This window comes from Burkholderia sp. AU45388, from assembly GCF_030481585.1.
GTDB lineage: Bacteria > Pseudomonadota > Gammaproteobacteria > Burkholderiales > Burkholderiaceae > Burkholderia > Burkholderia sola.
Genome location: NZ_JAUJPV010000005.1, coordinates 344,430 through 387,294, shown reverse-complemented (window position 1 = coordinate 387,294; position 42,865 = coordinate 344,430). Strand labels below are relative to the sequence as shown.

Genomic DNA, 42,865 nt, shown 5'->3' with positions numbered 1-42,865 from the left:
CGCGCATCCGCTGCGTGTCGGGCTCTCGATGCGCGCGACGGTCGACACGCACGACCGCAACGGTCACGCGCTCGACAGCGAGCCGCCGACGCCGGCCGTCAGCACGCGCGTGCACGACGGCGTCGCGAGCGATGCGGAAGCGGCGGCCGCCGCGATCATCCGCGAGAATCAGGGCGGGTAGCGGCTGCTGTCGCGCAGGGCCGGCCGCGAGGGCCGGTCCGACCCCGATGCGTCTCGCGCCCGGTAGTTTCCCGCCTGACTTTCGTATTTCCGCCATCGATGTCGGCGCCGATCAAACGCATGTCGCGTTTGAGACATCGGCGCCCCTGCCTCCCGGACTACTCTCGAACAGCACGTTGCGCGTGCGCCGCATGGCGCCGGCGCGCCGCGGCGCCATCCAACGAGACATGGAGACAATACGATGAGCAGCAATCGAGGTGTCGTCTATCTTGGGCCGGGCCAGGTCGAAGTCCAGAAAATCGATTATCCGAAGATGGTCGACCCGAGCGGCCGCGCGATCGGCCACGGTGTGATCCTGAAAGTGGTCAGCACGAACATCTGCGGCTCCGACCAGCACATGGTGCGCGGCCGAACGACCGCGCCGGTCGGCCTCGTGCTCGGTCACGAGATCACCGGCGAAGTGGTCGAAGTGGGCCGCGACGTCGAGACGCTGAAACTCGGCGATCTCGTGTCGGTGCCGTTCAACGTCGCATGCGGCCGCTGCGCGATGTGCAAGGACACGCATACGGGCGTGTGCCTGAACGTCAACCCGTCGCGTGCCGGCGGCGCGTACGGCTACGTCGACATGGGCGGCTGGATCGGCGGCCAGGCCGAGTACGTGCTCGTGCCGTATGCCGATTTCAACCTGCTGAAATTCCCGGACCGCGACCAGGCGATGGCGAAGATCCGCGACCTGACCTGCCTGTCCGACATTCTGCCGACCGGTTATCACGGCGCGGTGAGCGCGGGCGTGAAGCCTGGTTCGACGGTCTATATCGCGGGCGCGGGCCCGGTCGGGATGGCGGCGGCCGCATCGGCACGCCTGCTCGGCGCGGCCGTGACGATCGTCGGCGACATGAACGCGGAACGCCTGGCCCATGCACGCGCAATGGGGTTCGAGACGGTCGACCTGTCGAAGGACGCGTCACTCGGCGAGCAGATCGAGCAGATCCTCGGCGTGCCCGAGATCGACTGCGCGGTCGACTGCGTCGGCTTCGAGGCACACGGTCACGGGTCGTCGGGCCATTCGGAGGAAGCGCCCGCGACGGTGCTGAACTCGCTGATGGAAATCACGCGCCCGGCCGGCGCGATCGGCATCCCGGGCCTGTACGTGACGGACGATCCGGGCGCGAAGGACAAGGCGGCGCAGCACGGCAGCCTGAGCATCCGCTTCGGCCTCGGCTGGGCGAAGTCGCATTCGTTCTTCACGGGCCAGACGCCGGTGTTGAAGTACAACCGCAACCTGATGCAGGCGATCCTGTTCGACCGGCTGCCGATCGCGAAGATCGTCAACGTCGAAGTGATCTCGCTCGACCAGGCGCCCGAAGGCTACAAGAAGTTCGACGGCGGTGCGCCGCGCAAATTCGTCATCGACCCGCACGGGTTGCTGGCGGCGTGATGCGCTAGCGTTCGACGCGCGCGACGCGTGACGCGAAAACGGGCGGCGCCGGCAACGGGCCGCCCGTTTTTCGTGGCGGGAGCGAAGGTGGCGGCACGGCAGCGCGGCGACCGCCGATCACGATCGCGCGGAATGGCGGCGATGATCGTCGCCCGTTGCCAAATCGTTCACCGCCGCGCGGCCGGGATCCGCGTGTGGCCGGTCACTTCACCCACGCCGTTTTATGAAAGGCGGTCGGGAAAAGCGGATCGTCGGGCGTGGGCCCGCGTCACGCTCAGTGGCCGCGATAGAGTTGCGCAATTTGAGCGTTGCTGGCCGCGGCGCGACGTGTGTGCCCGGTGTGCAGGCTGACGCGGCGAATCGGGCGCGTGCGGTGCGCGGTATCGCGGCTGCCTTTCCAGTTGGCCACGCGGACTGCGCCGGCGCGCGTCCGGTCAGGTGTGCGCAACGACGGCGCGGCTCGTGCAACCGCCGTCGGGCGAGCGGGTTTGCCGGCGAGCGGGGTGCTCTGTTGTGGACTGGCCGCCACTTGCGTTTGATCAGGCGAATGAAACGGGTAGACGGGGGCGGGTACGACCGGCAGGAATGGATCGTTCGACGCGGGCGGCAGCCCGGCTTCGGTCGCGACGGCGGCCGGCGCACCGGATCCGCGACAAACGGGATCGGCCTTGCAGGTCTGGTCGACCGCCACGTAGCCGCCGACCAGCAGCACGAGCGTGAGGATGCTCAGGATCGGCGCGCTCGACGCCCGCGGCCGCTGGAAAGCCGCATTGCGCAGCGCGCGGGCGACGCGCGACGACCACGTGTGAAACGAGCGCGGCGCATGTGCGGCGCGTGCGTCGGCCGGTGTGCGGTCGATCGGCTCGAACGGCCAGTTCCACTGGCCGCAGACGGGGCAGTGCTCGAGTGCGCGGAACGCCACGAAGCCGCATTCGCGGCAGCGGCAGCACGTCGCGTGCCGCGATTCGGCGCGTGCATTCAGCACGGAACGCCAGGCATCGCGCGCGCGGACGCTGCGGTTGGGCAGGACGCGCATGTCAGCGGCCGGCGGACGCTATCGTCGGGCTACACATCGGCGGTCGTTCGCATGCGGTGTTCAAGTGATTCTCCATAACATCGGACGCGTGAAACCCGTTCGTCCGCGGCTGCCTGCCGCTTCATTCTTGGTCGTTCGCACGCGAAACGCAAGGCGTAAGTCGCGCGTCGCGCTCCGCACGCTTCGTACCAGCCGCCGTGCCGCGAGCATACCGAGCGTCTCCAGCGCACGCTCGACGGGCGGTGTCCACGGTCGTCCGTAATTGAGCCGCAAATAACGGCGGAAACCGCCGGTCGCGGAAAAGATCGGCCCGGCGCGATGCTCACGCCGTTTTCCATCGCCTCGCCGAACAGGTGCGTCGCATCCATGTGCGGCGGCAGTTCGATCCGCAGGAAATACCCGCCGCGCGGTGCGAACACTTCGGTATCCGTCGGAAGCGCGCGGACGGCATGGTGTACTACGCGCGCTGGAAGGACAGCGGCGGGGCGGATCTGATCTATGCGAAGACGGCCGACCCGGCCTCGACGCCGAGCGCGCTGGCGCTCAACGACTGCATGCTCAATAACTCGGACCCGGCGCCCGTCAGTGGTACGAACTACCTGTTCTTCTCGTCGACGACGGCGGGCGGTTATCAGCTCTATGTAGGCGACGTGACGCTTGTAGCTCGAGCAGACCGGGAAGAGGAAAGTCGGCGATTACAACGGTAATGCCGTCAGTTGAAGCGGCGCGAAAGCATCGCGTCGAAAGGCTGAAAAATCCGCCTGGCGTTTTCGATCAGGCCTTCGCGGCCGCTCGGCATGCTTCCTACTGCACAGCGCCTGCCTCACGCATGCAGCACATGCGCCGGAAACGCCGCCCCCGCACCCGCCGCACCCTGCGCGAGCGGCGCTACCTGCTTGCGGCGCTCGCGCGTCGGCGCGACGCCGAACGCATCGCGATAGCTCTTGCTGAAATGGCATGCCGACTGGAAGCCGCACGCCATCGTGATATGCATGATCGACATGTCGGTCTGCAGCAGCAGCTCGCGCGCACGACGCAGCCGCAGTGTCAGGTAGTAGTGCGTCGGCGTCATCCCGAGGTGCTCGCGGAAAAGGCGTTGCAATTGCCGCTGCGACATGTTCGCGAGCCGTGCGAGTTCCTCGCGCGACAGCGGCTCCTCGATGTTGTTCTCCATCAGCGAGATCACTTCGAACAGCGACTTGTTCGCCGAGCCGAGGCGCGCGACGAGCGGCATGCGCTGCTGCGCGCTCGTGTCGCGCACGTGTTCGACGATGAACTGCTCGGCGATCTGCGTGACGCGCGCGGTGCCGACGCGCGCGGCGATCAGGTTCAGCATCATGTCGAGCGGCGCGACGCCGCCCGTGCACGTGATGCGGTCGCGGTCGATCACGAACAGTTCCTTCAGGAAGCGCGTGTCCGGAAACTCTTCCTTCAGCGCGGACATGTTCTCCCAGTGGATCGCGCACGCGTAGCCCGCGAGCAGCCCCGACTTCGCGAGTGCATAGGTGCCCGTGCACAGGCTGCCGAGCGAGAGCCCCATGCGCGCGAAGCGACGCAGCGTCGACAGATGGGCGGGCGTGGTCGCGCGCTGCACGTCGACGCCGCCGCACACGAAAACGATGTCGGGTTGCCCCACGCATTCGGCCGGCCCCGTGTCGACCGTGAGGCCGTTGCTCGCCATGACCGGGCCGCCGTCCGGGCTGATCACCGACCAGCGATAGAGCGGCTGGCCGCTCAGGTAGTTCGCCATCCGAAGCACCTCGATCGCATTGGTGAACGCGATCATCGTGAAGTTCGGTAAAGGCATGAACGCGAAGTGGGACAGCGACGCTGTGCGGTCGGGCGACATGGGGAGCGTTCCTTGAATCTCTAATAGCTTTTTGGCCCGGGGCACGGATCGGGCTACGGTATTGTGTGAGCGAGTGCAACAAGCGTGCCATACGGCTAAACCCTAGCTCCATACGTTGTCTGGGCATCGGGCCGTTGCTGCACTGCACCGTATCCGGGAGACGCCGCACGCGAACGTGCGGCAAACGCACTGCCGGTGTGCGTGTCCATAGGTGAATCAGCGACACCGTTTCGGGCGGTCATCCAGAAAAGCACGACCGGTCACTTGTACAAAACGGACGCGCATGGCGGAAAAGGCAAAGAACGCGTCTAAATTCATCAATCCGCCGAAAATCCGAACGACAAGAATAGAGCCGTCGGCAGCCTTGCACTGGGCGAGTGGGAAACCCAGGCACGGCGGGCCTCGAGCTTCGGTTGCAGCCCTTTATTCTTCGTCACGGACGCACTATGTCGAACACTCAGCCTTTCTTCTCGCAGACCCTTGCCGAGCGCGACGCGCCGGTGCGCAGCGCCATCCTGAAGGAACTCGAGCGTCAGCAGTCGCAAGTCGAGCTGATCGCGTCGGAAAACATCGTGTCGCGTGCCGTGCTCGAGGCGCAGGGCTCGGTACTGACCAACAAGTATGCGGAAGGCTATCCCGGCAAGCGCTATTACGGCGGCTGCGAATTCGCCGATGAAGTCGAGGCGCTCGCGATCGAACGCGTGAAGCAGATTTTCAACGCCGGCTATGCGAACGTGCAGCCGCATTCCGGCGCACAGGCGAACGGCTCGGTGATGCTCGCGCTCGCCAAGCCGGGCGACACGGTGCTCGGCATGTCGCTCGACGCGGGCGGCCACCTGACGCACGGCGCGAAGCCGGCGCTGTCGGGCAAGTGGTTCAACGCGGTCCAGTACGGCGTGAACCGCGACACGCTGCGCATCGACTACGACCAGGTCGAGGCGCTCGCCCACGAGCACAAGCCGAACCTCATCATCGCCGGCTTCTCGGCTTACCCGCGCGCGCTCGACTTCGCACGCTTTCGCGCGATCGCCGACAGCGTCGGCGCGAAGCTGATGGTCGACATGGCGCACATCGCGGGCGTGATCGCCGCGGGCCGCCACGCGAACCCGGTCGAGCACGCGCACGTCGTCACGTCGACCACGCACAAGACGCTGCGCGGCCCGCGCGGCGGCTTCGTGCTGACCAACGATGAAGACATCGCGAAGAAGATCAACTCGGCCGTGTTCCCCGGCCTGCAGGGCGGTCCGCTGATGCACGTGATCGCCGGCAAGGCCGTCGCGTTCGGCGAAGTGCTGCATGCGGATTTCAAGACCTACATCGACAGCGTGCTCGCGAACGCGCAGGCGCTCGGCGAAGTGCTGAAGGCCGGCGGCGTCGATCTCGTCACGGGCGGCACCGACAACCACCTGCTGCTGGTCGACCTGCGCCCGAAGGGCCTGAAGGGCGCGCCGGTCGAGCAGGCGCTGGAACGCGCTGGCATCACCTGCAACAAGAACGGCATTCCGTTCGACACCGAGAAGCCGACCGTCACGTCGGGCATTCGCCTCGGCACGCCGGCCGGCACGACGCGCGGCTTCGGCGTCGCGGAGTTCCGCGAGATCGGCCGCCTGATCCTCGAAGTGTTCGACGCGCTGCGCGCGAATCCGGAAGGCGACCCCGCAACCGAACAGCGCGTGCGCCGCGAGATCTTCGCGCTCTGCGAGCGCTTCCCGATCTACTGATCGACCCCACAAGAACAGTCACACGAGCGAGAGCAGATATGAGCACGCTGCATCAGGACAGCATCATCATCGACGGACTGAACATCTCGAAGTTCGAGAAGCCGGTGTTCGAGGACATGCGAAAGGGCGGCATCACGGCCGCGAACTGCACGGTATCGGTGTGGGAGAACTTCACCAAGACCGTCGACAACATCGGCGTGATGAAGAAGAAGATCCGCGACAACGGCGAGCTGCTGACGCTCGTGCGCACGACGGACGACATCTTCCGCGCGAAGAAGGAAGGCAAGACCGGGATCATCCTCGGCTTCCAGAACGCGCATGCGTTCGAAGACAACCTCGGCTACATCGAGGCGTTCGCCGACATGGGCGTGCGCGTCGTGCAGCTTTGCTACAACACGCAGAACCTGGTCGGCACGGGCTGCTACGAGCGCGACGGCGGCCTGTCGGACTTCGGCCGAGAAGTGATCACCGAGATGAACCGCGTCGGCATCATGGTCGACCTGTCGCACGTGGGCGGCAACACGTCGTCGGAAGCGATCGCGTTCTCGAAGAAGCCGGTGTGCTACTCGCACTGCCTGCCGTCGGGCCTGAAGGAACATCCGCGCAACAAGAGCGACGCGCAGCTGAAGGAGATCGCCGATGCGGGCGGCTTCGTCGGCGTGACGATGTTCGCGCCGTTCCTGAAGCGCGGCATCGAAGCGAACATCGACGACTACATCGAGGCGATCGACTACGTCGTGAACCTGATCGGCGAAGACGCGGTCGGCATCGGCACGGACTTCACGCAGGATTTCGCGAAGGAGTTCTTCGACATGCTGACGCATGACAAGGGCCGTTATCGCCAGCTGACGAACTTCGGCAAGGTGATCAACCCGGACGGCATCCGCACGATCGGCGAATTCCCGAACCTGACGGCCGCGATGGAACGCCACGGCTGGAGCGAGTCGCGCATCCGCAAGATCATGGGCGAGAACTGGGTGCGCGTGTTCAAGGACGTGTGGGGCGCGTAAGCGCCCGACGAGCCGAACCGCTACCGTCGTTTCAACATAAAAAAATCGGGCCGTGCCAGCGCTTGCCGCGCGGGCACGCGGACGATGTCGCGCCTGCGCACTGAGCCGCGCGGCCACTTTCCTCACGGAGTCACCACGATGCAACCGCAACTGCCGATCAACGTCGATCCCGATACCGGCGTCTGGACCACCGACGCGCTGCCGATGCTGTACGTGCCGCGCCACTTCTTCACGAACAACCACGTCGCCGTCGAGGAAGCGCTCGGCGTCGACGCATATGCCGAGATCCTCTACAAGGCCGGCTACAAATCCGCCTACCACTGGTGCGACAAGGAAGCCAAGCTGCACGGCCTGACCGGCATGGCCGTGTTCGAGCACTACCTGAAGCGTCTGTCGCAGCGCGGCTGGGGCCTGTTCTCGATCATCGAGGCCGACCCGGCGAGCGCCCGCGCGAAGATCGAACTGCGCCACTCGTCGTTCGTGCTTCAGCAGCCGGGCAAGGAAGGCAAGCTCTGCTACATGTTCGCGGGCTGGTTCGCGGGCGCGATGGACTGGGTCAACGACACGACGCCGGAAGGCAAGGGCGCGCCGCGCGCGTACTCGAAGGAAGTGCAGTGCGCGGCCGAGCATCACGACCACTGCATCTTCGAAGTGTCGCCGATCGCGCACTGACGCATTGATTCACTGAAGCCGAACAACACCCGCAACACGAGACATTCGAACGCCAGAGGTCGCCAGCGATGCGTTATCCCCACCTGTTCAAACCCATGCAGCTGAACCAGCTGACGCTGCGCAACCGGATCGTCAGCACCGCGCACGCGGAGGTGTATGCCGAGCCGGGCGGCCTGCCGGGCGACCGCTATATCCGCTACTACGAGGAAAAGGCGAAGGGTGGCGTCGGCCTGGCCATCTGCGGCGGGTCGAGCCCGGTATCGATCGACAGCCCGCAAGGCTGGTGGAAATCGGTGAACCTGTCGACCGACAAGATCATCGATCCGCTCACGCGCCTGGCCGACACGATGCACAAGCACGGCGCGAAGATCATGATCCAGGCGACGCACATGGGCCGCCGCTCGTCGTTCCACGGCGAGCACTGGCCGCACCTGATGTCGCCGTCGGGCGTGCGCGAACCCGTGCACCGCGGCAACGCGAAGATCATCGAGATCGAGGAAATCCGCCGCATCATCGGCGATTTCGCGGCGGCCGCGAAGCGCGTGAAGGCGGCCGGCATGGACGGCATCGAAATCTCCGCCGCGCACCAGCACCTGATCGACCAGTTCTGGAGCAAGCGTTCGAACCACCGCACCGACGAATGGGGCGGCAGCCTCGAAAATCGCCTGCGCTTCGGCATCGAAGTGCTGACGGCCGTGCGCGAGGCGGTCGGCAAGGATTTCTGCGTCGGCCTGCGCATGTGCGGCGACGAATTCCACGAAGACGGCCTCGATCACGAAGCGCTGAAGGAGATCGCGCAGGCGATGTCGGAAACCGGCCTGATCGACTACCTGAGCGTGGTCGGCTCGGGCGGCGATACGCACAACACGATCGCGAACTGCATGCCGCCGATGGCGTTGCCGCCGGAGCCGTTCGTGCACCTCGCGGCCGGCATCAAGTCGGTCGTGAAGATTCCGGTGATGCACGCGCAGAGCATCCGCGATGCGGGCCAGGCCGAGCGCCTGCTCGCGAACGGGATGATCGACCTGGTCGGCATGACGCGCGCGCAGATCGCCGATCCGCACATGGTGATCAAGATCCGCGACGGCCGCGAGGACGAAATCAAGCAGTGCGTCGGCGCGAACTACTGCATCGACCGCCAGTACAACGGCCTCGACGTGCTGTGCATCCAGAACGCGGCGACGTCGCGCGAGGCGACGATGCCGCACATCATCGAGAAGTCGCGCGGCCCGAAGCGCAAGGTCGTGGTGGTCGGCGCCGGCCCCGCGGGCCTCGAGGCCGCGCGTGTCGCGAAGTTGCGCGGCCACGACGTCGTGCTGTTCGAGAAGAACGCGGAAGTGGGCGGCCAGGTGATGATCGCCGCGAAGGCGCCGCAGCGCGAGCAGATGTCGGGGATCATCCGCTGGTTCGACATGGAAACGAAGCGTCTGGGCGTCGATCGGCGTCTCGGCGTGGCCGCCGACGAGAAGATGATTATGGCCGAGAAGCCGGACATCGTCGTGCTCGCCACCGGCGGGTCGAGCTTCACGTGGCAGGTGCCGGCGTGGGGCGTGGCCGAAGGCCTCGCCGTCAGCTCGTGGGACATCCTCACCGGCAAGGTCGAGCCGAAGCAGAACGTGCTGCTGTTCGACGGCGTGAGCACGCATGCGGGCGCCGGCGTGGCCGACTTCATGGCGAGCCGCGGCTCGAAGGTCGAGGTCGTCACGCCGGACGTGAAGGTCGCCGACGACTGCGGCGGCACGACGTTCCCGATCTTCTATCGGCGCCTGTACGCGTTCGGCGTGATCCCGACGCCGAACACGATGCTCGATCGCGTCTATGAAGAGAACGGCAAGATGATCGCCGTGCTGCGCAACGAGTACACGGAAGAACTGGAAGAGCGCGCGGTCGACCAGGTGGTGATCGAGAACGGCTCGTCGCCGAACGACGAACTGTACTGGAAGCTCAAGCCGGAATCGGTGAACCGCGGCCAGATCGATCCGCACACACTGTTCGCGGCCGAGCCGCAGCCGTGCCTGTCGGAAGAACTCGGCAACGGCCGCTTCCTGCTGTTCCGTGTCGGCGACTGCATCTCGATGCACAACGTCCACGGTGCGATCTACGACTCGCTGCGTCTCGTGAAGGATTTCTAAAAGATGAACCCGTCCTTCCTCATTACCGCCCTGTTGTGGCTGTCGGTGGCGGGGCTCGCGTTCGCGGTCGCGAAGCGCTCGTCCTACTGGCGTCTGGGCCGCGCCACCGCGCCCGGCTCGTTCGGCGTCGCGAACCTGTTCGCGATTCCGAAGCGTTATTTCGTCGACCTGCACCACGTGGTCGCCCGCGATCCGTACATCGCGAAGACCCACGTCGCGACCGCCGGCGGTGCGATCGGCGCGCTCGCGCTGGTGTTCGTCAACTATGGCCTCGCGATCTACTCGCCGTGGCTCGACAAGCTGATCTTCCTCGCGGCGCTCGCGATGCTGGTCGGCGCGGTGTTCGTGTGGCGCCGCCGCGCGGCGAAGAACGTGCCGGCGCGCCTGTCGCGCGGCCCGTGGAATACGCTGCCCTGGCTGCTCGGTTCGTTCGCGCTCGGCCTCGTGCTGTTCATGCTGGTGCCGACCGGCGCGATGTCGGGTGCGTTCGCGGTGCTCTGCGCGCTGCTGATCGGCGTCGGTGCGTTCACGATGACGGTCGGCGCCGCGAAGGGCGGCCCGATGAAGCATGCGATCGCCGGGCTGCTGCACCTCGCGTTCCACCCGCGCCAGGAGCGTTTCGCGGCCACGCGCGAATCCTTCACCGGCAACGGCACGGCCACGCCGCCGACCGCGCTGAAGCTGCCGGACATCGAGCATCAGGAGTACGGCGTCGCGAAGCCGGTCGAATTCCGCTGGAACCAGTTGCTGAGCTTCGACGCATGCGTGCAGTGCGGCAAGTGCGAAGCCGCGTGCCCGGCGTTCGCGTCGGGCCAGCCGCTGAACCCGAAGAAGCTGATCCAGGATCTCGTCGTCGGGATGGCCGGCGGCACCGACGCGGCGTACGCGGGCAGCCCGTCGCCGGGCATTCCGGTCGGCCAGCATCGAGGCGAGCCGAACGGCCCGATCGTGTCGGGCCTGATCGAGGAGCAGACGCTGTGGTCGTGCACGACCTGCCGCGCATGCGTGCAGGAATGCCCGATGCTGATCGAGCACGTCGACGCGATCGTCGACATGCGCCGCAACCGCACGCTCGTGCACGGCACCGTGCCGGGCAAGGGCCAGGAAGTGCTCGCGAACCTGCGCGAGACCGGCACGATGGGCGGCTACGACACGGCCGCGCGCTACGACTGGTCGGTCGACCTGAGCGCCCCGGTCGCGCAACCCGGCAAGCCGGTCGACGTGCTGTTCGTCGCGGGCGAAGGCGCGTTCGACATGCGCTACCAGCGCACGCTGCGCGCGTTCGTGAAGGTGCTGAACAAGGCGGGCGTCGATTACGCGGTGCTCGGCCCGACCGAGACCGACACGGGCGACGTCGCGCGCCGGCTCGGCGACGAAGCGACGTTCCAGCAGATGGCGAAGCGCCTGATCGGCACGCTCGGCACGCTGTCGTACAAGCAGATCGTGACGGCCGACCCGCACGTGATGCACAGCCTGCGCAACGAATACCGCGCGCTCGGGCTGCGCGTGACGGTCAAGCATCACACGACCTATCTGGCCGAACTGGCCGAGAGCGGCAAGATCGCGCCGAAGGCGGTCGACGCGCTGCAGGAGAAGCGCACCACGTATCACGACCCGTGCTACCTCGGCCGCTACAACGGCGAGACGGAAGCGCCGCGCAAGCTGCTGAAGACGATCGGCATCCAGGTCGTCGAGATGGAGCGCAACGGCATGCGCGGCCGCTGCTGCGGTGGTGGCGGCGGCGCGCCGCTGACCGACATCCCCGGCAAGCAGCGCATCCCGGACATCCGCATCGCCGACGCACGCACGATCGGTGCCGACGTGGTCGCGGTTGCGTGCCCGAACTGCACGGCCATGCTCGAAGGCGTCGTGGGCCCGCGCCCCGACGTGCTCGACGTCGCCGAACTCGTCGCCGCCTCGCTGGAGTGAATCGATGAATACGATCAAACGAATCGATCCGCGCCGGCCGTTCATCATCACGGCCGCCGGCCTGAAGCGCATCACGCTCGGCGAGGAAGGCAGCGCCGATGCGAACGCCGCGCAGTGGTCCGCGCACGGTCATGGCGCCGCGGCCGCGAAGCCGCGCCGCGCGCTGCAGGGCCCGAAGCACGTAATGCTGGTGGTCGCGCACAGCGAACGCGGCGCGCTCGACGACCATTCGCGGCAGGCGATTGCCGCCGCCGCGGTGCTCGCCGATGCGCAGACGGAAGTCGCGCTGCTCGCGTTCGGCGAGCTCAAGGACGACGTGGCCGAACTCGGCGTCGACAAGCTGCTCGAGCTGACCGGCTTCGATCGCCGTGCGTTCGATCCCGAAAGCGAACTGCAAGCGTTGCAGGCGTGTGTTGCCGCGCTCGCGCCGAAACACGTGTTCGTGCCTGACAACGCGACGGGCGACGGCGACCTCGGCCGGCGTTACGCGGCGGCCGCCGGCGCGAGCGTCGCGACCCACGTCGTCGAAATCGACGCGAAGCACGTGGGTACGTATGCCCAGGCCGGGCGCGCGTTCGCGACCCGCGCGCTGCCCGAGGTGATCCTGCTCGCGCAGAACGCGGTGGACGCGAAGCTGCCGTTCGTCGGCGCGGGCGAGCGCGTGGCGGCCGATTTCATCCGCCCGGCGCATGACGCCGCGCAGCCGTACCGCGATCTCGGTCTCGACGAAATCGACGCGGCCCAGGTCGCGCTCGAGGAAGCCGATTTCATCGTGTCGGCCGGCAACGGCGTGTCCGACATCGGCGCATTCGAGCGGCTGGCCGGCGTGTTCGGCGCGGCGATCGGCGCGAGCCGCGTCGCGGTCGACAACGGCCACTTCACGCGCGACAAGCAGGTCGGCGCGACCGGCAAGACGGTCGAGGCGAGCGTGTACATCGCGTTCGGCATCTCGGGCGCGGTGCAGCATTTGCAGGGGATCAAGGACTGCCGCCACGTGATCGCGGTGAACCTCGACGGCAGCGCGCCGATCGCGAAGCGCGCGAACCTGACGGTGGTCGGCGACGCGCAGGCGACGATCGCCGCGCTGATCGAACAGGTCCAGGCCGCGCGCGGCGAATCGCCGGCCGCGGTCGATAACCGTGAACCCGAAGGAGTCGCCGCATGAACGCCCCCCGCTCATTGCAACGCATCGCGGTGCTCGTGTCCGTCGGCCGGCATCCGGTCAGCGGCGTCGCGCGCTACAGCCGTAACGATGCGGCCGCGCTCGAAACCGGCCGCCAGCTCGCCGAGAAGCATCGCGCGACGCTCGACGTGATCCATGCCGGCGACCCCGCGAATGCGGCGCTGGCCGAGTATCTGGCGCTTGGCGCGCGGGAGGTCGAGGTGCTGGCCTGCCGCGACGGCGACGATGCCGTGCACGCGCTCGCCGCGCGCGTCGAAGGTTACGACCTCGTGCTGACCGGTACGCGCGCCGAGGGCGCGTACGACACCGGGATGCTGCCGTATCGCATCGCCGCGGCGCTCGGCTATCCGCTCGTCGGCTCGGCCGTCGACGTGACGGTCGAAGACGGCCGCGCGGCGGTCCGGCAATTTTTGCCGAAAGGGCTGCGGCGGCGTGTCGACGCGGCGCTGCCGGCCGTCGTCGCCGTGCACCCGCTCGCCGGCGTCGAGCCGCGCTATGCGTATGCGCGGCTGCGCGCCGGCGCGATCCGGCCGGCGCTCGCGGCGCCCGGCGCGGATGCCGATGCGGCCGCGTGGACGGTCGGCCCGGTCGAGCGTAAACCCGTAAAGCTGGTCGCCGCCGAGAAGCGCTCCGGGCATGCCCGGATGCTGTCCGCGACGACGACCGAGAGCCGTGGCGGCAACGTCGTAAATGAAGGGAGTTCGGTCGAAAAAGCACAAGTGATCCTCGCGTATTTGCGCGAGCATCAGCTCATCGACTACTGATTTTGATGCCTGTCGGCAAGCAACCCAGGGATGCAAGGAATCCGGAGCAAACGATGAAAGTATCGGCAGACATTCGTGCACTGATCGAACGCCGCAAGGAAGGCCACAGCCTCGAAGCGCCGTTCTACACGAGCGAGGACATCTTCGCGCTCGACATGGAGGCGATTTTCCGCCAGCACTGGATCCAGGTGGCGATCGAACCGGACGTTCCCGAGCCGGGCGATTACGTGACCGTGGAGCTGGGCAACGATTCGATCCTGATCGTGCGCGACGACGACATGGCGATCCGTGCGTTCCACAACGTGTGCCGTCACCGCGGCGCGCGCCTGTGCAACGAAGACAAGGGCTCGGTCGGCAACATCGTGTGCCCGTACCACAGCTGGACGTACAACCTGACGGGCCAGCTGATGTTCGCCGAGCACATGGGCGAGAAGTTCGACCGCTGCAAGCACAGCCTGAAGTCGGTGCACGTCGAGAACCTCGCGGGCCTGATCTTCATCTGCCTCGCCGACGAGCCGCCGGTCGATTTCGCGCAGATGCGCGCCGAGATGGAGCCGTACCTGCTGCCGCACGACCTGCCGAGCACGAAGATCGCCGCGCAGATCGACATCATCGAGGAAGGCAACTGGAAGCTCACGATGGAGAACAACCGCGAGTGCTATCACTGCGTCGCGAACCATCCGGAGCTGACGATCTCGCTGTACGAATACGGCTTCGGCTACCAGCGCTCCGACGCGAACGCCGAAGGCATGGACGCCTTCGCCGAAACGTGCGTGCGGCGCGGCAAGGAGTGGGCCGAGATTGGCCTGCCGTCCGCCGAAATCGAAAAGCTGCTCGACGTGACGGGTTTCCGCACGCAGCGCCTGCCGCTCGACCGTCACGGCGAATCGCAGACGCTCGATGCGAAGGTCGCGTCGAAGAAGCTGCTCGGCGGCTTCGACAAGGCCGACCTCGGCGGGCTGTCGTTCTGGACGCAGCCGAACTCGTGGCACCACTTCATGAGCGATCACATCGTGACGTTCTCGGTGATCCCGCTGTCGGCCGGCAAGACGCTCGTGCGCACGAAGTGGCTCGTGCACAAGGACGCGAAGGAAGGCATCGACTACGACGTGAAGAACCTCACGGCGGTGTGGAACGCGACCAACGACCAGGATCGCGCGCTCGTCGAATTCTCGCAGCGCGGCGCGACCAGCAGTGCGTACGAACCGGGCCCGTACTCGCCGTACACCGAAGGTCTCGTCGAAAAATTCTCGGCCTGGTACATCGGCCGGCTCGCCGAACAAACCGGCGCGTAGTCGTCAGCGGAACAGCAAGCGGAGTTAGAAATGATGCGAGATGCGGCCAATTTCGAGCCGGCGGACAGCCGGGTGACGCACCCGGCCTTCTGGAACGCGCTGTCCGAGCGCTGGACGAGCGACGTCGAGGAAACGCTGGTGTGCTGCCACGTACGGCAGGAAACCCACGACGTGAAGAGCTTCTTCTTCCGTTCACCGCAGGGCCGCACGTTCTCGTTCGAGCCCGGGCAGTTCATCACGCTCGAGCTCGACATCGACGGCGAGACGATCAACCGCTGCTACACGATTTCGTCGTCGCCGGCGCGGCCGCACACGATCTCGATCACGGTGAAGCGCGTGCCGGGCGGCAAGGTGTCGAACTGGCTGCACGACAACCTGCAGCCGGGCGCGTCGGTGCGCGTGCTCGGCCCGGCCGGCGAATTCACGTGCGCGCGGCATCCGGCGCGCAAGTACCTGTTCCTGTCGGCGGGCTCCGGCATCACGCCGCTGATGTCGATGAGCCGCGCGCACCATGATCTCGCGGAAGATCGCGACATCCTGTTCGTGCACAGCGCACGCACGCCGGACGACATCATCTTCGCGCGCGAGCTCGACCTGATCGCGTCGAACCACACGAATTTCCGTACGTCGTTCGTCGTCGAGCGGGTTGGCGCACGCACCAACTGGCCGGGCGTCACGGGCTTCCTGACGCTGCCGCTGCTGAAGCTGATCGCGCCGGATTTCATGGAACGCGAGATCTTCACGTGCGGCCCCGCGCCGTACATGAAGGCCGTGCGCGACCTGCTCGACGAAGCCGGTTTCGATCGCAAGCAGTATCACGAGGAAAGCTTCTCGTTCGAAACGCTCGCGCAGACCGCGAGCGACGAAGTGCTCGCCGAACTCGTGCCGCCGGCGGAAGGCGGCGAGGCCGCGACGAAGCAGTACACGGTCAGCTTCGCGAAGAGCAACCGCGAGATTTCGTGCGGCTCGGAGCAGCACGTGCTCGACGCGGCGCGCCAGTCGGGCGTGCGGCTGCCCGCATCGTGCACGCAGGGCATGTGCGGCACCTGCAAGGTGAAGCTCGTGTCGGGGCAGGTCGAGATGAAACACAACGGCGGTATCCGCCAGCGCGAGATCGATCAGGGGATGGTGCTGCTGTGCTGCAGCAAGCCGCTGTCGGATCTCGTGATCGACAAGTAGGCGAAGCGTCCCATCGGCTGTCCGGGCGCGTCGCGTCTGGACAAGCATCTGTCGGAAAACAACGATACCGCGGATTTGTGGTTGAAGAACCTAGAGAGACAACGCGCACGGTGCGCAGACCAAGGAGATCGACCATGAAATTGTTCGGAAAACTGTTGTGGACCGGAGCCCTGTCGGCGATGGTTGCATTGAGCGCATCGGCACTCGCCGATACGAAACCGACGCTGAAAATCGGCTACGTCGAAGGCTGGGACGACAGCGTCGCGACGTCGAACGTCGCCGCCCGCGTGATCGAGAAGAAGCTCGGCTACGAGGTGAAGCTCGTGCCGGTCGCGGCCGGGATCATGTGGCAGGGTGTCGCGCGCGGTGATCTCGATGCGACGCTTTCCGCGTGGCTGCCGGTCACGCACGGTTCGTACTGGGACGAGTACAAGACCAAGGTCGTCGACCTCGGCGCGAATTTCCCCGATGCGAAGATCGGCCTGATCGTGCCCGCGTACGTGAAGGCGAAGAGCATCGAAGACCTGAATGCGGAGAAGGGCAGCTTCGGCGGCCGGATCGTCGGCATCGATGCGGGCGCCGGCGTGATGCGCAAGACCGATGACGCGATCAAGAGCTACGGGCTGAACTACACGCTGATGCCGAGCTCGGGCAGCGCGATGACGGCCGAGCTGTCGCGTTCGGTCAATGCGAACAAGCCGGTCATCGTGACGGGCTGGGCGCCGCACTGGATGTTCGCTAAGTGGAAGCTGCGCTTCCTCGAGGATCCGAAGAAGGTGTTCGGCGGCGCCGAGCACGTCGACAGCGTCGTGAATCCGGGCCTCGAAACCAAGGCAAAGCCGGTCGTCGCGTTCCTGAAGAAATTCCAGTGGAAGCCGGGTGAGATCGACAGCGTGATGCTGGCGATCCAGAACGGCTCGAAGCCGGAAGCGGCCGCGGATGCGTGGATTGCGGCGCATGCCGACCGCGTGAATTCGTGGACGGAAGGCGCGCAGTAAGCATCTCGACCTACGTCGCGCGAGTCACGTCGCGCGAGTCGTCATAAAAATACGCCGGGAATGGATTGCAGGAATCCGAAATAATCAGGATTCCATGTGGCCATATCCCGGTTTTCTTTTGCTGATTCTGCAAAAAAGCCCGTAAATTGCTACACTACGGCCCTCGTGCAGAATCACCACTGCTTTGCATCGGACCAGAGTAAGCGCTAAAGCGCTCACGCTGAGCGAGAGGAGGAATTGGATGAGTCAAGCAGGACTGCGTGCGAATCGCACCAGTGATGTCGAGGCAACCATCTCACATGATTCGACGGGCCACACGCTGCATCGTGGCCTGACCTGGAAAGACGCTTTTTGGGTAACGAGCGGCGTGCCGGCAGGCGTGCTGTTCACGATCGGCGGCGTATGCGCGACGATCGGCCAGCCCGCGTGGGCGATCTGGATCGCCGCGATCACGATGGGGCTGGTTCAAAGCGCGACTTATGCGGAAATATCCGGGCTATTTCCCCATAAATCGGGCGGCGCGTCGGTGTATGGCGCGATTGGCTGGGTCCGTTACAGCAAGCTGATTGCCCCGGTTTCCGTGTGGTGCAACTGGCTCGCGTGGTCGCCGATGCTTGCGCTCGGCTGCGGCCTCGCGGCGAGCTATGCGCTCACGAGTCTCTTTCCCGCCAATGCGGCGGTGCTGCACTGGCAGCTCAAGATTGCGGACCTCGGGTTCATCAAGCCCGGTCTGTCCCTGCGGATCAACGCGACGTTCATCATCGCGACGATTCTGCTTCTCATCACGTTCAAGCTTCAGCACAGCGGCGCATCGAAGGCCGCACGTACGCAGCGCATTCTCGGCATTGCGTCGCTCACGCCGCTCTTGATCGTCGGCATCGTGCCGTTCGTCACCGGCGACGTGCCGATGTCGAACCTGCTCCCGCTGCTGCCGCTCGGTCACGACGCGCAGGGCAACCTCACGGCCGCGACCTTCGGCTCGTGGAACGGGCAGGGCGTGACAATGGCGCTCGGCGCGATGTTCATGGCCGGCTGGGCGTCGTACGGTTTCGAGACGGCCGTCTGCTATACGCGCGAATTTCGCGATCCGCGGCGCGATACCGCGAAGGCGATCTTCTGGTCGGGTGCGCTGTGTCTCGTCGTGATGACGCTCGTGCCGATGGCGTTCCAGGGCGCGCTCGGCACGCAGGCGATGCTCGATCCGGCGATCGGCGACGGCACCGGCGTCGCGGCCGCGATGGCGAAGATCGTCGGCGGCGGCGCGTGGGTCGCGAATGCGGTGGTCGTGATGCTGATGCTGTCGATCCTGCTGATCGTGATGACGTCGATGATGGGTTCGTCGCGCACGCTGTACCAGGCATCGGTCGACGGCTGGCTGCCGAAGTACCTGTCGCACGTGAACGAGCACGGCTCGCCCACGCGCGCGATGTGGACCGACCTCGGCTTCAACCTCGTGTTGCTGATGATGTCGGACTACATGACGGTGCTGTCGATCTCGAACGTCTGCTACATGCTGTTCGTATTCCTGAACCTTCAGTCGGGCTGGATTCACCGGATGGATCGCGGCAACTGGGATCGGCCGTTCCGCTGCCCGACCTGGCTGCTCGTCGGCGGTGCGATCTGCGGTTACGCGAACCTCGTCTACGTCGGCGCGGGCGCGAACCTGCAAGGCGAAGGCACGCTGCGCAACGGGCTGATCGCGATGCTGCTGATCGTGCCGGTGTTCCTTTATCGCCACTACTGGCAGGATCGCGGCCGTTTCCCCGCGCAGATGCAGCGCGACATGGAGCTGGAAGTGCCGAAGCGCGCGCCGTGGCTGAGCCTGATGCCGTATGCGGCGCTGATCGGGGCCGGGCTGACGATCTGGTTGTCGTATTACTTTGCTTGGGTGAAGTGACGCGCAAGCGACCAAGGCGCGCTGACCGCATCGATCACGATGGCGACGCAGCCGATGATCGGACTCCTGCTCGACGCGCTGATACGGCGCGTCGCGCCCGCACCGGTGTCGATCCTGCTCGTCCTGCTGTCCTTTACCGGCGTGGCGCGCGTCATTACTTGCGGCGACGTGATTGCCGCGCTGCGCGAACCGCAGCACTACGCGGCCAATGCGCTGATCATCGTCGGAGCGCTGTGCTGGGTCGTCTCGCGCATGCCGTCGGCGTCCGCGTGACGGGGTGAGACGGCGTTCGCGGATGCGGCTCGCTTACGGGAACACCACCGTCCTATCGCCGTTCAAAAACACCCGCCGCTCGATGAACGCCTTCACCGCACGCGCGAGCGTGAGGCTTTCGACATCGCGCCCCACCGCGAGCAGTTGCTCCGGTCGCAGCGCATGATCGACGCGCTCGACGACCTGCTCGATGATCGGGCCTTCGTCGAGATCGTCGGTGACGAAGTGTGCGGTCGCGCCGATCAGCTTCACGCCGCGCGCATGCGCCTGGTGATACGGCTTCGCGCCCTTGAAGCCGGGCAGGAACGAGTGATGGATGTTGATCGCGCGGTTCGCGAGCTTCGCGCTCGTCTCCTGCGACAGCACCTGCATGTAGCGCGCGAGGATCACGAGCTCGGCGCCGCTCGATTCGAAGAAGTCGAGCCATTGCGCTTCCTGCTGCGCCTTGGTGTCGGCCGTGATCGGGAAGTGCCGGAACGGCAGCCCGTGCTGCGCGGCGAGCGGCTCGAAGTCGGGGTGGTTCGACACGATGCCGACGATGTCCATCTTCAGCTCGCCCATCCGCCAGCGGAACAGCAGATCCGCGAGGCAGTGCTCGAGCTTCGACACCATGATCAGCACCTTCGGCCGCGCGTTGACGTCGTGGATCGCCCATTGGATGTCGCCGTCGTGGCCGCCGAGCCCGGCCGCGATCGGCCCGAATTCCTGGCGCAGCGCGTCGATCTGCAACGTCTCATCCGTCGGATGAAAGACGCAGCGCACGAAGAAGCGGTTGCTGAGATCGTCGTCGAACACGTTCAGCGCGTCGACGTAGCAGCGATGGCGATCGAGAAAGCCGACGACGGCGGCGACCTGGCCGGCCGCGCTCGGGCACGACAGTGTCAGGACGAATTGATCGGGGCGGTGCTCGGCGGTCATGAGACTCCTCGGATGGCAGGGGCGCACGGCCGCGCGGCGGCGCACGACAGCGCCGCGCCGCGCGGGTGGCGGGAGGCTCAAGTAAATCAGGACGATTTCGGCGCGGATAGAACCAACGCGCCGTGTGGCTGGTATCGGTGCGCCAGCGGGCCCGGGAGCTGGGAGGGGAAACGGAAACGGCGGCGGCCGCGTGGCGTCAGGCCGCCGCGCACGCGTCGAGCAGCCAGCGCCGGAACACGTGGGTCGCGTCCGGCTCGGGCCGCTGCGGCGGGCGCACCAGGAAATAGCCGCGCGACGTGACGACGGGGGCGTCGACCAGCTTCACGAGCTGGCCGGACGCGACCAGTTCGTCGACGAGCGGCGACCAGCCGAGCGCGACGCCTTCGCCGAGCAGCGCCGCATGGATCACGAGCGCATAGCTGTTGAAGGTCACGCCGCGGGCGGCGGCCGGCGTCTCGAGCCCATGCGCGTCGAACCAGCCCGACCACGACAGCCAGCGCTCGGGGCGCGTCGGCTGCACGTGCAGCAGCGGCAGCGCGAGCAGGTGGTCGGCCCGCGCGACGTCCGGGTGCGCGTCGCGGAACGCGGGCGAGCAGACGGGCGTGACGGATTCCGGAAACAGCCGTGCGGCCGTGCACGACGGCCAGTGACCGTCGCCGAACAGGATCGCGATGTCGCCGTGGTCGCGCTGCGCGTCGTAATCCTGTGACGTGACGACGCGCACGTCGACGTCCGGCATCACGTGCTTCAGCCCGGCCAGGCGCGGCATCAGCCAGTAGGTCGCGAAGCCGAAATCGGTGACGATCGTGAGCGCGCCGTGCTCGCGGCGCGCGCGCAGCGTCGCGGTCGCGCCGCGCAGCGTGTCGAGGCTCAGCCGCACGGCTTCGTACAGGCACTGGCCGTCGGCCGTCAGCGTGACGCCGCGCGGGCTGCGCTCGAACAGCGGCACGCCGAGTTCGGCTTCGAGCTGGAACACCTGCTGGCTCACGGCCGGCTGCGTCGAGCCGAGCTCGCGCGCGGCGGCCGTGAAGCTCGCGAGCCGGGCGGCCGATTCGAACGCGCGCAGCGCCTGCATCGACGGTAACGGTTCGGATTTCGACATAAGTCCCTCTAATGGCCCCATAAGGGCCGGACGCCTACCCGCGCGAATTCGGGCGGGCGATAGTGCAGCGGACGGTGCGGCAGATGCGCTTCATGCGCCACGCATTCCACGATTCTAGCCAGCGCGGCCTCGGTGCGCGGCGGTTTCTGCGGATCGCCTCCGTCACGCCGGACGGCCCGCTGCCCGAGCGACGCGCCGTTCCATTCGAACACCGCTTTCCCCACGATCGCCGATGACGAACCCGACACCCAACATCCTGATCCTGATGGCCGACCAGCTCACGCCGTTCGCGCTGCCCGCGTACGGCAACCGCGTCGCCCGCACGCCGACGCTCGACCGGCTCGCCGCCGAAGGCGTGGTGTTCGACGCCGCGTACTGCGCGAGCCCGCTGTGCGCGCCGTCGCGTTTCTCGCTGCTGACCGGCAAGCTGCCGTCGGGCATCGGCGCCTACGATAACGCCGCCGAATTGCCGGCGCAAACGCTGACGTTCGCGCACTACCTGCGCGCGGGCGGCTACCGGACGATGCTGTCCGGCAAGATGCATTTCTGCGGGCCCGACCAGTTGCACGGCTTCGAGGAGCGCCTCACGACCGACATCTATCCGGCCGATTTCGGCTGGGTGCCCGACTGGGACCACCCGACCGAGCGGCCGAGCTGGTATCACAACATGAGTTCGGTGCTCGACGCCGGCCCGTGCGTGCGCACGAATCAGCTCGACTTCGACGACGAAGTGACGTTCGCCGCGAAGCAGAAGCTGTACGACGTCGCGCGCGAGCGCGCGGCCGGGCACGATGCGCGGCCGTTCTGCATGGTCGTGTCGCTGACCCATCCGCACGACCCGTATGCGATCACGCGCGAATACTGGGATCGCTACGACGATGACGAGATCGACATGCCGGCCGTGCGGCTCGAGGCGGCCGAGAGCGATCCGCATTCGCAGCGGCTGCGATTCGTCTGCGAGAACGACCGTACGCCGCCGACGGACGGGCAGATCCGCGCGGCCCGCCGCGCGTATTACGGCGCGACGTCGTACGTCGACACGCAGTTCGGCAGTGTGCTGGCCGCGCTCGAGCAATGCGGGTTCGCCGACGACACGATCGTGATCGTCACGTCCGACCACGGCGACATGCTCGGCGAGCGCGGGCTCTGGTACAAGATGACGTTCTTCGAAGGCGGCTGCCGCGTGCCGCTGATCGTGCATGCGCCGGGCCGTTTCGGTGCCGCGCGCGTGCGCGGGCCCGTGTCGCACGTCGACCTGCTGCCGACGCTCGTCGATCTGGCCGGCGCCGCGCCGGCCGGTGGCTGGCCCGACCCGATCGACGGCGCGAGCCTGGTGCCGCATCTGCACGGCACGGCCGCGCACGACGTCGCGCTCGGCGAATACCTCGCGGAAGGCGCGCTCGCACCGATCGTGATGATCCGGCGCGGCGACTGGAAATACGTGCATTGCCCGGCCGATCCCGACCAGCTCTATAACCTGTCGGACGACCCGCGCGAGCTGACGAACCTGGCCGGGCAGCCGGAAGCCGCCGACGTGCTCGCCGCGTTCCGCGCGCAGGCCGCGCGGCGCTGGAACCTGCCCGAACTCGACCGGCAGGTGCGCGCGAGCCAGCGGCGGCGGCGCTTCCATTACGCGGCGACGACGCAGGGCCGCATCCACGCGTGGGACTGGCAGCCGTTCACCGACGCGAGCCAGCGCTACATGCGCAATCACATCGAACTCGATACGCTCGAGGCGATGGCGCGTTTTCCGCGCGTCGGGCGCTGAACGTCCGGCAGCGCGAACATTCATGAACGACGGAGGAAGCGGGCGATGAAACGGCAATGCAATGCAGCAATCCGAAGGATCGGCGCGGCACTCGCCGCCACCGCGTGCGTGGCGGCCGCGCAGGCGGCGCATGCCGCCGATCCGCAGACGTGCAGCGACGTGAAGATGGCGGCGCCCGGCTGGACCGACATCGACGCGACGAACGCGATGGCGGGCGTCGTGCTGAAGGCGCTCGGCTACCGGCAGGACGTGGCGAACCTGTCGGTGCCGATCACGTACCAGGGGTTGAAGAAAGGGCAGGTCGACGTGTTTCTCGGCAACTGGATGCCCGCGCAGGCGCCGCTCGTGAAGCCGTTCGTCGACGAAAAATCGATCGACGTGCTGCACGCGAACCTGAGCGGTGCGAAGTTCACGCTCGCGGTGCCCGACTACGTGGCTGCCGCCGGCGTGCACACGTTCGCCGATCTCGCGCGCTACGCGGACCGCTTCGGCGGCAAGATCTACGGGATCGAGCCGGGCGCGCCCGCGAACCAGAACATCAAGCGGATGCTGTCCGACCACGCGCTCGGGGCCGCGAACTGGTCGCTCGTCGAATCGAGCGAGACGGGCATGCTCACGCAGGTCGAGCGCGCGGTGCGCGACAAGCGCTGGATCGTGTTTCTCGCATGGGAGCCGCACCTGATGAACACGAAGTTCCATCTGACGTATCTGTCGGGCGGCGATGCGTACTTCGGCCCGAACTACGGCGGCGCGACGGTCAACACGGTTACGCGCGCCGGGTTCGCCGGCCAGTGCACGAACCTCGCGCGGCTGTTCCGGCAGATGACGTTCTCCGTCGACGTCGAGAACCGGATGATCGCCGACATGCTCGACAACAAGACGTCGCCCGCGCTCGCGGCGCAGCATGTGCTGAAGGCCGAGCCGGCGTTGGTCGCCGGCTGGCTCGACGGCGTGACGACGGCGGCCGGCGCACCGGGCCTGCCGGCCGTGCGCGCGGCTCTCGACGGGCGCTGATCCCCTCCCTCAGGGCGGCCGGCTTTTGCCGTGCCGCCTGTCTACGTGTTTTCCCGATCAGTCGCATCGTGACTATTTAGTGTCGCCTTCAGACGGGTGATGCGAAATATGGGTTTGTATTTTTCGCCAATGGCTGCGTTATTGCGGAAAACGAAATAGCGGAGCCAGCGGACGTACCGAATTCGAATCCGCCGGCGTATTGCGGCACGCGTCAGGCCAAGGTTCTTTCCATCGAACGGTTCAGGGAGGGTGGTCGACAATGAAGCAAAAGAAAGTCGCCGTAGCCGCCGCGCTTGCATGCGCGGCCTGTATTCCCGCCATCGGGCATGCGCAGAGCAGCGTGACGCTGTACGGGATTCTCGACGCGGGCATCACGTACGTGAACAACACGGGCGGCTCGCACGTGGTCAAGTTCGACGACGGCATCGCCTACGGAAACCGCTTCGGCCTCAAGGGCACCGAAGACCTGGGCGGCGGCCTGAAGGCCGTGTTCACGCTCGAGAGCGGCTTCCACCTCGGCAATGGGCAACTCGGCTTCGGCGGCGCGGAATTCGGCCGGCAGGCGTATGTGGGCCTGCAGAACGACTGGGGCACGCTGTCGTTCGGCAACCAGCTCGACATCACGAACGAACTCGTGTCGATCTACAACATCTCGGCGTGGGGCAGCGGCTATGCGATCCACCAGGGCGACTTCGACCGCTTCAACGGCGACCGCCTGCCGAACTCGGTGAAGTTCCTGTCGAACGACCTGAGCGGCTTCAAGTTCGGCGCGATGTATTCGTTCGGCAACGTCGCGGGCAACTTCCATCGCAACAGCGCATGGAGCGCGGGCGCGAGCTTCACGAAGGGCGACTTCTCGATCGGCGCCGCGTACACGCGCCTGAACAACCCGAACGGCATCTATGCGTTCGACCCGTACGCGATGATCGGCACGCATACGTTCCTCGGCCAGCAGACCGTCACGGTCGATCCGGCGACCGGCGCGCGCACCGACCTGTTCTCGAACACCGCGATGGACGTCGACAGCCAGGGCACGTTCGGCATCGGCACCAGCTACACGATCGGCAAGCTGACGCTCGACGCGAACTACTCGTACACGACGATCAAGGGCTTCGGCCAGTCGTCGCACATGCAGGTGTACGAAGGCGGCGGCCTGTACCAGTTCACGCCGGCGCTGAGCTTCATCGCGGGCTACCAGCACACGCGCTTCGAAGGCCACCACTGGAACCAGGGCACGGCCGGCCTGCACTACCTGCTGTCGAAGCGCACCGACATCTACATCTCCGGCGATTACCTGCGCGCGTCGCAGGGTGTCGATGCGGTGATCGGTTACAGCTTCACGCCGTCGACGACGCAGACGCAGGCCGACGTGCGGATCGGGATGCGGCATTCGTTCTGATCGGGTGGGATGGTCCAGTAACGTCCTCAGCGAGGTCTCTCTTTGGCGCGAACCGCGGTTCGCGCTTTTTTTTTGTGCGAGGCGACGACTCGACGGGGTCGCCGGCCGGTTTTCCGCGGTTGGCATATCATCGCGGTTTGGCCGCGCCTGCACCGTTGCCGCGCGCACGCACTCGCGTGTGTCGTCGTTTCCCGAACGGTTGCGGCGCGCAGCGCCAGCCGCCGAGAAACCGATGACCACCCCCGTGCCCGATTCCAGTCCTGTATCCCCGTTACCCGCCAACCTGTTCCGCCACGCGCCGTTCCAGCGTTTCTGGGGCACGCGCGTGATGTCGTCGCTGGCTTTCCAGATCCTGTCGGTTGCGATCGGGTGGTACGTGTACGCGCTCACGCACAGCGCATTCGCGCTTGGCCTCGTCGGCCTCGCGCAGTTCGTGCCGATGTTCGCGCTGACGCTCGTGGTCGGGCAGGTAGCCGACCGCTACGACCGCCGGCGCATCGCGACGATCTGCCAGAGCGTCGAGGCACTGGCCGCCGGCGTGTTTCTGATCGGCGCGCTGCAAGGGTGGCTGGCCGCACCGGCCGTCTACGCGCTCGCGGCGATCGTCGGCACGGCGCGTGCGTTCGAGTCGCCGTCGGTGTCGTCGCTGTTGCCGGCCGTCGTGCCGCGCACCGACCTGCCGCGCGCGACCGCGTTGTCGACGTCCGCGAACCAGGCCGCGCAGATCCTCGGGCCGGCGTTCGGCGGGTTGCTCTACGGTGTCGGCGCGCCCGTCGCGTTCGGCACGAGCGTCGCGGCATTCGCGATCGCGGCGATGCTGAGCGGCACGATTCCGCTGCGCACCGCACCGCCGGCCCGCGAGCCGGTCACGCTGCGCTCGGTGTTTTCGGGCATCGCGTTCATTCGGCGCGAACCGGCGATTCTCGGCGCGTTGTCGCTCGACCTGTTCGCGGTGCTGTTCGGCGGCGCGACCGCGCTGCTGCCGATCTACGCGCGCGACATCCTGCAGGTCGGCCCGTGGGGGCTCGGTGCATTGCGCGCGGCGCCGGCGGTCGGCGCGCTCGCGGGCACGCTGTGGCTCACGCGTTTCCCGTTGAAGGGCCGGCCGGGCCGCGCGATGTTCGGCGGCGTGATCGCGTTCGGCATCGCGACGATCGTGTTCGGGGTGTCGCGGCACTTCGCGTTGTCGCTCGTGGCGCTGGCCGCGCTCGGTGCGTCGGACGTGATCAGCGTCGTCGTGCGCCTGTCGCTCGTGCAACTGCGCACGCCCGACGACATGCTCGGCCGCGTGAGCGCGGTCAACTCGCTGTTCATCGGCACGTCGAACCAGCTCGGCGAATTCGAATCGGGCGTGACGGCTGCGTGGTGGGGGGCGCCGGCCGCGATCGTCGTCGGCGGCGCGGCGACGATCGCCGTCGCGCTCGCGTGGATGCGGCTGTTTCCGCAGCTTACGAATATGAAGTCGCTCGAACGCGACGCGTGACGCGTATCACGCGTCATGCATCCTGCGTCACGCGCACGGCCGTGCCGTAGCAGATGACCTCGGTCACGCCCGCGCCGATCTCCGTCGAGTCGTAGCGCATCGCGACGATCGCGTTCGCGCCGAGCGTGCGCGCCTCGGCGAGCATCTTGTCGAATGCCTGCTGGCGCGCCTTCTCGCACAGCGACGTATAGAGCGTGATGTTGCCGCCGAAGATCGTCTGCAGCGACGCGCCGAACGAGCCGACGATCGAGCGCGAGCGCACGACGATGCCCTGTGCGACGCCGAGCGAGCGGACGGTCGTATGGCCGGGCAGGTCGAAGGCGCTCGTCACGCGGGCGGGCGACAGGTCGTCGATGGAGCGGGTAGGTTCGGTCATGGTGGGCAAGCGCGTGGCGAGTGGTCGAACGACGATTCTAGCCGGACGGAGACGACGGATTCGAACGGGCGCCCCCAAGTGGGCGGTCGCCCGTTTCGTTGCCGAACGCGAAAACCGCTCGGCAACGCACGCTCAGCGCTTGACCGTCGCGCCGGCAAGGCCGCCGAGATCGACCGCATAGGCCAGCGCGAGCTTGCCGAACTTCAGCGCATGGTTCGCCTGCCGATCCGAGTTCTCCAGCGTGTCGTTCACCGTATGGATGTACGGGCTGTCGTTCTGGTCGGCCTCGAACGGGAACGATGCCGGATACCCCTGCGCATTCCACGACGCGTGATCCGAGCACGCATAGCCGCACTGCGACGTGCCGATCGCGAGCTCCGGCAGGTAGGTCGCCGCGAGGTTCTTCACGTAGGTGTTCTGCGCCGCGTTCGTGTAGTCGGTGATCAGGTAGATATCCTTCGGATCGCCCTTGTAGTTCGTCATGTCGAGCTGCAGCACGCCGACCACGTTCGCATTCTGCGTGCGGAACTGCTTCGCGATCGCCTTCGAGCCGAGCAGGCCGGCTTCCTCGGCCGCATACCCGACGAACTTGATGGTCCGTTTCGGCCGGTAGTCGTTCGCGAGCAGCACGCGCAGCGCCTCGGTCAGGCTGGCGATGCCCGACGCATCGTCGTCGGCGCCGGGCGAACGCGTGTTTTCCGTCGTGCGGCCGACGGTCGAATCAAGATGGCCGCCGAGCACCACCGTGCCCGCGGCCGGATCGCTGCCGCGAATCGTCAGGATCACGGATTTCTGCGGAAAGCCCGTGTGCGCGAACTGTTCGACGGTGATGTCGGCGCGCGACCCCGCCAACTGCTTCCACTGCAGCGCGAGCCAGTCGGACGCGGCGACGCCGTGCGACGTCGTGTAGTAGCGGTTCGTGAAGCCGGACAGCGACGTGATCGTGCCGACGATGTTGCTGGCCTGCAGTTGCTGGACCCACGTGCCGATCTGCGGCACGTTCGACACCGTGTACGCGGGGGCGGCGGCTTGTTTCGCGGGCGTCGCCGGCCGCGGTTGCAGCGCCTGCCGCGCGTCGTCGAACGAATCGTGCACGACGTAGCCGGGCCCGTGGCCGCGCGTGTGGTGGACGGCGTGGGCCAGCTCGCCGAGCCGGGCATCGTCGATCTCGACGACGTGAACGGTTTCGCGGCGCGCGGCGCCGTCGGCCGCGTTGCCGGCGTCGACGGTCGTGCTGTATTGCGCGGTTGCGGTCGCATCGATGCGTTGAAGCTGGCGGAACGCGGTGTCGCCGAGCGTGATCCAGACGGGTGTCGCGTGCGCGGCAGCGGTCAGCAGCATGCCGCCCAGCGCGGCGCTCAGGCGGGTCGGTGTCAGAGTAGGCATGTTCGATCTCGTGAGGATGGCGATGTCGATGAAGGGAGCGCGCCGCAGGTCGTGCGATGCGCGCCCGCCTGCTGCGGGATTACGACTTCTGCGGAACGGTCACGCCGTACGTGCAGCTCTTGTTGTACGCGTTGCCGATCGCGGTGAGCTGCGCGCTGCTGTAACCGAGCGCGGAGGCGGCCGTCAGCACGGCCTGCGCGGCGGCCTTCTGGTTGGTCGAGCTGTTGGTCATCGACAGCCCTTTGAGGAACGCCTTGTCCATCGCCTGCGCGCCGATCGCGTCGCGCGCGACGAGGTTGCACGACGCCCAGTACTGGCCGGCCGTGTGGATCTCCGCGCCGCGTGCCTGCGCATAGGTGCGGCCGACGTTCCAGTTGGTCACGCGGCCGCCCCAGAACTCGTTGTGGCCGTCCCAGTTGTAGACCCACTGATACTGCGCGTCCGACGGGCTCCACTGGTTGAAGTCGCGGCTGTACGCGGCGGCGAGATAGTCGCCGGTGCCTTCGGACAAGCCTTCCTGTTGCGACAGGCCGCCGTTGGTGACCCAGTCGTGGATGCCGTGGCCGAGCTCGTGGATCACGACGTCCGCATCTTCCGCGTCGTCGACGCCGCCTTGCCCGAACGTCAGCCGGCCGCTGCTCGACGAATACGACGAGTTGTCGTCGCCCGATTCGCCGTGCGGGTCGTATTGCACGCCGCCCGTGTACTGGTACGGCAGCGCCTTGATGCCGAGCGTCTGGTTCACGTAACGCAGGAACGTGTCGATGTGGTAGTACACGTTCACGGCCTCGAAATACAGGTTGCCGCGCGTGAATTCGAACGCGGGCGTGGATTGCGACGGGCAGGCCTTGTCGAGCGGCGCATCGAAATCGACGCATGCCGCATACGGGCCCGTCAGCGTGTAGCGCGTGCCCGACTGCGCGAGATCCTTCAGCGTCACGCGGACGCGCGCCGCCGTGAGCTGCGTCGAATCGGCGTCGTTGCCGTCCTTGTAGCCGGTGCTGCCGTAGCTGCTTTTCGCCGGCGACAGCGGATCGGGGCGGAACACGAAGCCGGTGCCGTCGGTCGCGTAGAACGCCTTGTCCTCGGCGCGCAGCACTTCGCCGCTGCCCGAATCGATCAGCAGTTCCCAGTCGCCCTTCGGGCCGTCCTGCGGGCGGCCGCGCACCTTCCACGCGGTGTGCGTGCCGGCTTTGTCGACGAACGCGACGAGCTGCGCGTCGAGATGCGTGAAGCCGCTCACGCCGAGATACGCACGGGCGCGATCGAGCGCCTGCTGCTGGTCGACGGCCTGCGATTTGCGTGTCGTCGCGACCACGCCGTTGATCGTGTTGCTCGCGACGTACAGGATGCGGCCGTCCTTCGCGACGGTCACCGCGATGTCGCTGCCGTACACGGGCAGCCCGGCGGCTTGCTGCTGCAGGCGTACGACGGTGAAGTCGGCGTCGTTGCGCTCCGACGTGACGACGAGGCTTGCGAGCGCGGTCGCGTCGAGCCCGAGCTGCGCCGCCTGCGACGCGACGAAGTCGCGCGCGGTGGCGGCGGGCGTCGCAGCAGCCTTCCTGGCGCGATACGCCGGGTTGTACAGCGTGACGGCGACGCCGTCCGCGCGGAATTGCCCGGCGGCCGTGTCGGCCTTCGCGGCCGGCGGCGCGACGCCGCGCGTCAGGCTTTCGCGCAGGCTCGCGGCCTGCGGATTCGACACTTTCGTATCGGCCTGGGTGCCGCCGACGATGCCGAAACCGAGCACGAGACCCAGGGCGAGCGGCAATGCTTTGCGTGATGTCTGCATACGTGATCCTCATCTCAACGGTTGGACACGCCCGCGCGCTCGTGGCGAGCAGGCACGACACGGCCCGCGCGCCGGTTCGATGGAACCGGTGCGGCAAAGCGGTGTGGGAGTGTCGACTGACTAAGGAAACCTAAATGTCAGGTCGAAAAGAAGCGGGCAGGCGAAGCGGAGGAGAAGCGAACGGCAGGCAGGTGCGGCGACGGCGAAGCGAGCATCGTCATGTCATACCCCTCGGATCGATATTGATATCGGTGCGCAGCCTGCCCGGCGCGACGCATGTCGAGATGCCGCGTGCGTGTCGTTAGGCTGCCTATCTAACTTTGTTTGGTATGTTACAGAATATTTTCAACGACATTCCAGATTATTTTCGACGACCGCTTCGGTTCGTCGAGCAGTCGCCGACATTGTTCAGCGAACGGACGGAAACGCTGCCGGAACGCGTAATACCGCGCTGGATTGTGATCAAGAGCCGAGACGATCAGCGCGTCGCGCGCCGGTCGCTGCGCGGGCTCATCCCGAATCGTGCGCGATAGGTGCGCGAGAAATGCGACGGCGATTCGAAGCCGCACGCGACGCACACCGACGTGATGCTCATGTCGGTCTGCTGCAGCAGTTCGCGTGCGCGATCGAGGCGCAGATTCAGGTAGAAGCGCGTCGGCGTGTCGTTCAGCGTCGCGCTGAACAGCCGTTCGAGCTGGCGCCGCGTGATCGACACCTCCTGCGCGAGCGCGTCGGAGCCGAGCGGGTTCTCCATGTGCCGCTGCATCGTGCCGATCACCTGGATCAGCTTGCGGTTGTGCACGCCGTAGCGCGCGGCGATCTCGAGCCGCTGGCTGTCCGAGCGCTGCCGGATGCGGCTGACGACGAACTGCTCGGAGATCGCCGCCGCGAGATCGGCGCCGTGCCGGCGGCCGATCAGATCGAGCATCATGTCGATCGACGCGGTGCCGCCCGCGCACGTAATGCGCCGGTCGTCGATCTCGAACAGCTCCTGCGTTGCGTTCAGGCCGGGATAGCGCTCGCGGAACGCGGCCAGCGCTTCCCAGTGCAGCGTGAGCGATTGCGATGCGTCGAAGAGCCCCGCCTCCGCGAGCACGAAGCTGCCCGTGTCGATGCCGCCGAGCGTGGCGCCGTGCCGGTGCTGGCGGCGCAGCCAGTCGCCGAGCGTGCGCGTGTAGCACACGAGCGGATCGAAGCCCGCGACGACGAACACCGTATCGACCTGCGGGACGTCCGCGCACGCGGCTTCGGCGGCGACCGGAATGCCGTTGCTCGCGGCGACGGGCGCGCCGTCCGCGCTGATCACGTGCCAGCGATACAGCTCGGTGCGAAAGCGGTTCGCGACGCGCAGCGGCTCGACCGCAGACATGAAGCCGAGCGCGGAGAAGCCGGGCAGCAGCAGGAAGTGGAAATCCTCGGGCATCGGGGCGTGGAGTGGAAGCAGGGGGCGCCGCGCACCGCGCGGCGGCACGGCGCGTGCGCCGAACGTTCAAGCCGGGATTATCGCGGGTTTTTCCGGCGCTCAGCGCGTTTTTGCACGATGCACCGTCCGGCGCGCCGTCGTCACGTGCGGATCAGCACCACCCCGACAATGAGGCACGCCGCCCCGGCCATGCGGATCGCGCTCGCCGAATGCTGCGGGATGCCGAGCACGCCGAAGTGGTCGAACACGAGCGCGCCGGTCATCTGCCCGACGACGATCAGCGCGAGCGTCGTCGCCGCGCCCAATCGCGGCACCATCAGGATCGCGACGCCGACGAATACCGCGCCGAAGAATCCGCCCGTCCAGCTGAACCACGACCCGGCACCGGACAACGCGCCGCTCACGCGCGGATGAGGCGACAGCAGCGCGACCGCCAGCATCGCGGCCAGGCCGACGACGTAGCTGACCGACCCGGCCCACCACGGCGAACCGATCTGCGCGCGCAGGTTCGCGTTGAGCACCTGCTGCAATGCAACGCTGATGCCGGCCGCCACGACCAGCAAATAAGAGAGGACGGTAGTCACGAAGATGAACGCTCCGAAAGCGGGGCCGCCACGGTGATGCGGGCACGGAAGGCTTTCATTCTGCGGAGCGCGCCGGTATAACGCAAATATCGAATCCGGCGCTCATCCATCTCGTTTCGGCATGCCATCACTTCGGCAAATCCAGTATTTCCTGACCGTGGCGGACCTCGGCGGCTTCACGCCGGCCGCGGGTGCGCTCCATGTCGCGCAGTCGGCGCTCAGCCGGCAGATCGGCCAGCTCGAGGATGAACTCGGGTTCGTGCTGTTCGACCGCGAGCCGAGAGGCGTGCGGCTCACGCCGGCCGGCGCGCTCTACCGAGAACGCGTGGCGTCGATCCCGGCCACGTTGACGGCCGCCGCCGACGAAGGCGCTCGGCTGTCGCGCGGGGAAGCCGGCGTGCTGCGGCTGCTGCATTCCAGTACCGTTCCCGTCAGCAGCCTGATGCCGGATCTCGACCGTTTCATGCGCGATTGTCCGGGCGCGCGCATCGATCTCGACCGCGCGTCGTCCGAGGATCAGGTGACGGGCATCGCGAACGGCCAGGCCGATGTCGGGATCGTCCGGTTGCCGGTGCTGCGTCGCGATGCGCGTGTGCGTTTCGTCGAACTGGCGGCCGAACGCCTGTGCGTGGCGGTGTCGGCCGATCATCCGCTCGCGGGCCGCAAGCGCGTCGCGATAGCGCGGTTGCGGCGCGAGCCGTTCGTCTCGGCCGTGTATCGGGAGCGGGGCGGCCTCGCGCGCGTCGTGATCGATCTGTGCCTGAAGCGCGGCTTCGTGCCGACGGCCGCGCGGATCGTGTCGCCGAAGACGTCGATGCTGGATCTCGTCGCGGCCGGCCACGGCGTGGCGATCGTGCCGGCGCGGATGGCGAGCATCGGCATCGAGGGCGTGGTGTTCGTGCCGATTTCGGACGAGGACGCGAGATCGGTATGCGCGCTGGTGTTGCCGATCGAGCCGACGGTGCTCGCCGACGCCTTCGTTCGAGTGGTGACGGCCGGCTGACCGCGCCGCATCGCTACCGACCGGACCCGCGCGTTCGGCCGGCCCCGGCCCGACGTCGATACTCAGACGCGGTACCCCGCATCGTGCATCAACCGGCGCGACGCGTCGCCGCGCGGGCCTTCCGCATCGAATCGCGCGCGAAGTTTCGCATCCGCGTCGCGCATCACGCCGCGGCGCATGGGCACGAGGATGGCGACGAGGGCAACGACGAAGAAAGCGGCAAGCATCATGGTGTTCCTTGGGGAAAGACCGGAGACGGCCATCGAAGGCCGGCCGTGTCCGCCTGCATTCGTTCCAGCGACGCGCAACGTCAGCACACGAGGCGGCACGGTAACAGGCGGGCCGCGCGCGATCGCCCGGCGACTGCCAGCATAGGGCCGGCCCACGGGATCCGGCGACCTGTCGGACATCCGTCAGCCAGGCCGGGGCGGAACGAAAGGTGCGCGCCGCATCCGGGCAATCCAGCCGATCCTCGGAGAAACACCAAACCCCCGTCCGTCAAGCCTCAGACGAAACATAGTGGTTTCCACTCATAGTCGCAAACAGGCAAGAACAGGTCGCCGCCGGTCTTCTCGCGGCGAATATGGCTCGTTACTTTTACTCCCACGATGCAGGCCGGCGCACACTCCGCGCACCGGCTGCCGCGAGCCCAACCGGAGGAACCGAACCATGAAGTCGACGAAGATCGCCGCGCTCGCCGCGGCCGTGCTGGCGACCGGCGCGTTCACGCACGCGGCGCGGGCCGAGACGGAAGCCGCGACCTGCCGCACCGTGCGTTTCGCGGATATCGGCTGGACCGACATCACGTCGACCACGGCGCTCGCGTCGACCGTGTTCGAGGCGCTCGGCTACAAGCCGACCACGACGATCGCGTCGGTGCCCATTTCGTTCGCCGGTCTCAAGAGCAAGCAGCTCGACGTGTCGCTCGGCTACTGGTGGCCCGTGCAGCAGAAGCAGCTGCAACCGTTCCTCGACAGCAAGTCGATCAACGTCGTCGAGCCGCCGAACCTGTCCGGCGCGAAGGCGACGCTCGCGGTGCCGAGCTATGAGTACCAGGCCGGCCTGAAGACCTTCGACGACATCGCGAAACACCGCGCCGAACTCGACGGCAAGATCTACGGGATCGAGCCGGGCAGCAGCGCGAACGCGACGATCCAGAAGATGATCGACACGAACCAGTACGGGCTCGGCGGCTTCAGGCTCGTCGAATCGAGCGAGGCCGGGATGCTGGTGACGGTCGAGCGGGCGGTTCGCGAGAAGAAGTGGGTCGTGTTCCTCGGCTGGGAGCCGCATCCGATGAACATCCAGCTCAGCATGAACTACCTGTCCGGCGGCGATGCGGCGTTCGGCCCGAACTACGGCGAAGCGCGCGTGTACACACTCACCGCGCCCGACTTCATCGCGCGCTGCCCGAACGCGGGCAAGCTCGTGACGAACCTGCGCTTCTCGACGCAGCTCGAGAACCAGCTGATGCAGTCGGTGATGAACAAGACCAAGCCGGCCGAGGCCGCGAAGGCGTACCTGAAGAAGAACCCGCAGGTGCTCGATCCTTGGCTCGCGGGCGTCAAGACGTTCGACGGCAAGGACGGCCTGCCTGCCGTGAAGGCGTATCTCGGCCTGTAACGGCCCGCGTCCATACGCGATCAGCAATGCGGCACAACCCGAATCGAGCGAGGCATCCAGCATGAATCACGAAGTCATCATCACCTGCGCGGTCACCGGCGCGGGCGATACGGTCGGCAAGCATCCGGCGATTCCGGTCACGCCGAAGGAGATCGCGGCCGCCGCGATCGAAGCCGCGAAGGCCGGCGCGACGGTTGCCCACTGCCACGTGCGCGATCCGCGGACGGGGCGCGGCAGCCGCGACCCGAACCTGTATCGCGAAGTGGTCGATCGCATCCGCTCGGCCGACGTCGACGTGATCATCAACCTGACGGCCGGCATGGGCGGCGATCTCGAGATCGGCCCGGGCGAGGACCCGATGCGTTTCGGCAAGGGTACGGATCTCGTCGGCGGCCTCACGCGCCTCGCGCACGTCGAGGAGTTGTTGCCCGAGATCTGCACGCTCGACTGCGGCACGCTGAATTTCGGCGACGGCGACTACATCTACGTGTCGACGCCCGCGCAGTTGCGCGCCGGCGCGAAACGCATCCAGGAACTCGGCGTGAAGCCGGAACTGGAGATCTTCGATACGGGCCATCTGTGGTTCGCGAAGCAGTTGCTGAAGGAAGGGCTGCTCGACGATCCGCCGCTGTTCCAGCTGTGCCTCGGCATCCCGTGGGGCGCGCCGGCCGATACCGGCACGATGAAGGCGATGGTGGACAACCTGCCGCCGGGCGCGCACTGGGCCGGCTTCGGGATCGGCCGCATGCAGATGCCGATGGTCGCGCAGGCGATGCTGCTCGGCGGTCACGTGCGCGTGGGCCTCGAAGACAACATCTGGCTCGACCGCGGCGTGCATGCGACCAACGGCACGCTCGTCGAGCGTGCCCGCGAGATCGTCGAACGGCTCGGCGCCCGCGTGCTGACGCCGGCCGAAGGCCGCCGCAAGCTCGGCCTGCCGGCGCGCGGCGAACGTCCGCTCGAACGTCGTGCGCTCGCCGAATTCGCGTGAGTTTTTCCCAGACTGACTGACATGACATGGCGGCCTGCGTCCATGCACGGCCGCCCACCGATTTCCCCTGAATTGAAGGATGCGTTGACATGGCTGTGAAGACCGACATCAAGACGTTTGCCGCCATCGGCACCGGCGTGATCGGCAGCGGATGGATTGCCCGCGCGCTCGCGCACGGTCTCGACGTGGTCGTGTGGGACCCGGCGCCGGGTGCGGAAGCGCGGCTGCGCGCGAACGTCGCGAACGCATGGCCCGCGCTCGAACGCGTCGGCCTCGCGCCGGGCGCCGATCCCGCGCGGCTGCGGTTCGTGTCGACGATCGAGGCGTGCGTCGCCGACGCCGATTTCATCCAGGAAAGCGCGCCCGAGCGCGAGGCGCTGAAGCTCGAACTGCACGAGCAGATCAGCCGCGCGGCGAAGCCCGACGCGATCATCGCGTCGTCGACGTCGGGGCTGCTGCCGACCGATTTCTACGCGCGGGCCACGCATCCGGAGCGCTGCGTGGTCGGCCACCCGTTCAACCCCGTCTACCTGCTGCCGCTCGTCGAAGTGCTCGGCGGCGCGCGCACGTCGCCGGAAGCGGTCGAAGGCGCGATGGAGGTCTATCGCAAGCTCGGCATGCGGCCGCTGCACGTGCGCAAGGAAGTGCCGGGTTTCATCGCCGATCGTCTGCTCGAAGCGTTGTGGCGCGAGGCGCTGCATCTGGTCAACGAAGGCGTCGCGACGACCGGCGAGATCGACGATGCGATCCGCTTCGGCGCGGGCATCCGCTGGTCGTTCATGGGTACGTTCCTGACCTACACGCTGGCCGGCGGCGACGCGGGCATGCGACACTTCATGCAGCAATTCGGCCCGGCGCTCGAACTGCCGTGGACGAAGCTGGTCGCGCCGACGTTGACCGACGCGCTGATCGACAGCGTCGTCGAAGGCACGACCGAACAGCAGGGCACGCGCAGCATCAAGGAGCTCGAACGCTATCGCGACGAGTGCATCACCGAGGTGCTGAAATCGATCGCCGCGGTGAAGGCGCGGCACGGGATGCGATTCGAGGAATAAAGGACAGGCGATGACGGGCGAGACCCCGCTGACGATTTACCGCGACGTGGTGCGGCCCGAATGGGTCGACTACAACGGCCACCTGCGCGATGCGTTCTACCTGCTGATCTTCAGCTTCGCGACCGATGCGCTGCTGGATCGCATCGGTCTCGACGACGCCACGCGTCGGGAGCGGGGGCGCTCGGTCTACACGCTCGAAGCGCACGTGAACTACCTGCACGAGATCAAGGAAGGCACGCCGGTGCGCGTCGATGCGCGCGTGCTCGCGCACGACGCGAAGCGGCTGCACCTGTATCTCGAACTGTTCGCCGGCGGGCATGACGACGCGGTATCGGCGAGCGAGCAGATGCTGCTGCACGTCGATACGCGCGACGGCGCGAAATCGGCGCCGTTCGACGACGACGTGGCAGCACGCGTGGCCGAACTGCATGCGTTGCAGCGCGATTGCGCGGCGCCTGCTTATGCCGGCCGCGTGATCGGGTTGCCGCCGCGCCGCTAGCGGCGCGCTTCACTTCACGAACTTCGATTTTCGATCTTCGACCGCGGAGGGCACACGATGCTCGAACCGGAAATCGCGGCGTTCGTCGCGGCCGTCGACGCGTGGTATCCGGCCGATGCGGCGGCGCGTTCGCCCGACGAGCAGCGCCGCCTGTACGACCGCTTCGCGGCCGAATGGACGCCGGCCGTGCTGCCGTCAGGCATCGTGCAGCAGGACGCCGTGTGGCGTGCACCGGCCGGCCACGCGATCGCGCTGCGCCGCCATGCGTCCGCGCACGGCACGCCGCGCGGCACGGTGCTGTTTTTTCATGGCGGCGGTTTCGTCGTCGGCTCGCTCGACAGCCATGCGCTGATCACCGCGCAACTGGCGGCCGATACGGGCCTCGACGTGATCGCGGTCGACTATCGGCTGGCGCCCGAACACCGCGCGCCGGCCGCGCTCGAGGATTGCCTGGAAATCACGCGTGCCGCGCGCGACGCACGCTGGCCGTTCGGGCCATGCGTGCATCCGTTGACGCTCGCGGGCGACAGCGCGGGCGGGATGCTCGCGGCGGCGGTGGCGACCGCGCTGCGCGATGCTGGCGAAGGGAGCGTGGACGGCATCGCGCTCGTTTATCCGATGCTCGGTTTCGAACCGCAACCGCCCGCGCGCGAAACGGAAGCGCACGCGCCGATGCTGACGCTCGACGACGTGCATCGCTATCGCGCGCTGTACTGGGGCGGTGATGTGTCCGACCTGCTGCGAAACGGCAACCCGTTGTTGCGCGCATCGGTGCCGCTCGAAGCCGGGCGTTTTGACGGCTTGCCGCCGGTGCTCGCGATCGGCGCGGAACACGATCCGCTGCGCGACGATGCGCGCGTGTACGTCGAACGGATTCGCGCGGCGGGCGGCGTCGCGCACGCCTGGATGGGAGAGGGGCTGGTGCACGGCTGCTGGCGCGCGTTCGGAACGAGCCCGCAGGCTGCACGGATGCACCGGATGGTCGGCAGGTTCTTGCTCGCACCGCACGCGTAGCGGGCGTTTTCCGGGAGGCAACGATGCAGGCGGCAGCGCAACACCGTATCGAGGACTGGCGGACGTTTTCGGCCGACGCGGCGATCGCGGCGGCGACGATTGGCGAGGGCACGGTGGAGGTCGAGTGGAGCGACGCGCGACGATCGCCGTTCCATTTCGACTGGCTGCGCGACAACTGCGCCTGTTCCGCGTGCGTGCATGCGATCACGCGCGAACAGGTGTTCGAGATCGCCGATGCGCGCGAGGATTTGTCCGCGCTCACCGTGCACGTCGAGACCGACGGCGCGCTGCATGTGGAATGGAACGACGGACACCGCAGCGCGTGGTCGCTGGGCTGGTTGCGTGCGCATGCCTACGACGACGCGTCGCGTGCCGAGCGCGTGGCCGCGCACGGGAGGCACGTATGGACCGGCGACGATCCGACGGCGATCGGCGTGTTCGCGTGGCGCGACGTGATGGAGGACGACCGCGCGTTGCTCGCATGGCTCGGTGCATTGCAGAGCACGGGGCTCACGCTGATCGAAGGCGTGCCGGCCGAGCGCGGCCGCGTCGACGAGGTCGCACGCCGGGTCGGCCTGATCCGAGAAAGTAATTTCGGTGTGCTGTTCGACGTCGAATCGAAGCCGCGTCCGGACAGCAATGCGTATACATCGCTGAATCTTCCGCCACACACCGACCTGCCGACGCGCGAATTGCAGCCGGGCGTGCAGTTCCTGCATTGCCTCGCGAACGACGCGACCGGCGGCGACAGTATCTTCCTCGACGGCTTCGCGCTCGCGGATGCGCTGCGGCGCGAACATCCGGATGATTTCGAGCAGCTTGCCTCGACGCCGTTCGAGTTCTGGAACAAGAGCGCGAATAGCGACTACCGCTGTTCGGCGCCGGTGATCGGGCGCGATGCGCGCGGCAACGTGACGGAAGTGCGCGTCGCGAACTTCCTGCGCGGGCCGCTCGACGCGCCGGCCGGCTCGGTCGCGGCCGTCTATCGCGCGTACCGGCGGTTCCTCGCGCTCGCGCGCGAGCCGCGCTTTCGCGTGCAGCGCCGGCTGCGGGCGGGCGACATGTGGGCGTTCGACAACCGGCGCGTGCTGCATGCGCGCACCGAGTTCGACCCGTCGACGGGCCGCCGGCACTTGCAGGGCTGTTACGTCGATCGCGACGAATTGCTGTCGCGGTGGCGCGTGCTGTCGCGGGCAACGCCGGCCGCGGTCGCGGCACGCTGATCGACACACACGGCACGTTCACGCACACCTCGCCGGGAAAAAGCACCCGGACGCGAGGCGTCCGGGCGAAGCCACCCGCTGCCGGGCGGCGGAGGTATGCGTTTCACAAAACAGACGAGCCCCGCGAAGGGGCTCGTCAGGACTGCGTGACTTCATCGCGCGATGCGCGGCGCCCGCCGGGGGCGCATCGGCTTACTGGCCGAAGAAGATCGAGTCGCGTGCGTTCGACGAAGCGGCTGCCGGTGCGCCCGAGTGGACGAGCGGAGCCGGTTGTGCGCCGTAGCCGCTGGTGTCGGCGCCATGAACGCGCGCTTCGGCGCTCTGGATGTCGTTCGGGTAGTACGGGCTCGACACGCCCGGCTTGTAGCCGGCTTGTTCGAGCTGGACGAGTTCGTTGCGCACTTGAGCGCGCGTCACGGTGCTTTGAGCGAATGCGCCGAACGAAGCGGACAGGGCGGCAGCGGCAACGACTGCGGAAACGAGCGATTTCATGGTGACCTCCGGTGTTTTATTGAGTTCGCTCTCGACACCATGTCTTGAGCGATTGACCCAATCTTAGTCACCGGCGTGCTGAGGGTAAACGCTGATTTTGACGATAAATTGTTTCCTGGCCGGTAACAGTGCGGCGGCGAATCAGCCTTCAACAGGCTTTCTTTCGATCGGCGTAATAAGGATGAGGAATGTTGGATCGGCGCAGTGCGCGACTCAGCGCGCTTCGGCCGCCGTATCGAATGGCCGGCCCGGCGCGCGTCCGGCGGACGCGCCGGCGCTGAGGAAGCGCACGCCCGTCGCGGCTTCCGACGCTTCCCACAGCAGCGCCGCCGCCGCCACGCCGCGGGCCGCGCGCGGCACGCTCGCCGGTGCCGGCAGCCCGCGCGATTCGAACCAGCCGGACGGACCGATGTACGCGCCGCCGGCCAGATCGGGCGACGTCGCCGCATGAATCGCGGGCAGCGCGCCCTGGTCGGCCGGTTGCGCGAGATAACGGTTCGCGACGCGCATCAGCGCGGCGCGGCCGGGCGACCGGTCCATCGCCGGGCCCGCGAACTGCAGGTTGGTCGCCGCATAGCCGGGATGCGCGGCGACGCTGATGCCGGGGAACGCCGCGCGCGTGAAGCGGCGCTGCAACTCGATCGCGAACATGAGGTTCGCGAGCTTGCTGTCGCAATAGGCGAGATAACGGTTGTAGCGTTGCGCGGCGCGCAGGTCGTCCACGCGAATCCGGCCACCGCGGTTGAAGCCACTCGACATCGTGACGACGCGCGGCCGGTGCGCGGCGCGCAGCGCCGGCAGCAGATGGCCGGTCAGCGCGAAATGGCCGAGGTGGTTGGTGCCGAACTGCATCTCGAAGCCGTCGCGCGTGTGCCGCAGCGGCAGGAACATCACGCCGGCGTTGTTGCAGAGGATGTCGACGCGGCCGTGGCGTTCGCCGACGTCGGCCGCGAAGCGTGCGATCGACGCGAGATCGGCGAGGTCGAGCGGATCGACTTCGACGCGTGCATGAGGATGAAGCCGGCGGATCGCGTCGGCAGCCTGCGCGCCGCGGGAGGCGTCGCGGCAGCCCATCACGACCGTCGCGCCTTTCGCGGCCAGCGTTTCCGCGAGATGCCAGCCCAGGCCGCTGTTGGCGCCGGTCACGACCGCGACCTTGCCGCCCTGCGCCGGGACGTGGCGCGCGCTCCATGCATGCATGTCTGCCTCCATCGGCGCGGCCGGTCGGCCGCGGCATTTAATCGTTACATTGAGTGGTGTAACGATAGTGCGGGCGGACGGAGCAGACAAGCGGGAGAATTAGACCGGCGCTTCTAGGGCTGACGGATAGCGTGGCGCCGCAAGCCCGGGCGCACGGCCGGCGGTTTTATCTGCTGCCGGCCAGCGCGAGCACCTCGGCGGCGGAGATCATGGCGGCGGCGTTGGCGGGGGCCGGGCGCTCGGCCGGGCGGAACACTTCGTCGCCGCGGTGGATGACCTGGCGCGACAGCGCGCAGGTGCCGGTGCGCTGCGCGAAGCGGCGGCGCCAGCGCTGCTCCCCGTAATGACAGCGGCCCGGTTCGACCCAGCGGACGACGAGCAGCGTATCGGAACGTTCGAGGATTTCGACGTGGACGTCGGCGGGATCGAGCGCAGGCAGGGATTGGGAGGCCTTCATTTTGCCGTTTCCTAAAGCTCGTGCGGTTTCGGCCGTGGCAGTGGATGTCACTACCCGATGGCGAATCCGTAGCGGTTTCCATGAGTGGTGCGCTAAATGTAAGCGTCTGTGACCGGAAAAAACATCCTGTCCGGCTCGAATTACCTTTTGCCGATTTAGAAACAATCCGCGCTTATTTTCTTGGAAAACCAAAGACAAAAAGCCCCGGACAAGAAGCCCGGGGCGGAAAATCGGCCCGCGCACCGTGTCTGCTCGCCCAGTCACGGGATACATCGCCAGGGGGACGGAGGTGCCCGCAGAGATCCGGCGCGGGCGGGGAGGCGATGTACCGGAAGCGCGGTCCGGCAACGCCATGATGGCGTGCGCGACCCGTTGGCACCCTGACGCGAACATGACTTTTTTGTCAGTTTGGCGCGGCCGTCGTGTCGGACGTTGCTGAAGAATCGGCTGAAAGGCCCGCCGGTATTGGGTTTGAGCGGATCGCGGCGCAGCACTTCAACGCCGCTC

The 42,865-nt window shown here is 67.1% G+C and carries 37 protein-coding genes and 3 pseudogenes; 26 read left to right on the top strand and 14 right to left on the bottom strand.

Features of this window, described 5'->3' with window-relative positions; all coding sequences use genetic code 11:
* Together QZM72_RS13280 and fdhA are read left to right on the top strand one after the other, a co-directional pair.
* Positions 1–181 (top strand): annotated as a pseudogene (locus QZM72_RS13280) (hemolysin secretion protein D); the annotation flags it as partial.
* A 240-nt stretch (positions 182–421) separates the two neighbouring features.
* Positions 422–1,618, top strand: coding sequence for a formaldehyde dehydrogenase, glutathione-independent (fdhA, locus tag QZM72_RS13275; protein WP_011547090.1), 1,197 nt, complete (start codon positions 422–424; stop codon positions 1,616–1,618).
* Between the two features lie 274 nt (positions 1,619–1,892).
* On the opposite strand, the gene QZM72_RS13270 is transcribed toward fdhA, so the two are convergent.
* On the bottom strand, positions 1,893–2,654 hold the full coding sequence (locus tag QZM72_RS13270) for a hypothetical protein (protein ID WP_301738322.1): 762 nt from the start codon (positions 2,652–2,654) through the stop codon (positions 1,893–1,895).
* 192 nt (positions 2,655–2,846) lie between these two features.
* Positions 2,847–3,121, bottom strand: a pseudogene (locus QZM72_RS13265) (PLP-dependent aminotransferase family protein); the annotation flags it as partial.
* Here QZM72_RS13265 and QZM72_RS13260 point away from each other — a divergent pair.
* Positions 3,092–3,310, top strand: a pseudogene (locus tag QZM72_RS13260) (hypothetical protein); the annotation flags it as partial. The pseudogenes QZM72_RS13265 and QZM72_RS13260 overlap by 30 nt on opposite strands.
* A 167-nt stretch (positions 3,311–3,477) precedes the next feature.
* Here the strand turns inward: QZM72_RS13260 and QZM72_RS13255 are convergent.
* The gene (locus tag QZM72_RS13255; protein WP_089470403.1) at positions 3,478–4,503 is read right to left on the bottom strand and encodes a GlxA family transcriptional regulator; all 1,026 of its coding nucleotides are present in this window, start codon (positions 4,501–4,503) and stop codon (positions 3,478–3,480) included.
* Between the two features lie 446 nt (positions 4,504–4,949).
* Between QZM72_RS13255 and QZM72_RS13250 the strand changes: the two genes are divergently transcribed.
* The 12 genes from QZM72_RS13250 (at position 4,950) to QZM72_RS13195 (ending at position 19,556) form a co-directional block, all read left to right on the top strand.
* A complete protein-coding gene (locus QZM72_RS13250; protein ID WP_089436937.1) occupies positions 4,950–6,224 on the top strand; it encodes a serine hydroxymethyltransferase in 1,275 nt (424 codons plus the stop codon).
* Positions 6,225–6,262: 38 nt separating this feature from the next.
* Complete coding sequence (locus tag QZM72_RS13245; RefSeq protein ID WP_006480656.1) at positions 6,263–7,234, top strand: dipeptidase; 972 nt, start codon at positions 6,263–6,265, stop codon at positions 7,232–7,234.
* A 138-nt stretch (positions 7,235–7,372) separates the two neighbouring features.
* Positions 7,373–7,906 (top strand): DUF5943 domain-containing protein, encoded by a 534-nt coding sequence (locus tag QZM72_RS13240; RefSeq protein ID WP_050012296.1) that lies wholly within the window; start codon positions 7,373–7,375, stop codon positions 7,904–7,906.
* Positions 7,907–7,974: 68 nt separating this feature from the next.
* Positions 7,975–10,038 carry an NADH:flavin oxidoreductase gene (locus QZM72_RS13235; protein ID WP_006488987.1) on the top strand — a complete coding sequence of 688 codons (2,064 nt, stop codon included), beginning with the start codon at positions 7,975–7,977 and terminating at the stop codon, positions 10,036–10,038.
* Positions 10,039–10,041: 3 nt separating this feature from the next.
* Positions 10,042–11,967, top strand: a complete 1,926-nt coding sequence (locus QZM72_RS13230) for a (Fe-S)-binding protein (protein WP_089470401.1) — start codon at positions 10,042–10,044, stop codon at positions 11,965–11,967.
* Between the two features lie 4 nt (positions 11,968–11,971).
* Positions 11,972–13,132, top strand: a complete 1,161-nt coding sequence (locus tag QZM72_RS13225; RefSeq protein ID WP_089470400.1) for an electron transfer flavoprotein subunit alpha/FixB family protein — start codon at positions 11,972–11,974, stop codon at positions 13,130–13,132.
* Complete coding sequence (locus QZM72_RS13220) at positions 13,129–13,914, top strand: electron transfer flavoprotein subunit beta/FixA family protein (protein WP_089470399.1); 786 nt, start codon at positions 13,129–13,131, stop codon at positions 13,912–13,914. The genes QZM72_RS13225 and QZM72_RS13220 overlap by 4 nt, the downstream gene beginning before the upstream one ends.
* Positions 13,915–13,967: 53 nt before the next feature.
* The gene (locus QZM72_RS13215; protein ID WP_089470398.1) at positions 13,968–15,209 is read left to right on the top strand and encodes an SRPBCC family protein; all 1,242 of its coding nucleotides are present in this window, start codon (positions 13,968–13,970) and stop codon (positions 15,207–15,209) included.
* Positions 15,210–15,239: 30 nt separating this feature from the next.
* A complete protein-coding gene (locus QZM72_RS13210) occupies positions 15,240–16,388 on the top strand; it encodes a hybrid-cluster NAD(P)-dependent oxidoreductase (RefSeq protein WP_089470397.1) in 1,149 nt (382 codons plus the stop codon).
* Positions 16,389–16,522: 134 nt separating this feature from the next.
* A complete protein-coding gene (locus tag QZM72_RS13205; RefSeq protein WP_301738321.1) occupies positions 16,523–17,386 on the top strand; it encodes a glycine betaine ABC transporter substrate-binding protein in 864 nt (287 codons plus the stop codon).
* Positions 17,387–17,627: 241 nt separating this feature from the next.
* A complete protein-coding gene (locus tag QZM72_RS13200) occupies positions 17,628–19,283 on the top strand; it encodes an APC family permease (protein WP_301738320.1) in 1,656 nt (551 codons plus the stop codon).
* A gap of 54 nt (positions 19,284–19,337) precedes the next feature.
* A complete protein-coding gene (locus QZM72_RS13195; RefSeq protein ID WP_301738319.1) occupies positions 19,338–19,556 on the top strand; it encodes a hypothetical protein in 219 nt (72 codons plus the stop codon).
* A gap of 33 nt (positions 19,557–19,589) precedes the next feature.
* Here QZM72_RS13195 and purU read toward each other — a convergent pair whose 3' ends face one another.
* Complete coding sequence (gene purU, locus QZM72_RS13190; protein WP_069617431.1) at positions 19,590–20,474, bottom strand: formyltetrahydrofolate deformylase; 885 nt, start codon at positions 20,472–20,474, stop codon at positions 19,590–19,592.
* Positions 20,475–20,670: 196 nt separating this feature from the next.
* Positions 20,671–21,576, bottom strand: a complete 906-nt coding sequence (locus QZM72_RS13185) for a LysR family transcriptional regulator (RefSeq protein ID WP_089470394.1) — start codon at positions 21,574–21,576, stop codon at positions 20,671–20,673.
* Between the two features lie 232 nt (positions 21,577–21,808).
* Between QZM72_RS13185 and betC the strand changes: the two genes are divergently transcribed.
* From betC to QZM72_RS13165, 4 genes are all read left to right on the top strand, one after another.
* Complete coding sequence (gene betC, locus QZM72_RS13180) at positions 21,809–23,344, top strand: choline-sulfatase (RefSeq protein ID WP_301738318.1); 1,536 nt, start codon at positions 21,809–21,811, stop codon at positions 23,342–23,344.
* A 45-nt stretch (positions 23,345–23,389) separates the two neighbouring features.
* A complete protein-coding gene (gene choX, locus QZM72_RS13175) occupies positions 23,390–24,358 on the top strand; it encodes a choline ABC transporter substrate-binding protein (protein ID WP_301738317.1) in 969 nt (322 codons plus the stop codon).
* 259 nt (positions 24,359–24,617) lie between these two features.
* On the top strand, positions 24,618–25,757 hold the full coding sequence (locus QZM72_RS13170; protein WP_050012308.1) for a porin: 1,140 nt from the start codon (positions 24,618–24,620) through the stop codon (positions 25,755–25,757).
* A 232-nt stretch (positions 25,758–25,989) separates the two neighbouring features.
* On the top strand, positions 25,990–27,240 hold the full coding sequence (locus QZM72_RS13165) for an MFS transporter (protein WP_301738316.1): 1,251 nt from the start codon (positions 25,990–25,992) through the stop codon (positions 27,238–27,240).
* Between the two features lie 13 nt (positions 27,241–27,253).
* On the opposite strand, the gene QZM72_RS13160 is transcribed toward QZM72_RS13165, so the two are convergent.
* From QZM72_RS13160 to QZM72_RS13140, 5 genes are all read right to left on the bottom strand, one after another.
* On the bottom strand, positions 27,254–27,616 hold the full coding sequence (locus QZM72_RS13160; RefSeq protein WP_301738315.1) for a YbjQ family protein: 363 nt from the start codon (positions 27,614–27,616) through the stop codon (positions 27,254–27,256).
* Between the two features lie 132 nt (positions 27,617–27,748).
* Positions 27,749–29,002, bottom strand: coding sequence for a M20/M25/M40 family metallo-hydrolase (locus tag QZM72_RS13155; RefSeq protein ID WP_301738314.1), 1,254 nt, complete (start codon positions 29,000–29,002; stop codon positions 27,749–27,751).
* A 79-nt stretch (positions 29,003–29,081) separates the two neighbouring features.
* On the bottom strand, positions 29,082–30,794 hold the full coding sequence (locus tag QZM72_RS13150; RefSeq protein WP_301738313.1) for a M36 family metallopeptidase: 1,713 nt from the start codon (positions 30,792–30,794) through the stop codon (positions 29,082–29,084).
* Positions 30,795–31,272: 478 nt separating this feature from the next.
* On the bottom strand, positions 31,273–32,217 hold the full coding sequence (locus tag QZM72_RS13145; RefSeq protein WP_089436927.1) for a GlxA family transcriptional regulator: 945 nt from the start codon (positions 32,215–32,217) through the stop codon (positions 31,273–31,275).
* 140 nt (positions 32,218–32,357) lie between these two features.
* Positions 32,358–32,801 carry a DMT family transporter gene (locus QZM72_RS13140; protein WP_089470386.1) on the bottom strand — a complete coding sequence of 148 codons (444 nt, stop codon included), beginning with the start codon at positions 32,799–32,801 and terminating at the stop codon, positions 32,358–32,360.
* Positions 32,802–32,922: 121 nt separating this feature from the next.
* Between QZM72_RS13140 and QZM72_RS13135 the strand changes: the two genes are divergently transcribed.
* Positions 32,923–33,804, top strand: a complete 882-nt coding sequence (locus QZM72_RS13135) for a LysR family transcriptional regulator (RefSeq protein WP_301738311.1) — start codon at positions 32,923–32,925, stop codon at positions 33,802–33,804.
* A gap of 62 nt (positions 33,805–33,866) precedes the next feature.
* On the opposite strand, the gene QZM72_RS13130 is transcribed toward QZM72_RS13135, so the two are convergent.
* A complete protein-coding gene (locus QZM72_RS13130; protein ID WP_144030165.1) occupies positions 33,867–34,067 on the bottom strand; it encodes a hypothetical protein in 201 nt (66 codons plus the stop codon).
* Positions 34,068–34,473: 406 nt separating this feature from the next.
* Here QZM72_RS13130 and QZM72_RS13125 point away from each other — a divergent pair, with 406 nt between their 5' ends.
* The 6 genes from QZM72_RS13125 to QZM72_RS13100 all read left to right on the top strand — a co-directional run bounded on the left by QZM72_RS13125 (position 34,474) and on the right by QZM72_RS13100 (position 40,209).
* The gene (locus tag QZM72_RS13125) at positions 34,474–35,427 is read left to right on the top strand and encodes a choline ABC transporter substrate-binding protein (protein ID WP_301738310.1); all 954 of its coding nucleotides are present in this window, start codon (positions 34,474–34,476) and stop codon (positions 35,425–35,427) included.
* Positions 35,428–35,488: 61 nt separating this feature from the next.
* Entirely contained in the window at positions 35,489–36,418 is a 930-nt protein-coding gene (locus QZM72_RS13120; protein ID WP_301738309.1) for a 3-keto-5-aminohexanoate cleavage protein, read from the top strand.
* An 89-nt stretch (positions 36,419–36,507) separates the two neighbouring features.
* Complete coding sequence (locus tag QZM72_RS13115; protein WP_301738308.1) at positions 36,508–37,473, top strand: L-carnitine dehydrogenase; 966 nt, start codon at positions 36,508–36,510, stop codon at positions 37,471–37,473.
* Positions 37,474–37,483: 10 nt separating this feature from the next.
* Positions 37,484–37,972, top strand: a complete 489-nt coding sequence (locus QZM72_RS13110; protein WP_301738307.1) for a thioesterase family protein — start codon at positions 37,484–37,486, stop codon at positions 37,970–37,972.
* A 57-nt stretch (positions 37,973–38,029) separates the two neighbouring features.
* Positions 38,030–38,986 carry an alpha/beta hydrolase gene (locus QZM72_RS13105; RefSeq protein ID WP_089470380.1) on the top strand — a complete coding sequence of 319 codons (957 nt, stop codon included), beginning with the start codon at positions 38,030–38,032 and terminating at the stop codon, positions 38,984–38,986.
* A 23-nt stretch (positions 38,987–39,009) separates the two neighbouring features.
* Entirely contained in the window at positions 39,010–40,209 is a 1,200-nt protein-coding gene (locus tag QZM72_RS13100; protein WP_089470379.1) for a TauD/TfdA family dioxygenase, read from the top strand.
* Between the two features lie 192 nt (positions 40,210–40,401).
* Here QZM72_RS13100 and QZM72_RS13095 read toward each other — a convergent pair whose 3' ends face one another.
* The 3 genes from QZM72_RS13095 to QZM72_RS13085 all read right to left on the bottom strand — a co-directional run bounded on the left by QZM72_RS13095 (position 40,402) and on the right by QZM72_RS13085 (position 42,358).
* Positions 40,402–40,701 carry a DUF4148 domain-containing protein gene (locus QZM72_RS13095; protein WP_050012329.1) on the bottom strand — a complete coding sequence of 100 codons (300 nt, stop codon included), beginning with the start codon at positions 40,699–40,701 and terminating at the stop codon, positions 40,402–40,404.
* A 213-nt stretch (positions 40,702–40,914) separates the two neighbouring features.
* Positions 40,915–41,901 carry an oxidoreductase gene (locus tag QZM72_RS13090; protein ID WP_089470636.1) on the bottom strand — a complete coding sequence of 329 codons (987 nt, stop codon included), beginning with the start codon at positions 41,899–41,901 and terminating at the stop codon, positions 40,915–40,917.
* 166 nt (positions 41,902–42,067) lie between these two features.
* Positions 42,068–42,358 carry a DUF3331 domain-containing protein gene (locus QZM72_RS13085; RefSeq protein WP_011547132.1) on the bottom strand — a complete coding sequence of 97 codons (291 nt, stop codon included), beginning with the start codon at positions 42,356–42,358 and terminating at the stop codon, positions 42,068–42,070.
* Between the last annotated feature and the right edge of the window lie 507 nt (positions 42,359–42,865).

What these genes read in the sequence shown, in the direction of transcription:
- fdhA (WP_011547090.1), top strand. Translation starts at nt 422, where the DNA reads ATGAGCAGCAATCGAGGTGTCGTCTATCTTGGGCCGGGCCAGGTCGAA.
- QZM72_RS13270 (WP_301738322.1), bottom strand. Translation starts at nt 2,654, where the DNA reads ATGCGCGTCCTGCCCAACCGCAGCGTCCGCGCGCGCGATGCCTGGCGT.
- QZM72_RS13255 (WP_089470403.1), bottom strand. Translation starts at nt 4,503, where the DNA reads ATGTCGCCCGACCGCACAGCGTCGCTGTCCCACTTCGCGTTCATGCCT.
- QZM72_RS13250 (WP_089436937.1), top strand. Translation starts at nt 4,950, where the DNA reads ATGTCGAACACTCAGCCTTTCTTCTCGCAGACCCTTGCCGAGCGCGAC.
- QZM72_RS13245 (WP_006480656.1), top strand. Translation starts at nt 6,263, where the DNA reads ATGAGCACGCTGCATCAGGACAGCATCATCATCGACGGACTGAACATC.
- QZM72_RS13240 (WP_050012296.1), top strand. Translation starts at nt 7,373, where the DNA reads ATGCAACCGCAACTGCCGATCAACGTCGATCCCGATACCGGCGTCTGG.
- QZM72_RS13235 (WP_006488987.1), top strand. Translation starts at nt 7,975, where the DNA reads ATGCGTTATCCCCACCTGTTCAAACCCATGCAGCTGAACCAGCTGACG.
- QZM72_RS13230 (WP_089470401.1), top strand. Translation starts at nt 10,042, where the DNA reads ATGAACCCGTCCTTCCTCATTACCGCCCTGTTGTGGCTGTCGGTGGCG.
- QZM72_RS13225 (WP_089470400.1), top strand. Translation starts at nt 11,972, where the DNA reads ATGAATACGATCAAACGAATCGATCCGCGCCGGCCGTTCATCATCACG.
- QZM72_RS13220 (WP_089470399.1), top strand. Translation starts at nt 13,129, where the DNA reads ATGAACGCCCCCCGCTCATTGCAACGCATCGCGGTGCTCGTGTCCGTC.
- QZM72_RS13215 (WP_089470398.1), top strand. Translation starts at nt 13,968, where the DNA reads ATGAAAGTATCGGCAGACATTCGTGCACTGATCGAACGCCGCAAGGAA.
- QZM72_RS13210 (WP_089470397.1), top strand. Translation starts at nt 15,240, where the DNA reads ATGATGCGAGATGCGGCCAATTTCGAGCCGGCGGACAGCCGGGTGACG.
- QZM72_RS13205 (WP_301738321.1), top strand. Translation starts at nt 16,523, where the DNA reads ATGAAATTGTTCGGAAAACTGTTGTGGACCGGAGCCCTGTCGGCGATG.
- QZM72_RS13200 (WP_301738320.1), top strand. Translation starts at nt 17,628, where the DNA reads ATGAGTCAAGCAGGACTGCGTGCGAATCGCACCAGTGATGTCGAGGCA.
- QZM72_RS13195 (WP_301738319.1), top strand. Translation starts at nt 19,338, where the DNA reads ATGATCGGACTCCTGCTCGACGCGCTGATACGGCGCGTCGCGCCCGCA.
- purU (WP_069617431.1), bottom strand. Translation starts at nt 20,474, where the DNA reads ATGACCGCCGAGCACCGCCCCGATCAATTCGTCCTGACACTGTCGTGC.
- QZM72_RS13185 (WP_089470394.1), bottom strand. Translation starts at nt 21,576, where the DNA reads ATGTCGAAATCCGAACCGTTACCGTCGATGCAGGCGCTGCGCGCGTTC.
- betC (WP_301738318.1), top strand. Translation starts at nt 21,809, where the DNA reads ATGACGAACCCGACACCCAACATCCTGATCCTGATGGCCGACCAGCTC.
- choX (WP_301738317.1), top strand. Translation starts at nt 23,390, where the DNA reads ATGAAACGGCAATGCAATGCAGCAATCCGAAGGATCGGCGCGGCACTC.
- QZM72_RS13170 (WP_050012308.1), top strand. Translation starts at nt 24,618, where the DNA reads ATGAAGCAAAAGAAAGTCGCCGTAGCCGCCGCGCTTGCATGCGCGGCC.
- QZM72_RS13165 (WP_301738316.1), top strand. Translation starts at nt 25,990, where the DNA reads ATGACCACCCCCGTGCCCGATTCCAGTCCTGTATCCCCGTTACCCGCC.
- QZM72_RS13160 (WP_301738315.1), bottom strand. Translation starts at nt 27,616, where the DNA reads ATGACCGAACCTACCCGCTCCATCGACGACCTGTCGCCCGCCCGCGTG.
- QZM72_RS13155 (WP_301738314.1), bottom strand. Translation starts at nt 29,002, where the DNA reads ATGCCTACTCTGACACCGACCCGCCTGAGCGCCGCGCTGGGCGGCATG.
- QZM72_RS13150 (WP_301738313.1), bottom strand. Translation starts at nt 30,794, where the DNA reads ATGCAGACATCACGCAAAGCATTGCCGCTCGCCCTGGGTCTCGTGCTC.
- QZM72_RS13145 (WP_089436927.1), bottom strand. Translation starts at nt 32,217, where the DNA reads ATGCCCGAGGATTTCCACTTCCTGCTGCTGCCCGGCTTCTCCGCGCTC.
- QZM72_RS13135 (WP_301738311.1), top strand. Translation starts at nt 32,923, where the DNA reads ATGCCATCACTTCGGCAAATCCAGTATTTCCTGACCGTGGCGGACCTC.
- QZM72_RS13130 (WP_144030165.1), bottom strand. Translation starts at nt 34,067, where the DNA reads ATGGCCGTCTCCGGTCTTTCCCCAAGGAACACCATGATGCTTGCCGCT.
- QZM72_RS13125 (WP_301738310.1), top strand. Translation starts at nt 34,474, where the DNA reads ATGAAGTCGACGAAGATCGCCGCGCTCGCCGCGGCCGTGCTGGCGACC.
- QZM72_RS13120 (WP_301738309.1), top strand. Translation starts at nt 35,489, where the DNA reads ATGAATCACGAAGTCATCATCACCTGCGCGGTCACCGGCGCGGGCGAT.
- QZM72_RS13115 (WP_301738308.1), top strand. Translation starts at nt 36,508, where the DNA reads ATGGCTGTGAAGACCGACATCAAGACGTTTGCCGCCATCGGCACCGGC.
- QZM72_RS13110 (WP_301738307.1), top strand. Translation starts at nt 37,484, where the DNA reads ATGACGGGCGAGACCCCGCTGACGATTTACCGCGACGTGGTGCGGCCC.
- QZM72_RS13105 (WP_089470380.1), top strand. Translation starts at nt 38,030, where the DNA reads ATGCTCGAACCGGAAATCGCGGCGTTCGTCGCGGCCGTCGACGCGTGG.
- QZM72_RS13100 (WP_089470379.1), top strand. Translation starts at nt 39,010, where the DNA reads ATGCAGGCGGCAGCGCAACACCGTATCGAGGACTGGCGGACGTTTTCG.
- QZM72_RS13095 (WP_050012329.1), bottom strand. Translation starts at nt 40,701, where the DNA reads ATGAAATCGCTCGTTTCCGCAGTCGTTGCCGCTGCCGCCCTGTCCGCT.
- QZM72_RS13090 (WP_089470636.1), bottom strand. Translation starts at nt 41,901, where the DNA reads ATGCATGCATGGAGCGCGCGCCACGTCCCGGCGCAGGGCGGCAAGGTC.
- QZM72_RS13085 (WP_011547132.1), bottom strand. Translation starts at nt 42,358, where the DNA reads ATGAAGGCCTCCCAATCCCTGCCTGCGCTCGATCCCGCCGACGTCCAC.